Annotated in this window: 43 protein-coding genes and 2 pseudogenes; 17 read left to right on the forward strand and 28 right to left on the reverse strand. The window is 61.1% G+C overall.

The genetic code is table 11. The annotated features are described in order from the left end of the window. Positions 1 to 62: 62 nt before the first annotated feature. The 3 genes from hemB to PMI35_RS05925 all read right to left on the reverse strand — a co-directional run bounded on the left by hemB (position 63) and on the right by PMI35_RS05925 (position 2,747). Positions 63 to 1,037, reverse strand: coding sequence for a porphobilinogen synthase (hemB, locus tag PMI35_RS05935; protein ID WP_008064390.1), 975 nt, complete (start codon positions 1,035 to 1,037; stop codon positions 63 to 65). A 135-nt stretch (positions 1,038 to 1,172) separates the two neighbouring features. Next, the gene (locus PMI35_RS05930; protein WP_032832011.1) at positions 1,173 to 2,015 is read right to left on the reverse strand and encodes a PhzF family phenazine biosynthesis protein; all 843 of its coding nucleotides are present in this window, start codon (positions 2,013 to 2,015) and stop codon (positions 1,173 to 1,175) included. Positions 2,016 to 2,033: 18 nt separating this feature from the next. Further along, positions 2,034 to 2,747: a glutathione binding-like protein gene (locus PMI35_RS05925; protein ID WP_008064396.1), complete on the reverse strand. Its 714-nt coding sequence runs from the start codon at positions 2,745 to 2,747 to the stop codon at positions 2,034 to 2,036. A gap of 364 nt (positions 2,748 to 3,111) precedes the next feature. Between PMI35_RS05925 and PMI35_RS05920 the strand changes: the two genes are divergently transcribed. Continuing rightward, positions 3,112 to 3,786 carry a hypothetical protein gene (locus tag PMI35_RS05920; protein WP_008064398.1) on the forward strand — a complete coding sequence of 225 codons (675 nt, stop codon included), beginning with the start codon at positions 3,112 to 3,114 and terminating at the stop codon, positions 3,784 to 3,786. A gap of 109 nt (positions 3,787 to 3,895) precedes the next feature. Here the strand turns inward: PMI35_RS05920 and mnmH are convergent, their stop codons facing one another. After that, complete coding sequence (gene mnmH, locus PMI35_RS05915; protein WP_008064400.1) at positions 3,896 to 4,993, reverse strand: tRNA 2-selenouridine(34) synthase MnmH; 1,098 nt, start codon at positions 4,991 to 4,993, stop codon at positions 3,896 to 3,898. Beyond that, a complete protein-coding gene (selD, locus tag PMI35_RS05910; RefSeq protein ID WP_008064401.1) occupies positions 4,993 to 6,027 on the reverse strand; it encodes a selenide, water dikinase SelD in 1,035 nt (344 codons plus the stop codon). The genes mnmH and selD overlap by 1 nt, the downstream gene beginning before the upstream one ends. A 163-nt stretch (positions 6,028 to 6,190) precedes the next feature. Here selD and PMI35_RS05905 point away from each other — a divergent pair, with 163 nt between their 5' ends. Beyond that, complete coding sequence (locus tag PMI35_RS05905) at positions 6,191 to 6,418, forward strand: DUF6555 family protein (RefSeq protein WP_008064402.1); 228 nt, start codon at positions 6,191 to 6,193, stop codon at positions 6,416 to 6,418. A 29-nt stretch (positions 6,419 to 6,447) separates the two neighbouring features. Next, positions 6,448 to 6,720, forward strand: coding sequence for a hypothetical protein (locus PMI35_RS05900; protein ID WP_008064403.1), 273 nt, complete (start codon positions 6,448 to 6,450; stop codon positions 6,718 to 6,720). A gap of 27 nt (positions 6,721 to 6,747) precedes the next feature. On the opposite strand, the gene PMI35_RS05895 is transcribed toward PMI35_RS05900, so the two are convergent. Then, entirely contained in the window at positions 6,748 to 6,909 is a 162-nt protein-coding gene (locus tag PMI35_RS05895; protein WP_008064404.1) for a metallothionein, read from the reverse strand. Between the two features lie 103 nt (positions 6,910 to 7,012). Continuing rightward, positions 7,013 to 8,329 (reverse strand): Na+/H+ antiporter family protein, encoded by a 1,317-nt coding sequence (locus tag PMI35_RS05890; RefSeq protein WP_008064405.1) that lies wholly within the window; start codon positions 8,327 to 8,329, stop codon positions 7,013 to 7,015. Positions 8,330 to 8,860: 531 nt separating this feature from the next. On the opposite strand from PMI35_RS05890, the pseudogene PMI35_RS36000 reads away from it, so the two are divergent. The 3 genes and pseudogenes from PMI35_RS36000 to tal all read left to right on the forward strand — a co-directional run. Beyond that, a pseudogene (locus PMI35_RS36000) lies at positions 8,861 to 9,829 on the forward strand (HAMP domain-containing protein); the annotation flags it as partial. 345 nt (positions 9,830 to 10,174) lie between these two features. Beyond that, positions 10,175 to 10,687, forward strand: a pseudogene (locus PMI35_RS36005) (methyl-accepting chemotaxis protein); the annotation flags it as partial. A gap of 319 nt (positions 10,688 to 11,006) precedes the next feature. Next, entirely contained in the window at positions 11,007 to 11,933 is a 927-nt protein-coding gene (tal, locus tag PMI35_RS05880) for a transaldolase (protein ID WP_008064407.1), read from the forward strand. 217 nt (positions 11,934 to 12,150) lie between these two features. Here the strand turns inward: tal and rssC are convergent, their stop codons facing one another. From rssC to PMI35_RS05865, 3 genes are all read right to left on the reverse strand, one after another. Next, the gene (gene rssC, locus PMI35_RS05875) at positions 12,151 to 12,633 is read right to left on the reverse strand and encodes an anti-sigma factor antagonist RssC (RefSeq protein ID WP_008064408.1); all 483 of its coding nucleotides are present in this window, start codon (positions 12,631 to 12,633) and stop codon (positions 12,151 to 12,153) included. Beyond that, positions 12,633 to 13,814, reverse strand: coding sequence for a two-component system response regulator RssB (gene rssB / locus PMI35_RS05870; protein ID WP_008064410.1), 1,182 nt, complete (start codon positions 13,812 to 13,814; stop codon positions 12,633 to 12,635). Before rssB ends, rssC begins: the two co-directional genes overlap by 1 nt. Before the next feature lie 329 nt (positions 13,815 to 14,143). Continuing rightward, positions 14,144 to 14,833: an MlaA family lipoprotein gene (locus tag PMI35_RS05865; protein ID WP_008064411.1), complete on the reverse strand. Its 690-nt coding sequence runs from the start codon at positions 14,831 to 14,833 to the stop codon at positions 14,144 to 14,146. Positions 14,834 to 15,031: 198 nt separating this feature from the next. Here PMI35_RS05865 and PMI35_RS05860 point away from each other — a divergent pair, with 198 nt between their 5' ends. Together PMI35_RS05860 and PMI35_RS05855 are read left to right on the forward strand one after the other, a co-directional pair. Beyond that, positions 15,032 to 15,652: a hypothetical protein gene (locus tag PMI35_RS05860; RefSeq protein ID WP_008064412.1), complete on the forward strand. Its 621-nt coding sequence runs from the start codon at positions 15,032 to 15,034 to the stop codon at positions 15,650 to 15,652. A 109-nt stretch (positions 15,653 to 15,761) separates the two neighbouring features. Beyond that, positions 15,762 to 16,025 carry a DUF4404 family protein gene (locus PMI35_RS05855; RefSeq protein ID WP_008064413.1) on the forward strand — a complete coding sequence of 88 codons (264 nt, stop codon included), beginning with the start codon at positions 15,762 to 15,764 and terminating at the stop codon, positions 16,023 to 16,025. 83 nt (positions 16,026 to 16,108) lie between these two features. On the opposite strand, the gene queF is transcribed toward PMI35_RS05855, so the two are convergent. Beyond that, entirely contained in the window at positions 16,109 to 16,939 is an 831-nt protein-coding gene (gene queF / locus PMI35_RS05850) for an NADPH-dependent 7-cyano-7-deazaguanine reductase QueF (protein WP_008064414.1), read from the reverse strand. 61 nt (positions 16,940 to 17,000) lie between these two features. Beyond that, positions 17,001 to 17,522: a copper-resistant cuproprotein CopI gene (copI, locus tag PMI35_RS05845; protein WP_008064415.1), complete on the reverse strand. Its 522-nt coding sequence runs from the start codon at positions 17,520 to 17,522 to the stop codon at positions 17,001 to 17,003. Positions 17,523 to 17,678: 156 nt separating this feature from the next. Between copI and PMI35_RS05840 the strand changes: the two genes are divergently transcribed. Next, positions 17,679 to 18,359 (forward strand): heavy metal response regulator transcription factor, encoded by a 681-nt coding sequence (locus PMI35_RS05840; RefSeq protein ID WP_008064416.1) that lies wholly within the window; start codon positions 17,679 to 17,681, stop codon positions 18,357 to 18,359. Beyond that, on the forward strand, positions 18,359 to 19,708 hold the full coding sequence (locus tag PMI35_RS05835) for a heavy metal sensor histidine kinase (protein WP_008064417.1): 1,350 nt from the start codon (positions 18,359 to 18,361) through the stop codon (positions 19,706 to 19,708). Before PMI35_RS05840 ends, PMI35_RS05835 begins: the two co-directional genes overlap by 1 nt. A 108-nt stretch (positions 19,709 to 19,816) precedes the next feature. Here PMI35_RS05835 and PMI35_RS05830 read toward each other — a convergent pair whose 3' ends face one another. The 3 genes from PMI35_RS05830 to PMI35_RS05820 form a co-directional block, all read right to left on the reverse strand. Beyond that, positions 19,817 to 21,061 (reverse strand): lipoprotein-releasing ABC transporter permease subunit, encoded by a 1,245-nt coding sequence (locus PMI35_RS05830; protein ID WP_008064418.1) that lies wholly within the window; start codon positions 21,059 to 21,061, stop codon positions 19,817 to 19,819. A 66-nt stretch (positions 21,062 to 21,127) separates the two neighbouring features. Then, a complete protein-coding gene (gene lolD, locus PMI35_RS05825; protein WP_162831855.1) occupies positions 21,128 to 21,811 on the reverse strand; it encodes a lipoprotein-releasing ABC transporter ATP-binding protein LolD in 684 nt (227 codons plus the stop codon). Between the two features lie 7 nt (positions 21,812 to 21,818). Continuing rightward, positions 21,819 to 23,069, reverse strand: a complete 1,251-nt coding sequence (locus PMI35_RS05820) for a lipoprotein-releasing ABC transporter permease subunit (protein ID WP_008064420.1) — start codon at positions 23,067 to 23,069, stop codon at positions 21,819 to 21,821. Between the two features lie 94 nt (positions 23,070 to 23,163). Between PMI35_RS05820 and PMI35_RS05815 the strand changes: the two genes are divergently transcribed. Together PMI35_RS05815 and PMI35_RS05810 are read left to right on the forward strand one after the other, a co-directional pair. Continuing rightward, positions 23,164 to 23,745 (forward strand): PilZ domain-containing protein, encoded by a 582-nt coding sequence (locus PMI35_RS05815; RefSeq protein ID WP_008064421.1) that lies wholly within the window; start codon positions 23,164 to 23,166, stop codon positions 23,743 to 23,745. Between the two features lie 12 nt (positions 23,746 to 23,757). Beyond that, positions 23,758 to 24,480 (forward strand): glycerophosphodiester phosphodiesterase, encoded by a 723-nt coding sequence (locus PMI35_RS05810; RefSeq protein WP_008064422.1) that lies wholly within the window; start codon positions 23,758 to 23,760, stop codon positions 24,478 to 24,480. Between the two features lie 42 nt (positions 24,481 to 24,522). On the opposite strand, the gene sthA is transcribed toward PMI35_RS05810, so the two are convergent. From sthA to PMI35_RS05775, 7 genes are all read right to left on the reverse strand, one after another. Beyond that, positions 24,523 to 25,917 (reverse strand): Si-specific NAD(P)(+) transhydrogenase, encoded by a 1,395-nt coding sequence (sthA, locus tag PMI35_RS05805; RefSeq protein ID WP_008064424.1) that lies wholly within the window; start codon positions 25,915 to 25,917, stop codon positions 24,523 to 24,525. 207 nt (positions 25,918 to 26,124) lie between these two features. Further along, positions 26,125 to 27,150, reverse strand: coding sequence for an FAD:protein FMN transferase (locus PMI35_RS05800; protein WP_032832007.1), 1,026 nt, complete (start codon positions 27,148 to 27,150; stop codon positions 26,125 to 26,127). A 234-nt stretch (positions 27,151 to 27,384) separates the two neighbouring features. Further along, entirely contained in the window at positions 27,385 to 28,824 is a 1,440-nt protein-coding gene (locus PMI35_RS05795) for an efflux transporter outer membrane subunit (RefSeq protein WP_008064428.1), read from the reverse strand. A gap of 9 nt (positions 28,825 to 28,833) precedes the next feature. Then, positions 28,834 to 30,984, reverse strand: coding sequence for a glycosyltransferase family 2 protein (locus PMI35_RS05790; RefSeq protein ID WP_008064430.1), 2,151 nt, complete (start codon positions 30,982 to 30,984; stop codon positions 28,834 to 28,836). A 1-nt stretch (position 30,985) separates the two neighbouring features. Beyond that, positions 30,986 to 32,230 carry a hypothetical protein gene (locus tag PMI35_RS05785; RefSeq protein ID WP_008064433.1) on the reverse strand — a complete coding sequence of 415 codons (1,245 nt, stop codon included), beginning with the start codon at positions 32,228 to 32,230 and terminating at the stop codon, positions 30,986 to 30,988. Beyond that, a complete protein-coding gene (locus tag PMI35_RS05780; protein ID WP_008064434.1) occupies positions 32,227 to 33,432 on the reverse strand; it encodes an HlyD family efflux transporter periplasmic adaptor subunit in 1,206 nt (401 codons plus the stop codon). Before PMI35_RS05780 ends, PMI35_RS05785 begins: the two co-directional genes overlap by 4 nt. Positions 33,433 to 34,132: 700 nt before the next feature. Then, positions 34,133 to 35,596, reverse strand: a complete 1,464-nt coding sequence (locus PMI35_RS05775; RefSeq protein WP_008064436.1) for a glyceraldehyde-3-phosphate dehydrogenase — start codon at positions 35,594 to 35,596, stop codon at positions 34,133 to 34,135. Between the two features lie 362 nt (positions 35,597 to 35,958). Between PMI35_RS05775 and mfd the strand changes: the two genes are divergently transcribed. From mfd to PMI35_RS05760, 3 genes are read left to right on the forward strand one after another with little or no spacing between them, the layout of a single operon-like run. Then, positions 35,959 to 39,408, forward strand: a complete 3,450-nt coding sequence (gene mfd / locus PMI35_RS05770; RefSeq protein WP_008064438.1) for a transcription-repair coupling factor — start codon at positions 35,959 to 35,961, stop codon at positions 39,406 to 39,408. A 10-nt stretch (positions 39,409 to 39,418) separates the two neighbouring features. Continuing rightward, complete coding sequence (locus tag PMI35_RS05765; RefSeq protein WP_008064439.1) at positions 39,419 to 39,985, forward strand: CsiV family protein; 567 nt, start codon at positions 39,419 to 39,421, stop codon at positions 39,983 to 39,985. A gap of 11 nt (positions 39,986 to 39,996) precedes the next feature. Then, entirely contained in the window at positions 39,997 to 42,690 is a 2,694-nt protein-coding gene (locus tag PMI35_RS05760) for a DEAD/DEAH box helicase (protein WP_008064441.1), read from the forward strand. 123 nt (positions 42,691 to 42,813) lie between these two features. Here PMI35_RS05760 and PMI35_RS05755 read toward each other — a convergent pair whose 3' ends face one another. The 4 genes from PMI35_RS05755 to PMI35_RS05740 all read right to left on the reverse strand — a co-directional run bounded on the left by PMI35_RS05755 (position 42,814) and on the right by PMI35_RS05740 (position 48,790). Continuing rightward, positions 42,814 to 46,119 (reverse strand): DEAD/DEAH box helicase, encoded by a 3,306-nt coding sequence (locus PMI35_RS05755; protein WP_008064444.1) that lies wholly within the window; start codon positions 46,117 to 46,119, stop codon positions 42,814 to 42,816. A 39-nt stretch (positions 46,120 to 46,158) separates the two neighbouring features. Next, the gene (locus tag PMI35_RS05750; RefSeq protein WP_008064446.1) at positions 46,159 to 46,902 is read right to left on the reverse strand and encodes an S-methyl-5'-thioinosine phosphorylase; all 744 of its coding nucleotides are present in this window, start codon (positions 46,900 to 46,902) and stop codon (positions 46,159 to 46,161) included. Between the two features lie 11 nt (positions 46,903 to 46,913). Beyond that, positions 46,914 to 47,924, reverse strand: coding sequence for a beta-N-acetylhexosaminidase (gene nagZ / locus PMI35_RS05745; RefSeq protein ID WP_008064448.1), 1,011 nt, complete (start codon positions 47,922 to 47,924; stop codon positions 46,914 to 46,916). Between the two features lie 158 nt (positions 47,925 to 48,082). Continuing rightward, positions 48,083 to 48,790, reverse strand: coding sequence for a TetR/AcrR family transcriptional regulator (locus PMI35_RS05740; RefSeq protein ID WP_008064449.1), 708 nt, complete (start codon positions 48,788 to 48,790; stop codon positions 48,083 to 48,085). Between the two features lie 229 nt (positions 48,791 to 49,019). On the opposite strand from PMI35_RS05740, the gene lexA reads away from it, so the two are divergent. Together lexA and sulA are read left to right on the forward strand one after the other, a co-directional pair. Then, the gene (gene lexA, locus PMI35_RS05735; RefSeq protein WP_008064450.1) at positions 49,020 to 49,628 is read left to right on the forward strand and encodes a transcriptional repressor LexA; all 609 of its coding nucleotides are present in this window, start codon (positions 49,020 to 49,022) and stop codon (positions 49,626 to 49,628) included. Positions 49,629 to 49,639: 11 nt separating this feature from the next. Further along, positions 49,640 to 50,116: an SOS-induced cell division inhibitor SulA gene (sulA, locus tag PMI35_RS05730; protein WP_008064451.1), complete on the forward strand. Its 477-nt coding sequence runs from the start codon at positions 49,640 to 49,642 to the stop codon at positions 50,114 to 50,116. 83 nt (positions 50,117 to 50,199) lie between these two features. Here the strand turns inward: sulA and PMI35_RS05725 are convergent, their stop codons facing one another. Beyond that, a complete protein-coding gene (locus PMI35_RS05725; RefSeq protein WP_008064452.1) occupies positions 50,200 to 50,433 on the reverse strand; it encodes a hypothetical protein in 234 nt (77 codons plus the stop codon). A gap of 141 nt (positions 50,434 to 50,574) precedes the next feature. Further along, positions 50,575 to 51,099, reverse strand: coding sequence for a DUF6586 family protein (locus PMI35_RS05720; RefSeq protein WP_008064454.1), 525 nt, complete (start codon positions 51,097 to 51,099; stop codon positions 50,575 to 50,577). Positions 51,100 to 51,363 lie beyond the last annotated feature (264 nt).

Consider the following 51,363-nt stretch of genomic DNA (forward strand, 5'->3'; position numbering starts at 1 on the left):
CCGCAGCAATGGATATGTACCCTGTATTAGACCGCGTCATCGTTCTCTGCCGGCAGTGTTTTTCAGATCCCTGCCTGTGCCAGGTCCATTGCAAAATACGTGAAAATCAGATCAGCCCCCGCCCGCTTGATCGCGCCGAGGCTTTCGCGCACCACGCGATCCTCATCGATGGCCCCGGCCTGGGCAGCGAACTTGATCATCGCGTACTCCCCGCTCACCTGATACGCCGACAAGGGCAGGCGCGAGGCTTCGCGAATGTCGCGGATGATGTCCAGGTATGCACCGGCCGGCTTGACCATCAGCGCGTCGGCGCCTTCCTGCTCGTCCAGCAGCGACTCACGCACCGCTTCACGGCGATTCATCGGGTTCATCTGGTAGCTTTTGCGGTCGCCCTTGAGCGCGCTGCCGCCGGCTTCGCGGAACGGACCATAGAGTGCCGAGGCGAACTTGGTCGAATAGGCCATGATCGCCGTCTGGGTGAACCCGGCTGAGTCGAGCGCGCGGCGAATGGCCTGGACCTGCCCGTCCATGGCGGCCGATGGGGCAATCACGTCAGCGCCGGCACGGGCGGCGGCCACCGCCTGTTTGCCGAGGTTGAGCAGGGTCTGGTCGTTATCGACCTCATGGTTGTGCATCACGCCGCAATGCCCGTGGTCGGTGTACTCACAAAAACAGGTGTCGGACATCACGATCATTTCCGGCACGGCGTCCTTGGCGATGCGCGACATGCGCGACACCAGGCCGTTGTCGTTCCAGGTGTCGCTGCCGTTGCTGTCCAGGTGATGGGACACGCCAAAGGTCATCACCGACTTGATCCCGGCGCGGGCATAACGCTCGATCTCCCCCGCCAGTTTCGATTCCGGAATGCGCATCACCCCGGGCATGCTCTTGATCGGCACGAAATCGTCGATTTCTTCTTCGACGAAAATCGGCAGTACCAGGTCATTCAAGCTGAATTCGGTTTCCTGGAACAGACTGCGCAGGCTTGCATTGCGGCGCAGACGGCGGGGGCGTGCTTCGGGGAACTGACTGGACATGGAGATGCCTCAAAAACGGGAAACAAGATAAAAGTCGTAGAGGGAGCGAAGCTTATGCCCTGCAAGGCGCAGGGCACAAATCGCCGGGGAGAAATGACCCTTGCGGCGTCGGCAATAATCGCTGCCAAAAAGGTCTCAAAGGCTCAGCGTACCGTCGATACAGGTCACCACCGCCCCGCCGATCCAGATGTCATCCCCCACCTGTTCCACCTGGATACGCCCGGCGCGCCCCATGGTCAGGCCCTGGCTGACCACGTAGCGAGAAGGCGCCAGCCCTTCGCCGAGCAGCCATTGGGCAATTCCGGCGTTGAGGCTGCCCGTGGCCGGATCCTCAGGCATACCGTCACCGGAAATGAACGCCCGCACTTCGAACTGCGCGTCCTCGCCATCGCGTTCCGGGTGCCACGGCGCGATCACACCCACTGCGAGGCCGAGCATCTGCGAATGATCCGGTTGCAAATCCAGCACTTGCTGGCGATCCGCGAGCATCACCGCCAACCAGCCCGCACCGTTATCGACCCACTGCGCACGAACAATCGCCTCAGGTTCCAGCCCCAGGCCCAACCGCACACGCGCCATCAGACCGTCGTCCACCGGCCCGGTCCTGAGCAGTGGCGGCGCGAGGAACGCCAGCTCCGCGCCCTGCCGACGCACCCGCACCAGACCGACACCGCACTCCTGGATGATCTCTTCGCCCTTGGGCACACCGCCGGCTTCAAGCCAGGCATGACAAGTGCCCAAGGTTGGATGCCCGGCGAACGGCAATTCCTTGAGGGTGGTGAAGATGCGCACCCGATAATCGGCACGGGGATCCTGCGGCTCGAGAATGAACGTGGTTTCGCTGAGATTGGTCCAGGTCGCGAACGCCGCCATGCGCTCATCGCTGAGCTTGTCGGCGCCGAACACCACCGCCAGCGGATTGCCTTTGAGCGCCGCGCGACTGAAGACATCGACCTGCTTGAAATTGAATGTATGCATGGCCATCCCTGGTCCTGATCAGATCGAATCGTTCGGCTTGGGAATTTCCAGCCCGCGCTTGACCGCCGGCCGCGCCAGGAATTTCTCCAGCACCCGCGTGACGTTAGGGAAATTCTGGATGCCAACCAGATCGCCGGCTTCATAGAAACCGATCAGGTTGCGCACCCAAGGGAAGGTCGCGATATCGGCGATGGTATAACGCTCGCCCATGATCCAGTCGCGCCCTTGCAGGCGTGCATCGAGGACGCTGAGCAGGCGTCGGCTTTCTTCGACGTAGCGGTCACGCGGACGCTTGTCTTCGTAGTCCTTGCCGGCGAATTTATTGAAGAAACCCAACTGGCCGAACATCGGGCCGATGCCACCCATCTGAAACATCAGCCACTGGATAGTCTCGTAGCGCGCTGCCGTTTCCTGGGCCAGCAATTGCCCGCTCTTGTCGGCGAGGTAGATCAGAATCGCCCCGGACTCGAACAGCGGCAGCGGCTGGCCGTCCGGACCGTGGGGATCGAGAATGGCCGGGATTTTGTTGTTGGGGTTCAGCGACAGGAACTCGGGCGACATCTGGTCGTTGGTGTCGAAGCCGACGCGATGGGGCTCGTAGGGCAGGCCGATCTCTTCGAGCATGATCGAGACCTTGACGCCGTTAGGGGTCGGCAAGGAGTACAGCTGAATCCATTCCGGGTACCGGGCCGGCCATTTGCGGGTGATGGGGAACGCAGACAAATCGGTCATGGGAGCCTCCACGAGAAATTGAGACTGCCGATCATAATGGAGATGAGCCGGGCTGCGGTGTGTGGCGCCATGAATATCGCTGATGGTCATGATCAAGCGAGATCACTGTGCTTGCCTGCCGGCGGGTGTAGGGTGTCCATAATTTCGCAACATCCTGTCGATAACCTTTGCTCCAACCCGCTAAAGGTTACCGGTAAAGTGCTGCGCTCTCGGCCGGAATCGAACCAAATGGGCATCAGAGGACTCTGAGATACGTCACTTTGATACGGAACGGCTCCACGACATGGAAAACACCCGACGCAGGAAAGTCGCGGTGCAAAGGTTTGTCAGCCTTAACTTAATGCGCTGAAGAACCTTTTATTCAATGATCAATCCCTTGAAATTCACCCGACACTTCAAACACCGCGCGTATTTGTTCCTGCCCGCCCTGCTGGCGACCAGCGCGTTGTTTTTGGCCCTGGAGTCCAGCGAAAGCCGCGCCCAGCCGGTGGATGGCACCCAGACCCTGGTGTTCCTGCGCCATGCGGAAAAACCCGAGGGCGGCCTGGGCCAGCTCAATTGCCAGGGCTTGAACCGCGCCATCGACCTCGCCACCCTGCTGCCGGAAAAATTCGGCAAGGCCGACTACGTGTTTGCCGCCAACCCGACGCGCAACGTCGAGGAAGGCGAACTGGACAACTCCTACAGCTACATCCGCCCCTTGATGACCATCAGCCCCAGCGCGATCAAGCTTGGCTTGCCGGTGAACATCAACTTCTCGGCCAACGACACCAGCGACCTGGCCGATGAACTGCTCCACGACAAGTACCACAACTCGGTCATCTACACCGCCTGGTCCCACGGCTATCTGCCGGAACTGATCAACAAGGTCGCCGGTGAAGCCGTCGGCAAGAAACAGAAGATCACCGAGGACTGGGAATCCAGCGACTATGACTCGCTGTACGTGCTGACCCTGACCTGGCACAACGGCAAGGCCAGCCTGCAGAGCCACAGCTACAAGCAGGGGCTGGATAATGGGCGGGAGACTTGCCCGACCTGATTTTTGGGTGCCTGACAAGAACCCCGTAGGAGCCAGGCTTGCCGGCGAAGAACGATGACGCGGTACGACAGATACACCGCGGCGCCTGGTTCGCCGGCAAGCCTGGCTCCTACAGGCGAAGGCGCCGCTGCAAATACTCCAACACCGCCCCCCGCTCCCCGGCAAACTCGATCCGCGCCCCTTTCTTCTCCCGCTGAAACACATACATCGGGTCGTAGTACTCAACCAGCAACCCCTCGATCCAGCCTCGGTGCAAATCCACCGCACCACTACGCCCCTGCTCCGCCAACGCCTCTTCCATCAGGATCAGCATGCGCCGGTGCCGCTCGCCGCCCAGACGTTTTTGCACATTATCCAGGCTCGCCAGCAAACGCTCGGAGAACAACACGAAACCTTCATCGCCATGCACGGCGATGAACTCGGCACACAAGTCCACCACATAATCGCGCAGGATCCGCTCTATCCGCCCTTGCAGGCTGTCTTCAAGCCAGACCATCGGGAACTGCTGCATGCCCTGATACAACGGCAACGGCAAGGCACAGCTGCCGACTGCGCGGTTTTCGTCTTCCAGCACGAACTGTTCGATGCCGCGGGCGCGTTTTTTCAGCACGTCCACGGCCAGGCGGTTTTCGAAGTCGATGTTGGACGGCTGGCCCGTGACCCGCTTGCCGAAACTGGAGCCGCGATGGTTGGCATGCCCCTCAAGGTCCAGCCCGTTGTCCAATTGCGTGAGCAGCTCGGTTTTACCGGTGCCGGTCATGCCACCCAATAAAACGAAATCGCACTGGGCCACGGCCTGATCCATGGTTTCCAGCAGGAAGCTGCGCAGGGCCTTGTAGCCGCCGCCGACCCGCGGATAGTCGAGGCCCGCCTCTTCCTTGAGCCATTGCTGGACGATCTGCGAGCGCAGGCCGCCGCGAAAGCAATACAACAGGCCATCAGGGTGGGCCCGGGCAAAATCCGCCCAGGCCTGAATGCGTTCGGCCTTGATCGCGCCGGACACCAACTGATGGCCCAGTTCCAGCGCCGCCTGCTGCCCGTGTTGCTTGTAGCAGGTGCCCACCCGTTGCCGTTCGTGATCATTCATCAGCGGCAAGTTGATCACGCCGGGGAACGCGCCCTTGAGAAACTCGACCGGCGCACGCACGTCCATCATTGGCCGGTCATTGAGAAAAATGTCGCGGTAATCGGTGCAGTCGGCAGGCATCAGGACACCTCGACCGCGTGGCCCTGTCGCTCGACCAGCTCGCCGATGGGCGCCAGGTTCAGCCCCAGTTCAAGGGCGACCGCGAGAAACCCGGCGTTGCCCTCGGGCGTCACGGCGACCAGCAGGCCGCCGCTGGTTTGCGGGTCGCACAGCACGCGCTTGTGTAGCTCCTGGAGACGCCCGAGCTTGCTGGCGTAGCTGTCGTAATTGCGCAAGGTGCCACCTGGCACACAGCCCTTTTCGAGGTAATACTCGACACTCGGCAAGCGCGGTACCCGGGCATAGTCGATGCGTGCAGTGAGGCCGCTGCCATCGGCCATTTCCACCAGGTGCCCGAGCAGGCCGAAACCGGTGACATCGGTCATCGCCGCTACACCGTCCAGCTTGCCGAACCGGCTGCCGGGCTTGTTCAGGGTGCACATCCAGTCGCGGGCCAGGCCCACATCGGCGCCGCGCAACTTGCCCTGTTTTTCCGCCGTGGTGAGGATGCCGATGCCCAAGGGCTTGGTCAGGTACAACAGGCAGCCGGCCTTGGCCGTGTCGTTGCGCTTCATGTGGCGTTTTTGCACAAGCCCGGTGACAGCCAGGCCGAAGATCGGCTCCGGTGCGTCGATCGAATGCCCGCCGGCCAGGGGAATCCCGGCCTCATCACATACCGAGCGCCCGCCGCGAATCACTTCCCGGGCAATCTCCGGCGCCAGCACATTGACCGGCCAGCCGAGGATCGCGATCGCCATCAATGGATCGCCACCCATGGCGTAGATGTCGCTGATGGCATTGGTGGCGGCAATACGCCCGAAATCGAAAGGATCGTCGACGATCGGCATGAAAAAGTCGGTGGTCGACACCACGCCACGCTCGTCATCGATGGCGTACACCGCCGCGTCATCGCGCGAGGCATTGCCAACCCACAATTTCGGATCAAGATTCTGCGCCCCACTGCCGGCCAGGATCACTTCCAGCACCTGGGGGGAAATCTTGCAGCCACACCCTGCGCCGTGGCTGTATTGGGTCAGGCGGATCGGCTCGCTCATCGGTGACACCTCACTGGGTCGGATGGGGTCGATTCTAGCAGAGCACTCACTGCCCCTGCGGGAGCTCGAGAAACGCTCCCGACAGGCACCGTCCGACAATCCGAATGAATTTTCCGAACGCCCAGGGATCCCTCTATGTACAACAGGGAGGAACAAAGGCTCTATGAACAACGCAAAACTGTTCGTCATTGAATACACTCTTCATGGCGCCCCCAAGTCGTTCATCATCCGCCTGGACAAGATGGACAACGCGGAGGCCTGGCATTGGGCGAGCTGCGACGCGGGGGTCGGAAGAATCCCTCGCTTTGGCCGTGAAAAAGTGCAAAAGACCAGCAAACCGATGGCGGAAAAATTCGGCGTGGAAAACGTCAAGTGGCGGCCGGCCGGTTAGCCCGCAAGCGAAGGATTGGGGGGAATGAAATGACCATCGTCAGCAGCCCTGCACATCTGGACTACGGTCTGGATACGTTATTCGGCCGCGTTACCAAGAGCACTGAATGCCGGGTCGGCCTGGAATCAGTCGAAGGTGACCCGATGCGCTTCGCGGTGCGCATACCCGCACCACTGCCGGAGGATCTGGAGCAGGCCAAGACCGTGGTGTTGAGGGTCAATGGCCGCTGCCTGGCAGGCACCGTGCGCCACAGCCAACGGCTCGACGACGACAGCCTGAAACTGGAAGTGGAGCCCGACTAGGCCCCACGTCCCGGTGTGCGGCCAGTGTCAGTGGGCACACTTGCAGCCTTCATGCGCGCACTCTTCGCCGTGCTCGTGGTGCTTGGCGCAGGCTTCACAGCAGTAATGCTTGCCGTGACGCACGATCGGATGTTCGCCGAGCTTGCAGTTGCATTTCGGACAGTCACATTTACTTTTCTCATCGGTCATCACGCTGACTCCTTTGGCAGTGGTCGTCGGCGGGCTGGGTGAGCAGCCCGTTGTACCAGTGTAGGAGTTGATGAGGGGACAGCCAGACCTTGTCGAGGTGATCTCAGAGCACCATCGCCGCCATCCAGCCAAACACCAGCAATGGCAGGTTGTAGTGCAAGAACGTCGGGACCACGGTGTCCCAGATGTGGTGATGCTGGCCGTCGATGTTCAGGCCGGAGGTCGGCCCCAGGGTTGAATCCGACGCCGGCGACCCGGCGTCGCCCAATGCACCCGCTGTGCCGACGATACACACGATGGCGATCGGGCTGAAGCCCAGCTGCACGCACAGGGGTACGAAAATCACCGCCAGGATCGGCACGGTGGAAAACGACGAACCGATGCCCATGGTCACCAACAGGCCGACCAGCAACATCAGCAAAGCGCCGACGGCCTTGCTGTGACCAATCCACGAGGCCGAGGTTTCGACCAGCGTCTGCACCTGCCCGGTGGCCTTGATCACTTCGCCAAAGCCGGACGCGGCGATCATGATGAAGCCGATCATCGCCATCATCTTCATGCCTTCGGTGAACAGGTCATCGGTGTCACGCCACTTGACGATGCCCGACACCGAAAAAATCAGGAAGCCCACCAACGCGCCGATGATCATCGAATCGAGCAGCAACTGAATGATGAACGCCGCGGCAATGGCCACGCCAGCGACCATCAGGCTCAGCGGGTTGTACTGCACCGCGACCTGCTCGACCTGTTCGATCTTTTCCAGGTCGTAGACGCGCTTCTTGCGATAACTGACAAACGCGATCAACAGACCCACGAACATACCCAGTGCCGGGATGCCCATGGCATGGGTCACGTTGATGCCGCTGATGTCGACGCCGCTGCGGGCGACGTTGGCCAGCAGGATTTCATTGAGGAAGATGTTGCCAAAGCCCACCGGCAGGAACATGTACGGGGTGATCAGGCCGAAGGTCATGACGCAGGCGATCAATCGGCGGTCGAGCTGCAGCCGGGTCAACACGTACAGCAGCGGTGGCACCAGCAACGGAATGAACGCGATATGAATCGGCAGAATGTTCTGGGAAGCGATGGCCACCACCCACAACAGGCCGATCAACAGCCATTTGACCTGGCCACCGCCATTGGCATGCTGCCGGTCGACCATCGCCAGGGCCTTGTCCGCCAGGGCATGGGCCAGTCCAGACTTGGCAATCGCCACCGCGAACGCACCGAGCAACGCATAGGACAACGCCACCGTCGCCCCACCGCCCAGGCCACTGTTGAACGCCTTGAGGGTTGCGTCGATGCCAAGGCCGCCGGTCAGGCCACCCACCAGCGCCCCGACGATCAGCGCGATCACCACATGCACGCGGGACAGGCTGAGTATCAGCATGATGCCGACCGCGGCAATTACTGCATTCATTATCGTTACCTCTGGGCAAGCGAAAAGAGTCCGGCCGGCAGTCTGCGAGAGCCGCCAGCGGATAAGGGAATGGGTTTTATTAGAGGGCGCGCACTGTGAAGCAAGCCGCGGCAAGCTGCAAGCTTCAAGCGACAAGATTTGCCTCAAGAAAGCGGCTTTATGGCCGTTACAGAGCAAAGTCGCAGATATTTATCGAATAAGGACGCGTCCATGTCGCTCAGACAACTTTCCATCCAATGGAAAATCACCCTGTTGGCCGGGCTGTGCCTCGCGGGCATCGTGACCCTGCTGGTGGGTCTTTCGCTGTACCGCATGGAGCACAGCTCCGCGCTGGTGAAAGCCTCGAGCGTGCAGATGCTGACCGAAGCCGCCCAGGCCCGGATCGAGTCGCAGGGTGAAAACCAGGCGCTGATGATCCGCCAGCAGTTCATGGACGCTTATCAATATGGCCACGGTTTTTCTCGCCAGGTGCTGTTCCTGCGCGACCAGGCCGAAAAACGCTTCCTCGATGCCTTCGACCTGCGCGAAGACATGACCCGCCAGGTCAAGTCGGCCCTGCAAGCCAACCCCGAGCTGCTCGGCCTGTCCCTGGTGTTCGAACCCAACGCACTGGATGGCAAGGACGATCTGTTCAGCGGCCAGGCCGAACTGGGGAGCAATGACAAGGGCCGTTTCGCCCTTTATTGGTCGCAGCCGACGCCGGGCAAGGTGACCTCCATGGCGCTGCCCGAAAGCGACATCGCCGACACCCGCACCGGCCCCAGCGGCGAACCGGCCAACGCCTGGTTCACCTGCCCGCGCACCCGCCTCACGCCCTGCGTGATAGAACCGTACTTCTATGTGATCGACGGGCAGAACGTGCTGATGACCAGCATCGTTTTCCCGTTGATGGTCAACGGCAAGGTCATCGCCTCGCTATCGGTGGACATCAACCTCAACAGCCTGCAAGCGATTAGCCAGAGCGCCAGCCAAAAGCTCTATGACGGCCAGACCAGCGTCAGCATCGTCAGCCCCGCCGGCCTGCTCGCCGGTTACAGCAAGGACGCCAGCAAGCTCAGCCAGCGCCTGGAAGCCGTGGACACCCGCACCGGCGCCGAGCTGATGCGCATGCTCGCCACCGGCAGCAAGACCGCCAGCCTGCACAGCGCTCAGCAATTGAAGGTACTGTCGCCGTTCCAGCCGATTCCCGGTGGCAAAGCCTGGGGCGTATTGCTCGACGTGCCGGAAAAAGTCCTGGTCGGCCCGGCCGAGGCCCTGAAAAAACAACTGGATGACAGCAACACCGCCGGCACCCTGACCGAACTAGGCCTGGGCATTCTTGCGGCGCTGGTGGGCTTGCTGCTGGTGTGGCTGATGGCGCGCAGCGTGACCCGACCGATCCTGGGCGTGGCGCACATGCTTGAGGACATTGCCAGCGGCGAAGGTGACCTGACCCGCCGCCTGGCGTATGACAAGCAGGATGAGTTGGGCCAACTGGCGGGCTGGTTCAACCGTTTCCTCGACAAGCTGCAACCGATCATTGCCGAGGTCAAGCGCTCGGTACAGGACGCCCGCGGCACGGCGGACCAGTCGTCCGCCATCGCCACCCAGACCAGCGCCGGCATGGAGCAGCAATACCGTCAGGTGGACCAGGTCGCGACCGCCTCCCACGAGATGAGCGCCACCGCCCAGGACGTCGCCCGCAGCGCTGCCCAAGCGGCACAGGCGGCGCGGGATGCCGATCAGGCTACCCGCCAGGGCCTGACCGTGATCGACCGCACCACCACCAGCATCGACAACCTCGCCGCTGACATGAGCGCGGCGATGGTCCAGGTCGAAGGCCTGGCGGCCAACAGCGAGAAAATCGGTTCGGTGCTGGAAGTGATTCGCGCCATTGCCGAACAGACCAACCTGCTGGCTCTCAACGCCGCCATTGAGGCCGCCCGTGCCGGTGAAGCCGGGCGCGGCTTTGCCGTGGTGGCCGATGAAGTGCGCAACCTGGCGCGCCGTACCCAGGAGTCGGTCGAAGAAACCCGATTCGTGATCGAACAGCTGCAAAGCGGCACCCAGGACGTGGTCGGCTCGATGGGCAACAGCCACCGCCAGGCCCAGGACAGCGTCGAACAGGTTGGCCAGGCCGTGACGGCACTGCAGCAGATCGGCGACGCGGTCACCGTGATCAGCGACATGAACCTGCAAATCGCCAGCGCCGCTGAAGAGCAAAGCGCCGTGGCCGAGGAAATCAACCACAACGTGGCGACCATCCGCGACGTCACCGAATCGCTGTCGGGGCAAGCCAACGAATCGGCGCGGGTGAGCCAGTCGCTCAATCGCCTGGCGAACCAGCAGCAGAGCTTGATGGATCAGTTCCGCGTCTAACCAACGCACCGATCAACTGTGGGAGCGAGCCTGCTCGCGATGGCGTGGTGTCAGTCAATATTGATGTCGACTGACACGACGCCATCGCGAGCAGGCTCGCTCCCACAGGTTTATCTGTCGTACATGAGATTGCAGCACAACCGGTCAGTTGCCCGGAACCTGCGCGGCGTTTCGGCATCGAATCTACCGATACCGCGCCCCGCCATTCAAACAGCCGTTTTGCAGTTGTTGCCACCGGGGCCATCGATACACGTACATGCCCTTGAGTGGCTGTCAGCGCTCGGGTAATGTCATCAGACCCATAGGACAGAGCACGCCCATGACTTCCAAGCTGGAACAACTCAAACAGATGACCACTGTGGTTGCCGACACCGGCGACTTCGAAGCTATCGCTCGCGTCAAACCCGTGGACGCCACCACCAACCCTTCGCTGCTGCTCAAGGCGGCGGCCATTCCCGCTTATGCCGAGCTGCTGAACGCATGCGTCAGCGACTGCAAGGGCGATGTGGGCCTGGCCAGCGACCGTTTTGGCGTCGCCGTCGGGCAGGAAATCCTCAAGGTGATTCCTGGCCGTATTTCCACCGAAGTGGATGCACGCCTGTCGTTCGACACTGACGCCGTATTGAAGCGCGCGCACCGTCTGATCGAGCTGTACGAAAAGGCCGGCATCGGCCGCGACCGGGTGCTGATCAAGATCGCCTCCACCTGGGAAGGCATCCGCGCTGCCGAGATCCTGGAAAAGGAAGGCATCCAGACCAACCTGACCCTGCTGTTCTCGTTTGCCCAGGCCGCTGCCTGCGCCGACGCCGGGGTGTTCCTGATTTCGCCGTTCGTGGGCCGCATCTACGACTGGTACAAGAAAGCCACTGGTAACGACTACGTCGGCGCAGACGATCCGGGCGTGCAGTCGGTGACGCGCATCTACAACTACTACAAGGCCAATGACTACAAGACCGTGGTCATGGGTGCAAGCTTCCGCAACCTCGGCCAGATCGAGCAACTGGCCGGCTGCGACCGCCTGACCATCAGCCCGGACCTGATCGACAAGCTGGCGGCAGACACCGGCAAGCTGGAACGCAAGCTGGCACCGGGCAGTGCCGGTGAAGCACGCCTGAACCTCAATGAAGCGCAATTCCGCTGGCTGTCCAACGAGGACGCCATGGCGACCGAGAAACTGGCCGAGGGCATTCGCCAGTTCGCCCGTGACCAGGAGAAGCTGGAGGCGCTGCTGCAGGCCAAGCTGTGATCTGAATCGCGTCATGCAAAAAGGGCGAACCTTGGTGGGTTCGCCCTTTTTTGTGTGCGCTACGTTGTGTTTTGTAGCGAGTGTCAGGCCGCCATCGCTGGCAAGCCAGCTCCCACAAGGAATTCTGTTGTGCCCAAGAATGTATGCTTGGCGCAAGACATTGTGGGAGCTGGCTTGCCAGCGATGGCGGCCTACCAGTCAACATCCCCTTAAGAGATCAATGCCGCTCCAGCGCATTCACCAGGTCATGAAAGGCTTCACGATTGGAGTCGTTCAGGCCCATGAGGATCTTGTGCGCTTCAAGCACCTTGATCCGCACCACCTCTTCCGACTGATCCTGATCGGGCAGGTCGTCCAGGCACTCCGGGCATGGCACCGGCTGGTCGACGATGTTGAACACCTGCTCGAACCCCATCGACTGCAACAGTCGGGTGATGTCTTCGTGGGTCGTGACAACGGTGGGCAACAGCCCGACCTTCTGCCGCGACAGGATCGAAAGTTTGGCCAACAAGCCCAGGGTCGTGCTGTCGATGCTGCGGGTTTCGGTCAAATCGATCACGATCGCGTTGAAATTCATCGCGGTGAAGATTTTTTCAATAGTCGCATCCAACGCCGAACACAGGGTCAGGCGAACTTCACCGACGAATTTCAGGACAAAGGTGCCGTCCTGCTCGGCGAACTGGATTCTACCGGTACTCATCAAAGATTCCTGCTCAACACCAACAGGGCGATATCATCCGGCATCTCCCCTAGCGTGGCCAATCCAAAAACCTGCCGCAGACCATCCAGGCTGCCGCCTGCCGCCTTGACCCGTTCGGGCAAGGCAGCCTCTTTTTCTTTGAGTGTGGGTTCCGGCAAAAGGTCCAGAATGCCATCAGACATCAGCGTCAGGCTGAACGTCGGCGGCAATTCCAGCACGTGATCTTCGTAGGTGGCTTCATTGAAGAGGCCTACCGGCAGACCACGCCCTTGCAGATAACTGACACTGTCGGGTGTGTACAACACAGGCAACGGCAAATGACCACCGATGCTATAGGTCAACAAACCTGTCTCCTCGTCGATGACTCCACCGACCATTGTGACGTGTTTGCCCAGCTTACAACTGATCAGGCCCCGGTTGATATGCCCAAGGACCTCAGACGGCTTGAATTCCGGCAAGGTGCCGCTGCGTTTGGACTCGAACAGCAGGCGCGTGGTCATGAATTTCAACAGCACGGTGACGAAGGCTGAAGAGGCACCATGCCCGGAAACATCCGCCAGGTAGAACGCCACCCGGCGCTCGTCGACCCGGAAATAGTCGACAAAATCACCCGACAGGTACAGCGACGGGATGATCTGGTGGGCAAACTTGAAGTCGTTGATAGCCCAGGGGCTGACCGGCAGCATGTTCATCTGCACCTGGCGACCGGCGTTCTGGTCTTCCTGAAGCAGGTTCAGGCTGGCGGCGAGCTCGCGGTTGGCCTTTTCCAGCTTCTCGCGGTACCGCTGGTTTTCCACCAGCAGGCGCGCACGATCCAGGGCCCGACGCACCGAGTGCTCGAGCACGGCCAGATCTTCGAGAGGCTTGATCAGGTAATCCGCCGCGCCCAGGCGCAAGGCCTCGACCGCGTCGTTCATTACGCCGGCACCCGACACCACGATCACCGGCGTTTGCGGCGACAGCTCGGTGACCTGGCGGATGAGTTCGAGCCCACCCATCTGTGGCATGCGCAGATCGCAGATGACCAAGTCGGGTTTGTCTTGCTCGAATACCTGAAGACCCTGCTGGCCATTGCTGGCCTGCAAGACGCTGAAACCACTGTCTTCCAAATAGGCCGCGAGGCTCGCGCGCACTACCTCGTCATCATCGATTATCAGCAGCGTGGCACTGGTTTTTGGCATGTGGGCAAACGGCGCCAGAATTAGGTTGGCGTAGCGGCTCGGATTTTCGCCCGGCTCTGACTACTGGATTCGCTTTCTAGCCTCTCTGCTGCACTGTTTTCGAGCATTGACCCGATCTACATGTACACCAGAGGTGCCCTTCTAAGGCGCAGACGGTACTCCCATCCGCGAGGCGTTTCAAGCTCACACCGATGGTCGCTTGGCGCCCGCACTTTTGAAATCACCGGGAGTTATAAGAACCACCGAAACCGAAACCCAATGAAAGGTCGATCCGGCAATAAAAATGCAGAAGGCGGCTCGATGGCCGCCTTCTTTTTTACCGGTCGAGATCAGAAATCGTCTTCGACCTGGCCGTCTTTAACCTTGAATTCACGGTTCTGCAGATAGGCGTTGCGGATGAAGGTGTACTTGTCGCCCGTGATCAACTTCTCGGAAGACAGCAGGTCCGCCCGGGTATCGACGATGTTCAGGCCGAAAATCGAGTTACGCACCGGCACGTCGTGGATGTACGGATAAGGACCGGTGTAGCCATCGACGTATTTGGCCGGCGCATCACGCAGGGTGCTTGGCCCCAGGAGCGGCAGCATCACATAAGGCCCGCTGCCAACGCCCCAGTAGCCGAGGGTCTGGCCGAAATCTTCGTCGTTGCGGTGCAGGCCCATCTGGGTGCCGACGTCGAAGAAGCCCAGCACGCCGAAGGTGGTGTTGAAGATCAGGCGCGCGGTGTCGACACCCGCCGCGGCGGGTTTGACCTGCAGGATATTGTTGGCGAGGTTGGTCACATCGCCGACGTTGCGGAACATGTTGTGGATGCCATCTTCAAGAAACTGTGGCGTCACGAACTGGTAGCCTTGGGCCAGAGGCTTGAGGGCATAGGTGTCGACGACATCGTTGAACTTGAAGATCGGACGGTTGATGCTTTCCCAAGGATCATCTTCCGAGGCTGCCTGGGCAACAAACGGAACCAATAGCGCACTTGCGCACACACAAAGCCGGGCGAGATGATTGCTCCAGCGCATAGAAAACTCCTTGGAAATGTACTGTCGCAGGGCACATGGCCCGACGCAAAGACCGCTAGTATAAGACGGATCGGCCACATTAGGCAGCATTGGGCCCGCACACCGGCAGGATCGACGCCGAATACGCGCCAATCACGGCAGTGTCACTCAACTGTCACCGTCGCGCTCTAGCCTTGAGGCTATTTCAGGGACGTTGACATGCCGCACGCCGAAATCACCCCGCAAACCGCGCCGAACCTGACTGCCGTGCTGTTTGGCCTGAGTGGCTGCCTGGTGGATTTCGGCGCTCGTACGCACCTTCAGGGCAGCCCAGGCGCCGATCACGCGCAGGCCACCCCCGGCGCCCTGGACAGTCTGCACAGCCTGCAGCACCAGCAGATTCCCTGCGCCTGGCTCGATGAGCTCTCCTCCACCATCAGCCAGGGCCTGGCCATCGGCCTGCCGCAGTGGATCAAATCCTCGCAACATTCCGCAACAATCAAACCCTGGCCGGCGCCCGACGCGTGCTGGCAAGCCTTGATGGCGCTGGGCATCGAACGGCTGGATGGCTGCGTGCTGGTCAGTGGCGAACCGCGGCTACTGCAATCGGGACTCAATGCCGGGTTGTGGACCATTGGCCTGGCCTCCTGCGGCTCGCTCTGCGGGCTGGCGCCTGCGCAATGGCAGGCATTGTCCGCGCAGGAACGCGACATCAAGCGCAGCAAGGCCACGGTGCAGCTGTTCGGCCTGGGCGTGCACTCGGTGATCGATCACCTGGGTGAACTGGACACCTGCCTGGCCGACATCAGCTTGCGTCGACTCAAGGGCGAAAAGCCCTGATAGAGATCATGCAGGCAACGCGCGAGTGGATTAATCTAAAGGTAAGCCATAGACCTTTGGCGCGCCGTCGCGGTCTATGCCAGTGCCTATCGATAAAAGGAAGAACGCCATGTCTGCCCGCGAACTGCAAGACCAGCTCAATGCCCTGCGCGAGCAATTGGACAAGAATCCCCCGCTGACCGAGGCCGAGCGCGAAGACCTGAACGCGCTGATGCGAAAGATCGAACTTGAGCTTGAGCTCGAAACCAAAACCAAGGACGTCAACCTCGCCGATAACGTCAATCTGGCTGTCGATCGCTTCGAAATCGAACACCCGACCCTCGCGGCCACCCTGCGCCAGATTGGCACAGCCCTGCACAGCATGGGGATCTGAACCCCAAGATCGCAGCCTGCGGCAGCTCCTACATTGGAATGCGTTCCCCTGTAGGAGCTGCCGCAGGCTGCGATCTTTTGATCTTACTGACGGACCAGGCGATGGTTCGGCAACTGCACCTCTTCGGTACTGCGATACGGATTGATATCCAGCCCGCCCCGCCGAACATAACGCGCGTACACCGTCAATTTCTCAGGCTTGAGCAACCGCTGCAGATCAAGAAAAATCCGCTCCACACACTGCTCATGGAAGTCCGAGTGCTGGCGAAAGCTGACGATGTATTCCAGCAAACTCGCGTGATCCAGCGCCGCACCACGGTACTCCACCGCCACGCTGCCCCAGTCCGGCTGACTGGTCACCGGGCAATTGGACTTGAGCAAATGGCTGTGCACACTTTCTTCGACAATGCGTGACTCATCGCACCGCAACAGTTCCGGGCGCGGGTGCTCATAGTTGCTGACGCTGATGTCCAGATCGTCAATGCACACACCCGGCAATGCCACCACGCCTTCGGCCTCGACCTCTTTCAGGCTGCGGATGCGCACCCCCACGGCCTTGCCGGCCGCGGCCGAGAGGTCCTTGGCCATGGTCGCTTCAAGGCTCGCGGTGTCGGCGAATGGCGTCTGGTTCAAGGAATTGAGGTAGAGCTTGAACGACTTGGACTCGATGATGTTCGGCGAATCCGCCGGGATGCTGAATTCGCCGATCGCCACCACCGGCTTGCCCGACGGCAACAACCACGACAGTTCGAAGCAATTCCAGAAGTCCACGCCCTTGTACGGCAGTGTCTGGGCCGTCAGGCCGAGCTCGGCCCACTTGGCGGTACGCGGGATCGGAAACAGCAGGGACGGCGTGTACGTGGCGATGTATTCGCTGGATTTGCCCAGCGGCGAGTGTTCGGCTGCGGGATGCATGGCGGAAACCTGACTGAAGAATCAGCGGATTCTACCAGCCTTTGCCGCAGCCTTTGAGTGCTTACTGACTGACAGTCAATTTGCCCACCATGCCGGCCTGGTAATGACCGGGAATGTTGCAGGCAAATTCGAGACTGCTGGCCTTGTTGAAGGTCCAGGTCAGCTCGGCGGTCTTGCCCGGTTCTATCAGCACACTGTTGGGGTCGTCGTGCTGCATGGCATGCCCCATGCCGGCCATGCCAGCGTGGTCCATTGGCTTCATGCCGGTAGGCGTGAGCATGCCGTTTTGCTGCATCTGCAACATTTCCTGCTGGTGCCTGGCATGCATCGCTGCATCGCCGAGGTTGAATTCGTGCAGCAGCTGGCCTTTATTCACCAGCACGAAACGCACCGTCTCCCCCGCCTTGATCTCGATAGCCTTGGGGGTGAACGTCATGTCCGCCATGACCACCTCGACGCTGCGGGTCGCCTTGGCTGCAGGCGCCGGTTGACCGAAATCATAGGTAGCCTTTGAAGCCGCCCACACCGGGGAACCCAGCGCCAACAGGCAGCTGGCCAGCAACACGGATTTACGCAAAAACATCGAAGTACTCCAACATGATTAAGGTTCAGCCTGTGGAAAACTCTAAACTGACACCGCTGCCCGTTACCTGACAGCCAGATTACAACTTTGTCAGCAAGGCCCGCAGCGTCGTCGCCCACGGTATAACGCTGTCGTTCCATTTAGCCCGAGTCGCCCATGAAACTGCTGATCGTCGAAGACCAACCGAAAACCGGCCATTACCTGCGCCAGGGCCTGACCGAGGCCGGGTTCAATACGGAACTGGTGGCCGATGGCAGCACTGGCCAGCAACTGGCGTTGAGTGGCGACTATGCCCTGCTGATTCTCGACGTGATGCTGCCCGGGCGCGATGGCTGGCAGATCCTGCAAGCGGTGCGCAGCGCCGGCCTCGACACGCCGGTGCTGTTCCTGACCGCCCGGGATGCCGTGGAAGACCGGGTACACGGCCTGGAACTGGGCGCCGACGATTACCTGGTCAAGCCGTTCGCCTTCTCCGAATTGCTCGCCCGGGTGCGCAGCCTGTTGCGCCGGGGCAGCAGCGCCCCTCAGGAAACCAGCCTGCAGCTGGCCGACCTGCGCCTTGACCTGATCCGCCGCCGGGTCGAGCGCGGCGGCCAGCGCATCGACCTGACCGCCAAGGAGTTCGCCCTGCTGGAAATGCTCCTGCGGCGCCAGGGCGAAGTCCTGCCCAAATCGCTGATTGCGTCGCAGGTCTGGGACATGAATTTCGACAGCGACACCAACGTCATCGAAGTCGCGATCCGCCGTTTGCGCCTGAAAATCGACGACGAGTTCCCCAACAAACTGATCCATACCGTGCGCGGCATGGGCTATGTGCTGGAAGAGCGTCAGTGCTGATGCGCCGGCTGTCCTTGAGCGCTCGCCTGGCCTTGCTGTTCGCCGCGTGCACCGCCGTGGTTTCGCTGTTCGCCGGCGTGCTGTTCAGCCGCGCCAGCGAGGCGCACTTCATCGAACTCGATCAGCAGTTGCTGGACGGCAAGCTGACCGGCTTGCGACGGGCGCTGCCGGACATTCAGTCAAGCGAACGTGACGCCCGACTGGCCGACGAATTGAGCCGCCAGGCCGATCTGTCGCTGCGCATCAGTGGTCGCGATGGCCGCCGCTGGTATGACAGCTCCACGCGCCTGCCGCAGGCCTTGCCGCGTCAGCCCGGTTTGTCCACGGTGAGCCACGACGGCACCGACTATCGCGTGCTGAACGCGCCGCTGTACCCCGACAACCCCGATTCACCGCAACTGAGCCTGCTGCTGGACATCACACATCACCAGCATTTCCTGCAGCGCATGCAACACCTGATCTGGCTGACCGTCGGCCTGTCCGCCCTGGCCACCGCCCTGCTCGGCGCCTGGGCCGCACGCAGCGGGCTACGACCGTTACGCCGCATGAGCGCAGTCGCAAGCGGTGTCTCGGCGCAATCGCTGAACGCACGCCTGCCGGAAGCAGACATGCCGCCGGAGCTGGCGGAAATGGCGCATCACTTCAACGCCATGCTCGGGCGTCTCGACGATTCCTTCCAGCGCCTGTCGGCGTTCTCCGCCGACATCGCCCATGAACTGCGCACCCCGTTGTCGAACCTGCTGACCCACACCCAGGTCACCCTCACCCGCCCTCGCCCCCTCGAGGATTACCGCGAAGCGCTGCACAGCAACCTCGAAGAGCTGCAATGGATGGCGCAACTGGTCAACGACATGCTCTACCTGGCCAAGGCCGATCACGGCCTGTTGATGCCCAAGCGCGAACCGCTGGAGCTGGCAGAGGAAGTGGACCTGTTGCTGGAATTTTTTGCGCCCCTGGCCGAAGACGCGCGGGTGACACTAAAGCGTGACGGAGATGCCCGTTTGGAAGGCGACCGCAGCATGTTGCGCCGGGCGCTGTCCAACCTGCTGGACAATGCGTTGCGCTTTACTCCGGCCGGGGGTGAGGTTCGGGTGCGGATTGTCGATCAGCCCAAGGGCTTGAAGCTGATGGTCGAAAACAGCGGTGACGGTATTTCAGAAGAGCTGCTGCCGCGCCTGTTCGATCGTTTCTACCGGGCCGATCCGGCGCGCCATGAAGGCAGTAGCGAGCATGCGGGGTTGGGATTGGCGATTACCCAGTCGATTGTCCGCGCCCATGGTGGGCAGATTCGTTGTGAATCGGAAAAGGGATGGACCAGATTTTTGATCGAGTTACCAAGGGAAGAATGAGGCCGGCAGGTCCGGCCCCTTCGCGAGCAGGCTCGCTCCCACATTGGATCTGCGGCGTTCACAAATCCCCTGTGGGAGCGAGCCTGCTCGCGATGACGGTGTAATGGGTTACGAATAACGCAATGCGGTAGCCGGCTCGATCTTCGCCGCCCGCCACGCCGGGTAAACCGTGGCCAGGAAGCTCATGACAAAACCCGCCGTGCAGATCAGCGCCACATCCGCGCCCTGCAACTCCGATGGCAGGTTGCTGACGAAATACACATCGGAACTGAAGATGTGCTGCCCGCTGACCCGCTCGACCCAACCGACCATGGCGCTGACGTTCAACGCCGCAATCACGCCCAGCACGCCACCGATCAAGGTGCCGACAAACCCGATCACCGTGCCCTGCACCATGAAGATCGCCATGATCTGTCGCGGCGTGGCGCCGATGGTGCGCAGGATCGCGATGTCCGCGCCCTTGTCGTTCACCACCATGATCAGCGTGGCGATGATGTTGAACGCGGCCACCGCGACAATCATCAGCAACAACAGGCCAATCATGGTTTTTTCCATCTTCATGGCGCTGAACAGGCTGCCCTGGGTGTGGGTCCAGTCGTCAGCCTTGTAGGCTGCGCCCAGCCCGCTTGCGACCTCGCCCGACACTTGCGGTGCGGCGTACAGGTCCTTCACCGCCAGGCGCACACTCTGTACCTGATTGGGTTCCCAGTGCTGCATTTGCGCCGCGTCGGCGACGTGGATCAGCGCCATCGAACCGTCCAGTTCGGCACCGACCTTGAACACCCCAACCACGTTCAGCCGTTGCATGCGCGGGGTGATGCCACCCGGCGCATTGCTGACCTCCGGCACGATCAGGGTGATCTTGTCGCCCACGTTCAGGCGAAAGCGGCGCGCCGTGATTTCGCCGATCACCACACCGAACTCACCCGGCTTCAGGGCATCCAGCCGCCCCTGGACGATGTGCTTGGCGACGATCGACACCTGGCCTTCCAGCGCCGGGTCGACGCCACTGACCTGGATCGGCTGCATGGTGCCCTTGTAGGACAGCATGCCTTCCATCTCGGTGAACGGCACGGCGGCAGTGACTTCCGGGTTTTTCATCGCGGCCGCCGCAACGGGCTGCCAATCGTCGATCGGATTGACCCCGACGATGGTCGCATGCGGCACCATGCCGAGGATGCGTGAGCTCATTTCGCGCTGGAAGCCGTTCATCACCGACAGCACCACGATCATCGCCAGCACGCCCAGGGCGAGGCCGATCATCGAGGTCATCGAGATGAAGGAAACGAAGCGATTGCGGCGCTTGGCGCGGGTATAGCGCGTGCCGATAAAGATCGATAACGGTCTGAACATTGGCTGGGGCACCGTATAAAAATAAAAGACCCGACGGGCTTTTCAGCGCCGCCGGGTTTCAACCGGTCAGATAGGCGTCAGGCAACCTTCCTGCAAGTGCAGGACGCGGTCCATCTGGCGGGCCAGGTTCATGTCGTGGGTCACCACCAGGAACGCCGTGCGCATCGAAGTGCTGAGTTCCAGCATCAAGTCCTGGATACCCTGGGCGGTGTGGGAATCGAGGTTGCCGGTCGGCTCGTCGAGCATCACCAGGCCGGGGTTGTTCACCAGGGCGCGGGCGATGGCCACACGCTGGCGTTCGCCACCGGACAGCTCGGCCGGCTTGTGCTCCAGCCGATGGCCCAGCCCGACCCGCTCCAGCAACGCCGTGGCCCGCTTGCGCGCCTCGGGGATCGCGGTCTTGCCGATCAACAGCGGCATGCAGACGTTTTCCAGGGCGGTGAATTCCGGCAGCAGGTGGTGGAACTGGTACACGAAGCCCAAGGCGCGGTTACGCAGCAGGCCACGCTTCTTTTCGCTCAGCGCCGACAGTTCTTCGCCGTCAAGCCAGACGCTGCCCTTGGTCGGCGTATCGAGGCCGCCCAGCAGGTTGAGCAAGGTACTCTTGCCCGAGCCCGACTTGCCGACGATCGCCACACGCTCGCCCGGGTGCAACTCCAGTTGCAGGCCCGCCAACACTTCCACCGACTCCGGGCCTTCCTCGTAGGATTTGCCCAGGCTGCGGCAGCTCAAGATTGCTTTATCACTCATGCCCGACTCACTCATAACGTAACGCCTCCGCCGGCTGGGTGCGCGCGGCACGCCAGGCGGGATACAGGGTGGCGAGGAAACTCAGGACCAACGCCGCACAGCAGACCATGACCACGTCCTGGCTCTGCACCTGCGACGGCAGGTAATCGATGAAATACACGTCGGCGTTGAGGAACTTGTGGCCGATCAGGCCTTCAAGCGCCGAGATCGCGGCGCTGACGTTGAGCGCGGCGAAAATCCCGACCACCGCGCCGATGGCCGTGCCGACCACGCCGATGACCGTGCCCTGGACCATGAAGGTGCGCATGATCGTGCCCGGCGTGGCGCCGAGGGTGCGCAGGATCGCGATATCGCCCTTCTTGTCGTTGACCACCATCACCAGCGTGGAAATGATGTTGAACGCGGCGACCGCGACGATCAGCAGCAACAACAGGCCGATCATGGCTTTTTCCATGCGGATCGCCTGGTAGAGGTTGCCGTGGGTGCGGGTCCAGTCGCGGGCGTAGTAACGGTCTTCGCCCAGCTCGCGGGCGATGCTCCACGCCGTGCGCGGCGCCTGGAACAGGTCGTCGAACTTCAGCCGCAGGCCCTGGACCTGATCCGGTTTCCAGCGATGCAGGCGCGCCAGGTCCTGCAGGTTGGTAATGCCCAGGTAACCATCAAGCTCACCGGCGCCGACATGGAAGATGCCGACCACGGTGAAGCGCTTCATGCGCGGGAACATCCCGGCGGGGGTCACGGTGACCTCCGGCGCCACGAATGTCAGCTTGTCGCCGACGGCCGCACCAAGCTTGGCCGCCGCCTTGTCGCCGATGACGATGCCGAACTCGCCCGGCGCCAGGTCGTCGAGTTTGCCCTGCTGCATGAAGTTATCGATGATCGACACCTGGCGTTCCTGCGCCGGGTCGATGGCATTGAGCAGGATCTTGTTGACCTTGCCGTTGTTGGTCAGCAACCCCTGCATTTGCGTGAACGGCGCTACGGCCGACACCTGCGGGTTCTGCTTGACCTTGGCGGCCAGGCCTTGCCAATCGCTGATCGGCTCGCCGGATTCGAGGGTCGCGTGGGGCACCATGCCCAGCACGCGGGTGCGCATCTCATGATCGAAGCCGTTCATGACCGACAGCACCACGATCATCACGACCACGCCAAGGGCGAGTCCGATCATCGAGGTCAGGGAAATGAATGACACAAAATGATTGCGACGCTTTGCACGGGTATAACGCGTGCCGATAAATACGAAGAGAGGTCTGAACATGTCGGGGCTTGTTCGGAGGGAAAAGGAACGTCCTTGTGGCGGGGGTCGATAACCAGCTTTACACTCAGACCACCGCCGCTACCATGGGTTCGCCATGTCGACATTAGATGAAGAAGATCGCCGCGAATACTACCGTATCGAGGACATGATCGCACTGGAAATTCGGCCCCTGTCAGCCCTCGAAGCCGCCGGGCAGGAAGTGTTGCAGGATGCTTCCCCGCTGTTCAATCTGCTCAGCGAACTGCACCTGAGCGAATTCGAGTCCCAGCACCTGCTGCGCCAGATCAGCGAGCGCGACCGCACCCTCGCGGCGTTCCTCAAATCCCAGAACAAGCGCATCGACCTGCTCAGCCAGGTGGTCGCCATCACCGTGCTCGGGCAAATCGGCGAACCACAGCCGGTGATCATTTCCGAAGGCGGCATCGACTTCCAGTACCCCTCACCCATCGCCACCGACGCGCGCCTGTCGATCAAGCTGGTGCTGATGCCCCAGGCCCTGGGCCTGTTGCTGCGCGCACGCGTCACCCATTGCGACCGCAAGGGCGAAGGCTTTGATGTCGGCACCGAGTTCGAACACCTGACCGATGCCCAGCGGCAACTGTTGGCGCGCTACATTTTGCAAAGGCAGGCCCAGGAACGACGCCTGGCCCGCGAACTGAACGAATCAGGCATTTAAAAAGGAACGATCGTGACCCTCATCTACGGCCACCGCGGCGCCAAGGGCGAAGCACCGGAAAACACCCTGACCAGCTTCCAGCAATGCCTCAAGCACGGCGTGCGCCGTTGTGAACTGGACCTGCACCTGTCCATGGACGGCGAGCTGATGGTCATCCACGATCCGACGCTCAAGCGCACCACCGACCGCCGTGGCAAAGTCGTGGAGCACACCGCGGCGGACCTGGTGACCTACGATGCGCGCAAGGGGGGGCCGGGCTGGATCAAGCCGTGCCCGATTCCGACCCTGGAAGAACTGTTCGAGCAATGCGATTTCGAGCACTGGCAGCTGGAGGTCAAGAGCGCTTCACGCACCCGCGCCGCCACGACGGTGCTGGCGATTCGCGAAATGGCGCAACGGCATGGCCTGCTGGACAGGATCACCATCACCTCGAGTTCGCGGGAAGTCTTGAGGGCGGCGCTGGACCTGGTGCCGGACGTGTCCCGCGGCCTGGTGGCCGAATACGCCTGGCTCGACCCATTGAAGGTCGCGCAAGGTTACGGCTGCGAGATCCTGGCGCTGAACTGGACCCTGTGCACGCCGGAACGCCTGCAGAAGGCGCAGCGCCAGGGGCTGCATGTGTCGGTGTGGACAGTCAACGAACCCGCGCTGATGCGCAGGCTCGCTGATTTCGGCGTTGACAGCCTGATTACAGACTTTCCCGGTTTGGCCACTGCCACGCTCGAGAATTGCTGAAATCGGTCTCCCCGGCCGGCTCAGGCCACCGGCCGGAGCCGCTCAAAAAAGCCGGTTGAGGCCGTCGTACGCGGCGACCCGATAGGCTTCGGCCATGGTCGGGTAGTTGAACGTGGTGTTGACGAAGTACTTCAACGTGTTCAACTCGCCCGGTTGGTTCATGATCGCCTGGCCGATGTGCACGATCTCCGAGGCCTGGTAGCCGAAGCAGTGAACGCCCAGCACTTCCAGGGTTTCACGGTGGAACAGGATCTTCAGCATGCCTTGCGGTTCGCCGGCGATCTGCGCACGGGCCATGCTCTTGAAGAACGCCTTGCCGACTTCGTACGGCACCTTGGCCTGGGTCAGCTCCTGCTCATTCTTGCCGATCGAGCTGATCTCCGGAATGGTGTAGATCCCGGTCGGCACGTCATTGACGAAGCGCCAGCTGCCGTTGTCGACAATGCTGCCAGCGGCCGAACGGCCCTGGTCGTGGGCGGCACTGGCCAGGCTCGGCCAGCCGATCACGTCGCCCGCGCCATAGATGTTCTGGATGGCGGTGCGGTACGCCTCGTCGACTTCGATCTGGCCACGGCTGTTGACCTTCACGCCGATGTTTTCCAGGCCCAGCTGATCGGTGTTGCCCGTGCGGCCGTTGCACCAGAGCAAGGCGTCGGCCTTGATCTTCTTGCCGGACTTGAGGTGCAGGATCACGCCGTTGTCCACGCCTTCGACGCGGTCGTACTCTTCGTTGTGGCGAACGGTGATGTTGTTGTTGCTGAAGTGGTAGCTCAGGGCCTGGGAAATTTCCGAGTCGAGGAAGCTCAGCAACTGACCGCGGTTGTCCACCAGCTCAACCAGTACCCCCAGGCCACTGAAGATCGAGGCGTATTCGCAACCGATCACGCCGGCGCCGTAAACGATGAGTTTGCGCGGGGTGTGGCCGAGGCTGAGGATGGTGTCGCTATCGTAGATACGCGGGTGATGGAAATCGATGTCGGCCGGACGATAAGGTCGCGAGCCGGTGGCGATGATGATGTGCTTGGCCACCAGTTTTTCGACAACGCCGTTGGCGCAGACCACTTCGATGGTTTGTTCGTCGGCGAAGCTGCCGGTGCCGAAGAACACATCGACGCGGTTACGGGCGTAGTAGCCGGTGCGCGAGGCGACTTGCTTGGAGATCACTTTTTCAGCGCTTTTCAACACGTCCGGGAACGAGAACCAGCGCGGTTCACCAATGGCCCGGAACATCGGGTTGGTGTTGAACTGCATGATCTGCCGGACCGAGTGACGCAGTGCCTTGGACGGGATGGTGCCCAAGTGAGTGCAGTTGCCGCCGACCTGGCGACGGCTATCGACCATCGCCACCTTGCGCCCTGCCTTGGCGGCGTTCATTGCCGCGCCTTCCCCTGCCGGGCCGGAACCCAACACCACCACGTCGTAGTTGTAGACAGCCATGCGTACTCCTCAGAACAGGCCGCGGCGCCAGCGGCACCTGCGGCTAAATCACGCCAATCTGTGGCATGAAGGAACAATTTGGGGCCCATGCAGAACCCGGACACAGTCTATAGAAGCGTCAACGCCGCGCACATTAACCCTTGGTCGCGTCGTAGGCTAGTTTTGCCTGCACTACAACGCCAGGTTTCAATGCCCGGATTGCCGCAATCACTCGGTTTTATTGCCGCTCAGACGCTCAAACGCGTGACTGCTGCGTGTGACGAAACCTGTATCGGCACGCATCACAAAAAATGCGCCGATGTCGTGTTTTTCCGCGTAGTCCCACCCCTGCTCCGGGCCGAGAATCAGCAACAGGGTCGATAAGCCATCGGCCATCAACGCTGAAGGATGAATCACCGTGACGGACGCCAGGCTGTGTGAGACCGGTAAACCTGTGCGGGCATCGAGGGTGTGGGAAAAACGCTGGCCACCCTGCACGAAATAGTTACGGTAGTCGCCCGACGTCGACACGCCATAGCCGTCGACGGCGATGATGCGCTCGGCCACCTGTTGATCGTCGCGAGGTTCTTCCACAGCGATGCGCCACGCGGTGCCGTCGGGTTTCCGGCCGGCGGCCTTGAGTTCACCGGTGGCTTCGGCGAGGTAGTCGTGGATGCCCATGGCCTCGAGCCTGGCGGCAATCGTGTCCACCGTATAACCGGCGGCGATGCTGTTGAAGTCGACTTCGACAGCGGCGTCCTTGCACAGCTTATTGCCGTCAATGCGCAGATGGTCGTGACCGACACGTTGGCGCGCCTCGGCCAGCGCCTGGGCGGTAGGGATTTTTTCTTCACGGGCCTGTGGGCCGAAACCCCAGAGATCGAGCAGCGGTTCGACGGTCAAGTCGAAAGCGCCTGCGCTTTGCACTGACAGCTGCTCACCCACGCGGACCAACTCCAGGACCGACGCGGGCATTGCCTGACAGTGATTGGCGGGCAAAGCGTTGAATCGCTCGATGTCCGAATCACTGCGATAGGTCGACAGTTGCCGGTCGATATCCGACAGGATCTTCTCGACCTCGACCTGCACGTCTGCCGGGGCGGGAAGACCGGCGTGACGTACGTACTTGATCGAATACGTGCTGCCCATGGTGGGGCCGCCGAAGCTTTCCATGGAGTCGCCATTGCCGCAGGCGGACAAGGTGCCGATCAGCACCAAAAGACCATACCGTCGCCAGGTCAACAAATCCCGCATCCTTCTGAATGACCCCTGACACAACGCCAGGGCCAATCATTATGCGATAGAACTGTAGGAGTGAGCCTGCTCGCGATAGCGGTATGTCAGCCATATCCGTTTCGACTGACACCCCGCTATCGCGGGCAAGCCCGCCCCCACAGTGATTTGTGTTTCGCCAAAGATTGCAGATACACCACAAAAACCTGTGGGAGCGAGCTTGCCCGCGATGAGGCCTGACCAGACACCGGAGATTCAACGATCCGCCACCTTCAACGATTGGCTCCACCCTCCCCCCAGTGCCTTGTACAACGTCACCTGGTTGATCTCCCGCGCCAATTCCAGCTGCGCCCATTTCTGCTGCGCATCAAACAATGACCGCTGCGCATCCATGGTGGAAAAATAGCTGTCCAGCCCCGACTCGAAACGCAGGCGCGACTGGCGGTAGGCTTCCTGATAATCCCCTACCAGCTTTTTCTGGTACTCGACCTGGGTGAGCATTTCCTGCCGGGCATTCAGGGCATCGGCCGCTTCGCGAAAAGCATTCTGCACCGTGGCTTCATAGGCCGCTGCCTGGCCGGCGAAGCGGGCATGACTGGCATCCACTTGCGCGCGCCGCGCGCCGCCGTCGATCAAGGGCAACGAGCCGGCCAGCGCCACCGCCCAGAATTCCGCCGGGCCGGAAAGCAACTGGGAAAATTCCCCGGTCAGGCTGCCCAGTGCCGACGTCAGGGAAAAGGTCGGGAAGTACGCCGTGCGGGCTGCGCCGATATCCGCGTTGGCTGCGCGCAGCTGCGCCTCGGCCGACATGATGTCGGGCCGTCGCTCAACCAGCGCCGACGGCAACCCCGCCGGCACGTCCAGCGTCGCCAACTGCTCACCCAGCGCGCCGGTCGGCAGCAACCCCACCGGCACCGGTTGCCCCACCAGCACCCGTAGCGCGTTCATGTCCTGCGCCACTTGCATGCGGTAGGTATTGACCTGCACCGCCGCCGTGTTGGTTTGTGCATCCGCCTGGTGGACGTCGATCCGCGCACTGGAACCGAGGTTATAACTCTTGCGCAACAGCTGCCCGTAACGGTCCTGGGATTGCCAGGTGGTCTGCGCCAGGTCGAGCAAATGCTGGTTGGCCTTGAGGCTCAACCAGGTGCTGGCGACTTCGCCGATCAGCGCCAGCCGCGCCGTCTGGTAATCGGCCTCGGACGCTTCGAATCGCGCCCCGGCTGCATTGCGCTGACTGCGGATGCGACCGAACAGGTCCAGCTCGTAGGAGGTAAAACCCGCCGTTGCCTGATAGGTGTTGGCGATGCTGCCAGCCGTATCGCCGCCTCCCGGTGTGCGCACCAACGGCGGCAACTTGCTGCGACCGGCGTAAGTGTCGATGCCGATCGTAGGAAACAGCCCGGAACGCGCACTGTCATACCCGGCCCGCGCCTCCTCGACGCTGGCCGCGAACTGCCGCAGGCTGCGGTTGTTGGCCAGGGCCATGTCGATCAACTGGCGCAGGCGCTCGTCGACCACAAAACCGCGCCAATCCTTATCGAATGCCTGTTTGCCGCTGCAACATTCACCGGCGGTGTTCGCCGGCCATTGCTGGTCGATCGGTGCCTCGGGTTTCTCGTAGGTCGGTTCCAGCGAACAACCGCCGAGCAAAAACAAGGTCATGAAACAGGAAGTGGGCAAGCAACGGTTCATGGCGCGTACCTAAAGACGTTGGCCGAGCAAAGCTCGCAAGGGGGAAAGAAGCAGCGACCACAGGCCCGACCGCTCGGCACTGATGTACGGCACAGCCTGTTTACGCGAACGCACAGTGATCGGCCGCCACCGCGGTGGCGCAACGAAAGCCGGCGTCTTGACCAGCTTAGGAGAACGCGGTGCCAGGCGCTTTTCACCGAGTAACGAGCGCTGCAGCAAGGTGCCGAAGGCTTGTGCCGGCTCGGCCTTGCTGACGACGTTGATGGTCGCGTCGCTGAACAACCGCGCGATCAGGCGCCGGCGCAGCTCTTCATCAAGGTCGGCGAAGCGCAGGCCCAACTGGTCCTCACCGTGATTGCGCATGACCTCGACATCGAGCCAACCGAGCTTGTCGATCCAGATCTGGCCGCACAGCCCCGGCTTGATCGAGGAGGCGAAGGCGCAATTGAGCGATGCGCCACTGAGGGAAATATCCACCAGGCGCCCCGCCAGGACCTTGCCGCCAAAACGAAACCCGGTGGGTTTGTCGAATGGAAAGCGCTCTTCGCCATGCAAGCGTGGGCGGTCGACACAAGCCACCAGGGTCGCCAGGTTGTAGATCAGCGCGACCACCGTCCAGCAGAGGTTGAACAGCATGTTGCCGTCGAACGCGGCCGCGGTGCTGATGGCGATGTAGGCGCCAAACTGTGAAAGCAGGGTCAGGGCCAGAAAGAACCCGAACAGCTTCCAGTGCACCATGGTTTTCGTACGGTCGAGGCCCTTGGCGGTGACTTTGAACGGTCTTCCGAACGGGCGGATCATCGCGCTGGCGATGGTGGCCGTGACCGAAAGAGAGGCCACGATCTGCGTGACCTCGGTAAAGATCGGCAAGGTTCGCCGGTCCGTCACCCAGGTCCCGTAGCCCCAGAACGCAATCAGGGCCGGCATGCCGAACGCCAGGAAATCCACCGGATTGGCGTAGAACCCGGCGATGCCGAAGTACCAGTACAGCACCGGCGACACCAGCATCATCAAGATGAAGGGCTTGGAAAACCAGTGCATCAGCCCGTGGATGTAGTGCAGCCGGTCATTGAGCGTGTAACCGCTGCCGCGCAACGGCCCTTCCTTGAGCAACGCCACCTGGATCGTGCCCAGGCACCAACGCCCACGCTGATTGATGTACTCGGTCAAGCCTTCGGCAGACAAACCAATGGACAGGCGCTCATTCAACCAGCGGGTGACATAGCCTTTTTGCAACAACCGGTAGGTGGTGTAGATGTCTTCGCACACCGAGCCCGTAGGAAAACCGCCGACTTCGGTAATCAGATCGCGCCGTACCACGAAGGATGTGCCGACGCAAAACGCCGCATCCCAGCCATCCTTCGCCGGCTGGAACACATCGAAGAACACCCGCTGCTCATCCACCCAACAGGCCGACGTGCCGAGGTTGTGCTGGATCGGATCGGGGTTGTAGTAGAACTGCGGCGTCTGCACCAGGCCGACCCTGGGGTCATCGAACAGCCCCAGGGTGCGCAGGAGGATTGGTTGTTGCGGCGCAAAGTCGGCATCGAGCACCAGAATGTACGGCGCGTTGCTCAGGGCCGCCGACTGGCGCAGGCCGTTGTTGAGGTTGCCGGCCTTGGCATGGGAATTGTCGGGGCGCCGCGCATATTGCACACCCATTTCGGCGCAGTAGTCGCGCAACCAGTCGCGGCGGGTGTCGTCGAGCACCCAGATGGTGAAGTTCGGATAGTCGATCGCCTGGGCGGCAATAATGGTTTTTTCGAGGATTTCCAGGCCTTCGTTGTAGGTGGCGATGAAGATATCCACCGCCGGCACCGCGTTACCCTGCGCTCGCAAACGTCGTTCGCCGGCATCCGCCTCCTTGCGGTGATCCGTGCGGCAGAGCATCACCACGATGGAAAACAGCGTGTAACCAATCGCCAGCATCTCGAAAAACAGGAAGGTGTAGGCCCAGACCGTGGCGAATCCGGAATGGCCGTCGGGCAAGGTGTCGCGAATCCGCCAGGCCGCATAGTTGACCAGCAGCAACGCGGTGACCGCGCCGAAACCGACCCGCGCGGCCCACTGATCGCGGTGGGTCAGGCAGGTGAACAGAATCACCGCTGCCAGCGTCCAGAAATTGATTTGCAGCAGTTGCAGCGAGTCCAGTGCCTGCATGTCAGTCAGCCTCTTGCGAACCGGTAAAGGGATTGACGCCGGTGGCGGCAATCGCCGCCCATGCCGTGGCGCCCAGGTGAGGCAGGTGGTAGTAGAAAAAATCGTTGGAGACCGAGTCCGGGCCTATGGCCAGCCCGGTACTGATGCGCGCCGCCGGGGTTGCGAACAGCCAGCCGTTGCCGGCCTGCTGGGCCAGCAGCACGCTCCACAGCGGTTGCGCCTTGTCACTCAGGCCACTCAAGCGCGCCACCGCAGCGGCCTGGGCGGTGCCCTCGGTCCACAGGCCATCGGGGTCGCGGTTGAAACCGTAACCTTCGCCGGCACGGTGAGCGCGGTCGATGAAGGCGAAGACCCGCCGCCAGTCCTTGGGTGGCTCATGCAGGGCAATCAAGGGCCAGATCTGCGCATCCAGCCCAGAGCGCACGCGGTCCGAGGTCTGGCCATCCGCGCCAGTGCCGATCAGGAAGCGCCCTTCCCCGGCGTCCCATTGGCTCGCGACAAACTGCCGGGCAATGTGCGCCTGCTTTGCCGAATCCTGGTTCGGCGCCACCGCGTCGAGCGCCGACCAGGCAGCGGCGAGGTCGACGTTATGCTCGGTGGATTTCCAGTTCTGCTGGACCTGTTGGGAAAAGTACCCGTAGTAGCCACCACTGAAACCGGCGGGCGCTTGCCCGTCGTAGGTGTTGTGCTGCGACCAGTGCAGGGCTTTTCGCGCCGCCTCCAGGTATGACGCCTCGCCGCTCTGGCGAAACGCTTCGAGCAGCGCCAGTGCCGCCCAGGCCTGATTGCCGGTGGCGCTGCTGACTTGATAGGCGTCCTGGTTCCAGGCGTTGCGCTCGACACTCCAATAGCCCGGCAACTTCATCGACGGCGCAGCCACCGGGCCTGCGGCGTAGGCGTTGCGCAGGCGCCCGTCCTGATACTCCGGATCATGGCCGGTGGCGAACGCCAACGCATCGGCAATCCGCCGTGCCGACTCGGCCTTGCCGCAGGCAAACAAGGCAATGCTGGCCAACGCGTTGTCATAGGTGAACGCCACGCCGCGCAACGCCAGGATCGGCGCAGGCTGGCCCGCGAGCGGTGGATAACTGGCCACCAGGACCGGACCTGCCGGCTGCGATGTCACGGCCTGATCCAGCGCCGCACAGGTCATTGCCGCCAATTGCGGCCGGGCTTGCTCTGCCAAGGCGGGCACTCCACTGGCGATCAGCATCACGCCCGATATTGCGCGCACAATCCTGTTCATGGTCGCGATACCTCGGCGCTGGCCCACAAGCCCGGGTTGCAGGTCATGGCGCGCTGGTTGTCCGTCAGGTCCGCGGCAAAGGTGCCGACCACATACACCGAATTCTGCTCGGCATAGGGAAACGGCACGCTGTAGGTATTGGCGCGCATGTCCGAAGCGCTGGACAACAACTGCACCACACTGGCCTTGAGGGGCTGGTCGAGGCCGCGGATTTTCACGGTCAGCACGCTGTCGCGGTCGATCTTGCTGGCCATGCGCTCGGGGAACACCGCGATCACATAGCTCTGCGCGCAATCGGTGGCCCGCAGCAAGGTCGAGCCGGCCTGCACCAGCGTGCCCTGGGGCGCCAGCAGTTCCTGGACGGTCCCGGGCGAATAGGCCACGACGTCATAGCCGGCCATCAACTTGATCCGGTTCTGTTCGGTCGCGATCAGTTGGTCGAGGTTGTCGAGCTCCTGTTGATAGGTCGCGCGGTTGCGCGCCTGATTCTCCAGGCTGAGCTTGAGCGTGGTCATTTGCGCGCTGAGATCGAACATGCGCAATTGATCGGGGTCGAGGTAGACCTGCTTGTTGGCGGCACTGACGTCACCGTCGGTGATCCGCAACTGCGAACGCACCGACTCGGCCGCGCCTTGCAACGAAGCCAGCTGCGCTTTCGACGAAGCCACCACCGCACCACTGACCGCCCCCTGGACGAACAACTCGAGATTGCGCTCGACCGTTTCCTGGGCATCGATCAAGCGCGCACTGGCAGCACTGTTCTCGGCTTTCAGGGCTCTTTGCGTGTACAGCTGGCGGGTATGAAACGCGGCCTGGTAGCGCTGGCTGGTTTTCTCCAGCTCCTCGTAGTAACGCTGATCGTGCTCGGCCTGGCTGGCCGAAGACGACAGCTGTTGCTCCAGGGTCAGGCGTCGGGTTTGCAGGGTCAGCAAGGTTTCCTGGTTCGCTCGCGGGTTTTCCACCACGGCAATTTTCTGGCCCTGGGCAAACGTCACACCGGGCTTGACCGCCAGGGAACTCACCACGCCATCGATCGGTGTGGTCAACAGAATCACCGGCGCATTCAGAATCGCCCGGGTAGCAGAGGCCGACACCAGCGGCATGAGCAAGGTCGACAGCAACAACCAGACAATAAACCCCAGCACACCCAAACCCACCAGGCGCGGTAACAGCGATAACAACTTCGAGCGTTCTTGCGCCATGTTCGACTCTCCCGATAGACCAACCGCATATCAGCCAGGCAATAACAGACCATGACCGCGAAATACTTTTGGCAGGGTGAGAACACGCAATTGATCACTGGACGGCAATTAAGCCGACGCTGATTGATATGATTTTTATTGTGATGTGAGCGGGAATGGGATTCCCGTCTTTTTGGAGAGTTGCTGTACAGCGCAGTAGCAGGACTTACCAAACCCGTGGCAGAGCGGGTCTGTTATTGGCGACACTAGATTCAGAGAAATGGAGTGTCAAGCATCCGCTTCGAACAATTAAATGACGTCAAATATGTAACAGCTCTATAATTGGATCCATCAAAACCACCCAGACACAACTGCTCGCCAACTACCTATTTTTATTGGGAGTTTTTTATTTTTAATAATTAAATGAACTTTGTATCGAAATCTAAATAACGCTTAACTGCTTACCAGAAAGATTAAATCGATATAAGTAATCTAAGATCTGCGGTGGGTTCGAGGGCCTCTTCGCGGGCAAGCCTCGCTCCTACAGGGATTGGTGTTTGCCGCAAGATTTGGGCACGACACAATCCTGTAGGAGCAAGCGAGCGGCGTTCCGACTTGCCCGCGAAGGGGCCGATTCAGTCAACACCTTGACGTCCAACAAACTATCAAAACAAAAACGCCCCGACCAAGGTCGGGGCGTTTTCATGTGCAGCTAAAGAGCTTAGCGCGGGAATGCTGGCGGGTTTACACCGGCCATGTCTTCCATCACGCGAACCACCTGGCAGCTGTAACCGAATTCGTTGTCGTACCAGACGTACAGTACAACGCGGTTATCCTGGGTGATGGTCGCTTCAGCGTCCACGACGCCTGCGTGGCGCGAGCCAACGAAGTCGGTGGAAACCACTTCCTGCGAATTGACGTAGTCGATCTGCTTGTGCAGGTCCGAGTGCATGGCCATCTGGCGCAGGTACTCGTTGATCTCTTCGCGGGTGGTGGCCTTTTCCAGGTTCAGGTTCAGGATGGCCATCGACACGTTCGGCGTAGGTACGCGAATCGCGTTGCCGGTCAGCTTGCCCTTGAGCACTGGCAGCGCCTTGGCGGCTGCAGTGGCGGCACCAGTCTCGGTGATTACCATGTTCAGCGGCGCGGCGCGGCCACGACGGCTGCCCTTGTGGAAGTTGTCGATCAGGTTCTGGTCGTTGGTGAACGAGTGAACGGTTTCGACGTGGCCGTTGACGATGCCGAACTTGTCATTCACAGCTTTGAGCACCGGCACGATGGCGTTGGTGGTGCAGGAAGCCGCGGAGATGATCTTGTCGTCAGGGCTGATGTCGCCATGGTTGATGCCGTGCACGATGTTCTTCAGCGCGCCCTTGCCAGGTGCGGTGAGGATCACGCGGGCAGCGCCCGGGCAGGCCAGGTGCTGGCCCAGGCCGTCAGCGTCACGCCATACACCGGTGTTGTCGACGATCAGTGCGTTCTCGATGCCGTACTGGGTGTAGTCGACTTCGGTCGGGCTCTTGGCGTAGATAACCTGGATCAGGTTGCCGTTGGCGGTGATGGTGTTGTTGGCTTCATCAATGGTGATGGTGCCATCGAACGGACCATGAACCGAGTCGCGACGCAGCAGGCTGGCACGCTTGACCAGGTCGTTCTCGGCGCCCTTGCGGACCACAATGGCACGCAGGCGCAGGCCGTCGCCGCCACCGGTTTTCTCGATCAGGATGCGCGCCAGCAGACGGCCGATACGACCGAAGCCGTACAGGACAACGTCGGTGCCTTTGCGGGCGGAAGCGTTTTGCTGGCCAACCACGTCGGCCATTTCTTCACGGACGAACTGCTCGGCAGTACGGCCATTGCCTTCAGCCTTGAATTTGGCTGCCAGCTTGCCCAGGTCTACCGAAGCGGCGCCGAGCTTGAGCTCGCTCATCGCCTTGAGCAGCGGGAATGTTTCGTGGACGGACAGCTCGCTTTCGTCGGACTGACGGTGACGAGCAAAGCGGTGAGCTTTGAGAATCGCAATGACTGAACGATTGATCAGGCTGCGGCCATAGATCGAGCTCACCACGTTGTTATTGCGGTAGAGCTGACCGATAAGCGGAATCATCGCTTCTGCGAGTGCTTCACGGTCGATCCATTCACCAAGACACTGGTCGGGCTTCTGAGTCACGGGAACCTTCCACATGTAGGGGCAGAAAAAAGGGGCTACATTATGCCGCCGCACGCCTCGTGTAGCAATGCGCGCTTGTCGCACTGTTCGTAACAAATTCTCCTTCAAAAAAATCACGCCCCGCTGAAGCCCAATGAAACCGGGGCCTCCGGCATCATCAATTTTTTGGGGACAGCGCAACCTTGTCCGTAACCATCCGTAACACTGGTTGGTTTTGCCACTACATAATTGCTAATTTCCAGTAAAAAACACCGCAATTTTGTCTTTACCACTACATTTCTCCTTACCCGCGTAATAGACACATCTGCGACTGACAGCCGGCACCCGAGGCCGCTACAATTACCGACTTTGTCGCAACGCTTGGAGCTCAACCTTCCGTGCCCGTTCTGCGTCTACCGCTTCTCCCTGCCGCGGCAGGTAAACAGCACTGGGGCAACCTGCCCGGTGCCGCCCTGAGCCTGGCCATCGCCGAGGCCGCCAGCGCTGCCAAGCGCTTTACCCTGCTGCTCACAGCCGACAGCCAAAGTGCCGAACGACTGGAACAGGAGCTGAGTTTCTTCGCCCCGGATTTGCCCGTACTGCATTTCCCCGATTGGGAAACCCTGCCCTACGACCTGTTCTCGCCACATCAGGACATCATTTCCCAGCGCATCTCGGCTCTCTATAGATTGCCGGAGCTGAGTCATGGCGTGCTGGTGGTGCCGATCACCACAGCCCTGCACCGCCTGGCGCCGACCAAATTTCTGCTCGGCAGCAGCCTGGTGCTGGATGTCGGCCAGAAGCTCGACGTCGAGCAAATGCGCACCCGCCTGGAAGCCACCGGCTATCGCTACGTCGATACCGTGTACGAGCACGGCGAATTCACCGTGCGCGGCTCCCTGATCGACCTGTTCCCGATGGGCAGCAAGCTGCCTTACCGGATCGACCTGTTCGACGACGAAATCGAAACCCTGCGCACCTTCGACCCGGAAAACCAGCGTTCCATCGACAAGGTCGATTCGGTCAAGCTGCTGCCGGCCAAGGAATTCCCGCTGGAGAAAGAAGCCGTCACTCGCTTCAAGGCACGCTTTCGCGAACGCTTCGATGTCGACTTCCGTCGCTGCCCAATCTTCCAGGACTTGAACAGCGGGATTACCCCCGCCGGTATCGAGTACTACCTGCCGCTGTTCTTCGAAGAAACCTCGACACTGTTCGATTACCTGCCCCAGGACACCCAAGTGTTCTCCCTGCCAGGCATCGAACAGGCCGCGGAAAACTTCTGGAACGACGTGCGCAATCGTTATGAAGAGCGGCGTGTCGATCCATCCCGTCCTTTATTACCGCCGGCCGAGTTGTTCCTGCCGGTGGAGGACTGCTTCGCGCGCCTGAAAAACTGGCCGCGGGTGGTGGCGAGCCAGCAGGACGTGGAAACCGGTGCCGGCCGCGAACGCTTCCCCGCGCGTGAACTGCCGAACCTGGCCATCGAAGCCAAGGCCAACCAGCCGCTGGCGGCGCTCTCCAGTTTCCTCGACAAGTTCCCCGGGCGCGTGCTGTTCACCGCCGAATCCGCGGGCCGTCGCGAAGTACTGCTGGAACTGCTGGAACGCCTGAAGCTGCGACCGAAGACCGTCGACAGCTGGCCGGACTTTGTTGCCGGCAAGGAACGCCTGGCGATCACCATCGCACCGCTGGACGAAGGCCTGGTGCTCGACGATCCGGCCCTGGCGCTGGTCGCCGAAAGCCCGCTGTTCGGCCAGCGCGTGATGCAGCGCCGGCGCCGCGAGAAACGCGCCGACGCCAACAACGACGCCGTCATCAAGAACCTCACCGAGCTGCGCGAAGGCGCGCCGGTGGTGCACATCGACCACGGTGTCGGTCGCTACCTCGGCCTCGCGACGCTGGAAATCGACAGCCAGACCGCCGAGTTCCTCGCCCTGGAATACGCCGAGGGCGCCAAGCTGTACGTGCCGGTGGCCAACCTGCACCTGATCGCCCGCTACACCGGCAGCGACGACGCCCTCGCCCCGCTGCATCGCCTGGGCTCCGAGACCTGGCAAAAGGCCAAGCGCAAGGCCGCCGAACAGGTGCGCGACGTCGCGGCCGAATTGCTCGACATCTATGCGCGCCGCGCCGCGCGTGAAGGTTATGCCTTCGCCGACCCGAAAGCCGATTACGCCACCTTCAGCGCCGGCTTCCCGTTCGAAGAAACGCCCGACCAGCAAACCACCATCGAAGCGGTGCGCGAAGACATGCTCGCGCCCAAACCGATGGATCGCCTGGTGTGCGGCGACGTCGGCTTCGGCAAGACCGAAGTGGCCATGCGTGCGGCGTTCATTGCGGTGCACGGCGGTCGCCAGGTGGCGATCCTGGTACCGACCACCCTGCTCGCCCAGCAACACTACAACAGCTTCCGCGACCGCTTCGCCGACTGGCCGGTGAGCGTGGAAGTGATGAGCCGCTTCAAGTCGGCCAAAGAAGTGAATGCCGCAGTCGCGGACCTCGCCGAAGGCAAGATCGACATCGTCATCGGCACGCACAAGTTGCTGTCCGACGACGTGAAAATCAAGAACCTGGGCCTGGTGATCATCGACGAAGAACACCGCTTCGGTGTGCGCCAGAAAGAACAGCTCAAGGCCCTGCGCAGTGAAGTCGACATCCTCACCCTGACCGCCACGCCGATTCCGCGCACGCTGAACATGGCCGTGTCGGGCATGCGCGACCTGTCGATCATCGCCACGCCGCCGGCCCGTCGCCTGTCGGTGCGCACCTTTGTCATGGAGCAGAACAAGAGCACGGTCAAGGAAGCCCTGCTGCGTGAGCTGCTGCGTGGCGGCCAGGTCTATTACCTGCACAACGACGTCAAGACCATCGAGAAATGCGCCGCCGACCTCGCCGAGCTGGTGCCGGAAGCGCGGATCGGCATCGGCCACGGGCAGATGCGCGAGCGCGAGCTCGAACAGGTGATGAGCGACTTCTACCACAAGCGCTTCAACGTGCTGATCGCCTCGACCATCATCGAGACCGGCATCGACGTGCCGAGCGCCAACACCATCATCATCGAGCGCGCCGACAAGTTCGGCCTGGCACAACTGCATCAGCTGCGTGGTCGCGTCGGTCGCAGTCACCACCAGGCCTATGCGTACCTGCTGACACCGCCGCGCCAGCAGATCACCGCGGACGCGGAAAAGCGCCTGGAAGCGATCGCCAACACCCAGGACCTCGGCGCGGGCTTCGTGCTCGCCACCAACGACCTGGAAATCCGCGGCGCCGGCGAATTGCTCGGCGACGGCCAGAGCGGGCAGATCCAGGCGGTCGGCTTCACGCTGTACATGGAAATGCTCGAGCGCGCGGTGAAGTCGATCCGCAAGGGTGAACAACCCAACCTCGATCAACCGCTGGGTGGCGGTCCGGAAGTCAACTTGCGCGTACCGGCGTTGATTCCCGAAGACTACCTGCCGGACGTCCATGCCCGCCTGATTCTCTACAAGCGCATCGCCTCGGCCACCGACGAGGAAGGCCTCAAGGATCTGCAGGTAGAGATGATCGACCGTTTCGGCCTGTTACCGGAGCCGACCAAGAACCTGATGCGCATCACCTCGCTGAAATTGCAGGCCGAGTTGCTGGGCATCAAGAAAGTCGACGGCGGCCCGCAGGGTGGTCGAATCGAGTTTGCGACACAGACCCCGGTCGATCCGCTGACCCTGATCAAGCTGATCCAGAGCCAGCCCAAACGCTACAAATTCGAAGGGGCCACGATGTTTAAATTCCAGGTCCCGATGGAGCGCTCGGAAGAACGCTTTAATACTGTAGAGGCGCTGTTTGAGCGTCTCATCCCGAAAACTGCTTGAAGGACGCCGCATGCGCCTGTTTCGCTCACTGACCTTGTTGATAACCCTGGTCGCCCCTTCGGTGTTTGCCGATGATCTGTATCAGATTGAAATGATTCTGGTGCGGCAGAATGCCGTGCCGGCGATTGTCAGCCGTGCCGCGCCGGAAGACTGGGCCGCAGGCGCGCAAACCGTCAGCCCCGACAGCCTGCGCACGCCGAGCCTCAACAGCGAAGTGGAAAAACTCACCGCCAGCAATGAGTACAGCGTGCTGCTGCACAAGGCGTGGCAGCAGACGCTCGGCGAGACACCGGTCAAGGTGGCAGTCAGCGACGGCAAGGAACAGTTCGGCCAATACCCGATTGAAGGCACACTGAACCTGACTCTGGGACGCTTCACCGATGTAGACGCCGATTTCTATGTCAACCAGTTCAACGACGAAGGCCTGGTCACCGCCAGCGAACGCCTGAAACAGGAAAGCCACACCAAGAACGGCCAGCTGAACTTTCTCGACAACGGCCACCTGGGCCTGCTGATCAAGATCACCTCACTGACGGCGCCCGCTCCCCGGGAAGCCCCTGAAGTCGTCCCGGACTGATTGAGCCCCCCATGTCCGCGACCCTGAGCAAACCCCTGGCACCTTCCTGGGTCAGCCGATTCAAGGAACAGAGCCTGGAGCGCGGTCGCCGGTATGCACTGGAGAACCGCGTCAGGATAGTCGAGGTCGGCGACGCGACGATCACCGCGGCGTGCGAAGGCTCTGGCGGTAACGTTTACCGTCAGACCATTCGCCTGCGCGAGTCGGCCAAAGGCACCTTGCTGATGGTCGACGCCATCTGCTCCTGCCCAGTGCACAGCAACTGCAAACATTGCGCGGCGGTACTCCTGCAAATCCAGGAAACCCTCGACTACCCCGCCGCCGCCAAAGACGCCGAACTCCTGGAAAAACTCCAGGCGGTGCTGGAAAACCGTAGCCCCAAGGCGCCACCGCAAGTAATGGTGGATAACGTGCAACCGGTACCGCGCCTGTGGCTGGCGAGCATCGAGTTCAGCGCCTTCGAGCCGCGCAACGGGCGGATGCAACGTTACATCCAGCATCGCGCCGCGCTGTCTTTCGGCTATCTGGATGAGTACGTTTCGGGCCAGAAGAACTCCGACATCCTGATTCGCCAGGAGACCCAGACTCTACGGATAAAACGCCACCCGGACGTCGAACAGTCCTACCGGGAACAGCTGCGAATCCTCGGCTTCAAGATCGCCACCCGGCAAAGCAAGGCCCTGCCGGAAAGCGCAGGCGAACTGTTCGAGATGGTCAATGACAGCGCCTGGCTGACCTTCACCCTCAATGAACTGCCGAAGTTGCGCACCCAGGGCTGGGAGCTGCAGATAAACGAGGACTTCGGCTTCGACCTGACCGCCGTGGACGACTGGTACGCCACGGTCGAACAGGTACCGGAGCGCGACTGGTTCGACCTGGAGCTGGGGATCATCGTCAATGGCGAGCGGCTGAGCCTGTTGCCGATCCTGTTGAACCTGATGCGCTCCCACACCGAACTGCTCAACCCGGAACGCCTCGCCCGCCGGCGCGACGACGAGCTGATCCTGGTCAACATTCCCAACCGGCCGAACGCCGAGCACGGCCCCTTGCAAGTCGCCCTGCCCTTCGGCCGCCTGAAACCGGTACTGGCGACGCTTGGCGAGTTCTATCTTCAAGAACCTGGCGAAACCACACTGCGCCTGAGCAAGGCCGACGCCACGCGCCTCAACTCGCTGGAAGACCTGCCGCTGCTCTGGGAAGGTGGCGAGCAGATCCGCAGCTTTGCCCAACGCCTGCGCGACATCAAAGACTACACCGCCACGGCACCGGACGGCTTGAACGCGACACTGCGCCCTTATCAGCTCGAAGGCCTGAGCTGGATGCAGTCGTTGCGCCAACTGGAAGTCGGCGGCATCCTCGCGGACGACATGGGCCTGGGTAAAACCCTGCAGACCCTGGCGCACATCCTCAGCGAGAAAAACGCCGGTCGCCTCGATCGCCCGTGCATGGTGGTGATGCCCACCAGCCTGATTCCCAACTGGCTCGACGAAGCGGCGCATTTCACCCCGCAACTCAAGGTGCTGGCGCTGTATGGCGCCAGCCGCAAAAAGCATTTCGACAACCTGGCCGATTACGACCTGATCCTGACCACCTATGCGTTGCTGCCCAAGGATGTCGAACGCCTGGCGAAGCAGCCATTACACGTGCTGGTGCTGGACGAAGCGCAATACATCAAGAACCCCAACAGCAAGGCCGCCCAGGCCGCCCGCGAGCTCAATGCCCGCCAGCGCCTGTGCCTGAGCGGCACGCCGCTGGAAAACCACCTGGGCGAACTGTGGTCGCTGTTTCACTTCCTGCTGCCGGGCTGGCTCGGCGACGTCAAAAGCTTCAACAGCGATTACCGGGTGCCCATCGAAAAGCGCGCGAGCGAAGTCCGGCTTCAGCACCTCAACAGCCGGATCAAACCCTTCCTGCTGCGTCGCACCAAGGAACAGGTGGCGACCGAATTGCCGCCCAAGACCGAGATCATCCATTGGGTCGAGCTCAACGAAACCCAGCGCGACCTGTACGAAACCATGCGCCTGGCCATGGACAAGAAAGTCCGCGACGAAATCACCCGCAAAGGCGTGGCCCGCAGCCAGATCATCATCCTCGAGGCGCTGCTCAAGCTGCGCCAGGTGTGCTGCGATCTGCGCCTGGTCAATGAAGCCCCCATTCCGACTCGGGGCAGTACCTCGGGCAAGCTCGACAGCCTCATGGAAATGCTCGAAGAGCTGTTCGAGGAAGGCCGCAAGATTCTGTTGTTTTCGCAGTTCACCTCAATGCTGGCATTGATCGAAGAAGAGCTGAACAAGCGCGGCGTGCCCTACGCACTGCTGACCGGACAGACCCGCGACCGTCGTACACCGGTGAAGGAATTCCAGAGCGGCAAGCGTCAGATCTTTCTCATCAGCCTGAAGGCCGGTGGTGTCGGCCTGAACCTGACGGAAGCGGACACCGTGATTCATTACGACCCCTGGTGGAACCCGGCAACGGAAAACCAGGCCACCGACCGCGCTTATCGCATAGGACAGGAGAAGCCGGTGTTCGTCTATAAGCTAATCGCGCGCGGCACGGTGGAAGAGAAGATCCAGCACCTGCAAAAGGAAAAATCCGACCTGGCGGCGGGTGTGCTGGATGGACGGCAGGCCGGGGACTGGAAGTTGCAGAGCGATGATATCGAGGCGTTGTTTGCGCCGTTGCCGGACAAGTTGGAGAAGCGTTGAGACTGGCGGCGCCTAGTAGATTGCTTTCGCGAGTAGGCTCGCTCCCACAGGAATGTCACCGAACCTGTGGGAGCGAGCCTGCTCGCGATGGGGTCAACCCGGATTAACTGATGTAATGCCTAGTCAGGACCTGGCAGCAGGCAACGGCGCAAACAGCGCCTCGATATCACTCTGTTCAAGCTTGAACCCGCCAGTCGTCCCGCCCTCAAGTACTGCCCCCGCCAGCGCTGCCTTCTCTTGCTGCAGTGCCTGTATTTTTTCTTCCACCGTACCGCGGGCGATCAGCTTGTAGACGAACACCGGCTTATCCTGGCCAATCCTGTAGGCACGGTCCGTGGCCTGGTTTTCAACTGCCGGATTCCACCATGGATCGAAATGAATCACGGTATCCGCTGCAGTCAAATTGAGCCCTGTGCCACCAGCTTTCAGGCTTATCAGGAACAACGGGACCTTGCCGTCCTGGAACTCCTTGACTGGCGTACGCCGATCCGTGGTTTCGCCCGTCAAAAGCGAATAGCCGATACCCCGCTGCTGCAATTCTTCTTCGATCAAAGCCAGCATCGAAGTGAACTGCGAGAACATCAATATCTTGCGACCTTCACTGAGCAGCTCTTCAAGCATTTCCATCAGGCTGATCAGCTTGCCACTGCCGGCGCGCAGTGCCTTTGCCGTCAGCGGCATTTTGATCAAGCGCAAGTCGCAGCACACCTGACGCAACTTCAGCAACGCGTCGAGGATGATGATCTGGCTACGCGCCACACCGCTACGGGCTATCTCGTCACGCACTTTCTTGTTCATCGCCACACGCACGGTTTCATACACATCGCGCTGCCCGTCACTGAGCTCAACCCAATGCACAATCTCTGATTTTGGTGGCAACTCGGTGGCGACTTGCTCTTTCTTGCGCCGTAGCAGAAAGGGCTTTATCCGGGCTGTCAGGTGCTGCATCCGCTGGCTATCGCCATGCTTCTCGATCGGGGTGCGGTAGTCGCGATTGAACGTTTTGCTGTCACCCAGCCATCCGGGCAACAGGAAGTGAAAGAGTGACCACAGCTCGCCGAGATGATTTTCCAGCGGCGTGCCGGACAGGCACAAACGCTGTCGGGCCTGCAGGTCTCGGGCTGCTTGAGCGGCTTTACTGACTGGATTCTTGATGTTCTGCGCCTCATCGAGAATCAGCACGCTCCAGACCTGTAGCTGCAAAACCTCAAGATCACGCGGCAACAATGCGTACGTTGTCAGCACCAGATCGTATTCGACAAGGCTGACGAAATCTTTGTGCCGCGTGGCGCCATGCAGCGCGAGGACTTTCAACTGCGGCGTGAAGCGTGCCGCCTCATCGAGCCAATTGGGAATCAAGCTGGTGGGCATCACCGCGAGCGCAGGCAGATCCAGGCGTCCCGCCTGTTTTTCCAATAACAGATGGGCCAGGGTTTGCAGGGTCTTGCCCAAGCCCATGTCATCGCCAAGGATACCGCCGACTTCCAGCTCACGAAGGGTTTGCATCCAGTTCAGACCTTCAAGCTGATAAGGACGCAATGTGGCGTTGAGCCCCCGGGGAGCGGCAACGTTCTGATGAGTCGATTCACGCAAGCGCCTGGCAAAACCGCGTAAACGCTCGCCACCCTGCCAGACCAACGGCAGTCCTTCCAACTCACCCAATCGCGCTGCGTCCGGGCCGCCCAAGCGAAGGGATGCGCCGGTGCCCTGGCCCAGATACAACTCACCAAGAGTCGCCATCAAAGGCTTGATCCGCCCGATGGACAGCGCAACTTTCAGGCCTGGTTTGGCAGCCCATTGGCCGTGATTGAGGTCGATCATCACCTGCTCATCATCGTCGCGCGAGGCCAGCTCTGCCGGGCTTAACAATTGCGGCTGTCTATGCAACAACTGAAGCAGAATCGGAAGCAAACTGTGGCGCTCACCATTGACCACGATGCCTAATTGCAGGTCGAACCACTCACGCCCTGGAGACTCTTCGACATCGGCGAACCATTGCTCTACGGGCTGCAGATTGAAATGAAAGCTGTCGTCGATATCGATCCGCCAATTGGCCGCCCTCAGGAGCGGTATACCGGCCTGCATGAAAGCCAGCCATGTCGAGTCATCGGGCAATGCGAACATTTCACCTGCACTATCAGGCAGCGCCTCACTCTTGCGCATGGCTTTCTTGAAGCCTTGTTTTTGCAAGTCTTGACGCAGGCGTTTTTCGGCGGCCGTATTGCGTTGGATGCGCTGGGTTTCCGTACCTGACAGAATCAGAACCTCCGAAGATTTCCTGTCTGCCGCCATGTGGCCGTTGTAGATGAACGCCAGCGCTGCGCGGTGTTCTTTTTCATACCTCCTGCGCCAGGAAAGACTGGTACTGGCGAGTGTCAGAACCGCTTGTGGTTCGATGTCATCAACTATTCGTTCGGTTAATGCATGCGGTGGAAGCACGGCGCGAGTCACCGCACTCAAGCGATGGCTGAACTGCATCGCCTGGCGTGCTGGAATGGCAGGCACCAATGACAGGTGGCTGGCCAGTTTCTCGTCCAGCCCACTTTGCAGCAACCCAATCTCCAGCCGTTCGCGGTCCAGATAGTACAAAGGTTGCAGGGCAAGAATCGTCTCTTCGGATGCTTGCTCGCTACGCCATTGAGGCCGGAAGCTGCCGCTGGCTTGCTCAGCCCAGGCAAACTGTCCTGCCCTGCTCGCCCCGGGCACAAGGACCTGCAATGGATCGAAGTCGAGAAACAGCCTTGAGGTTTTCAAAGCCAATTGCAGGACTTCGGCACCACCGCTGCCTTGCAACGGGTAATTGCTGTACATCGAGTGATGGGAGTGGATGGCGACCAGCAACCGGGCTATACGCAAGTCGAGTTCGGACAAATAACCTGGCTCTCGCATCAGTGCTTCGGACAGTGAATACACCGGCTTGATGTCCTGCAAACGACCATCCTTGAGCTGACGCGCCTTGCAAATGCTGAGGAACCATTTGCCAGCAGTCTGCGTTGCTTCAAGCTTATAGACCCAACAGGTCCCGGTACTTTGAACAGCTCCATCGGAATGCGCGAGCGCGTCGGGAACGTCATTGAGCCAGCGTTCCAGATCGCGATTGAGCGGTGTCGGGGCCTCACTTTCAAACGAGTCCGCTGGAAGCTTTTGCAGGCTATAAAGGACGGTTGCGCAGTGCTTGCAATCGATCGAAACGGGGCAGGAGCAAATGCAACTCAGCTCAAAATCGCCGCTTAGGTCTTCGATGAGTGCAATGATCTGCCCATAGACATTTCCTTCGGAGCCTTTGCAACTCGCAGTAATAGTGTTGTCGCTCAGCTCGTGAATCTGCACTCGATCCTGATTGGCATATTTACGCGCCTTTTCCAGAGCGCGATGACTGAAAGCCTCCGACCAAGGCAGCTCCTGAAGTTGCTCAATGATTGTCAGCATGAAATCAACGCGTCTCGAAATGATTGAAGTTTAAAGGCATCAAGGCTCGGTCCCGAGCACCCGCGCCAACATCGACCTGACCTTCCCCATCCCCTCCCCCAACGCCCGCTCGATCTCGGCCATGCTGATCACCGATACCGACTTGCCCGCCGCCGGATTCACCACCAGCGCCAGGCAGGCGTAATCCAGTTGCAGCTCGCGGGCCAGGGCCGCTTCCGGCATCCCGGTCATGCCGACGATGTCGCACCCGTCGCGTTCCAGGCGCAGGATCTCGGCAGCGGTTTCCAGCCGCGGGCCCTGGGTGCAGGCATACACACCCTGATCGCTGAAACCAACGCCTTCTGCCACCAGCGCGGCAATCAGGCGCTGACGCAGCGATTCGCTGTAGGGGTAGCTGAAATCGATATGGGTGACCGGCTCCAGGTCATCGGCAAAATAGCTGTGCTCGCGCCCGCTGGTGTAGTCGATCAACTGATGCGGCACGCAGAAATGCCCGGCGCCCATCGCCCCGCTGATCGCGCCCACCGCGTTGATCGCCAGGATCGCCTCGGCACCGGCCTGCTTCAGCGCCCAGAGATTGGCGCGATAATTCACCCGGTGCGGGGCCAAACGGTGCGGGTGGCCATGCCGCGCGAGAAACAGCACTTCCCGGCCGGCGTACTCACCGATCTGCACCTCGGCAGACGGCGTGCCGTAAGGGGTATCCAGCGCCAATGACTGATGAATCTTGAGGCCGTCCAGCCGGGTCAGGCCGCTGCCGCCGATAATCGCGTAAACCGTCATGGCGCCCTTCCTTAATCAATAAGCTGTGCATCCCTCAGCGCGCCCACGGCTGCCAGCCAGCGCGGATCCTGGCGGTACTCGGTGCTCGCATGCGCCTGGCCGCGCATCCGCGCAATGCGCGCCGACGGCTTGACCTGCAAACGCTGGGCGGCGCTCAGGGCCAGTTCGGCGGCCGCACGGTCGTTGCACACCAGGCCCATGTCGCAACCGGCGGTCAACGCCGCTTCGATACGGCTGGCGGCATCGCCCACCACGTGGGCACCGGCCATGGACAGGTCGTCGCTGAAAATCACGCCGTCGAATTGCAGCTCGCCACGCAGGATGTCCTGCAGCCAGCGCCGGGAGAAGCCTGCTGGCTGGGCATCGACCTGTGGATAAATAACGTGGGCGGGCATGACGGCGGCCAGTTGCTTGCTCAACGCGGCGAACGGCACCAAGTCATGGGCGCGGATCTGCTCAAGGCTGCGCTCGTCATTGGGGATCGCGACGTGGGAATCCGCCTCGGCCCAGCCGTGGCCGGGAAAATGCTTGCCAGTGGCGGCCATGCCCGCGCTGTTCATGCCGCGAATGAAAGCGCCGGCCAGCAGCGCGGCACGCTGCGGGTCCGCTTCGAACGAACGGGTCCCGACCACGGCGCTACGCTGATGATCGAGATCCAGCACCGGGGCAAAGCTCAAGTCCAGGCCAACGGCCAGCACCTCGGTGGCCATGATCCAGCCGCACTGCTCGGCCAGGTATTCGGCGTTCGGGTTGTCGGCAATGGCGCGCATCGCTGGCAGTCGCACAAAGCCCTGGCGCAGGCGCTGGACCCGCCCGCCTTCCTGGTCCACCGCCAGCAGCAGGTCGGGACGAATGGCGCGGATCGCCGCGCTCAACTCGCGGACCTGGCGGGGATGTTCGATGTTGCGGGCGAAAATGATCAAGCCGCCCACCTCGGGCTGACGCAACAATTGGCGATCTTCAGCCGTCAGCCAGGTACCGGCGACGTCCACCATCAACGAGCCTTGCAGGCCAGCAGTCATAGCAATTCCTTGATAACGATAAACCCGGTGCGCAACGATGCGCCGCCCTGGGCTGTACCCGGGAGGTCGGCGATCATCAGTGGGAACGGGTTCAGAACGAGAGTCGGCATGGGCGGCTAGCTTATCGGATGTCAGCTGCCGCGCCCACCCATGAGCGGTTAAACCTTGGCGGCAACCGGAGTCGATTTGCTACGAGGACGCAGTTGCGCGGTGGCCATGGCCGAGTCGGTGACACCGGATTCGGCACGCATGCCGGCCGCCAGGAACGGCACCATCAGGCGCATGACCTGCTCGATGGAGGTGTTGACCCCGAAGTCGGTTTCGGCGATGGCGCGCAAGGCCTTGATACCGGACATGCTGAACGCCGCCGCCCCCAGCATGAAGTGCACGCGCCAGAACAGTTCGATCGGTGGGATGCGCGGGGCAGCCTCGTTGACTAGCATCATGTAGCGGCGAAACACCTTGCCGTACATGTCTTCCAGATAACGGCGCAAATGCCCCTGGCTCTGGCTGAAGGCCAGCCCCAGCAAACGCATGAAAATCGACAGGTCGTTGCCGCTGCGCGGCTGCACCACCAAGGCTTGCTCGACGAGGATTTCCAGCAGTTCTTCAAGGGAAGGCTTGTTTTCAGGCCTGGCCTGGCGCCGCTCCAGCTCTTTGTCGAGGCTGATGCAGAACGGCCCCAGGAAACGCGAGAAGACCGCCTGGATCAGCGCCTTCTTGGAACCAAAGTGATAGTTGACCGCCGCCAGGTTGACACCCGCCTTGCTGGTGATCAGGCGCAACGAGGTTTCGGCGAAACCTTTTTCCGCGAACAACTGCTCGGCAGCATCGAGAATGCGTTCAACGGTTTCCGACTGGGCCATGGCTACTCCGCCTGACAAACACTTGTTTGAAACATACGTTTCAGCCCGTGCGTTGTCAAGTCTGGCAGTTCGTTTCGGGAATGGTCGGTCATGCATTTAACCACACAACCGCAAAGCTTCCATCAGCCGGTTGAGCGACCGTCTGGCGGCACACAAAAAAAGGGGCATTGCCAAGACCGTTCCACTGTATATAATCCCAGTCACTGTATAAAAAGACAGAGCGATCAATATGCTAAAGCTGACGCCACGCCAAGCCGAGATTCTGGCCTTCATCAAACGTTGCCTTGAAGACAACGGCTACCCGCCGACCCGCGCGGAAATCGCTCAGGAACTGGGTTTCAAATCGCCCAACGCGGCAGAAGAACACCTCAAGGCGCTGGCCCGCAAGGGTGCGATCGAGATGACGCCGGGCGCTTCGCGCGGCATTCGCATTCCGGGTTTCGAGGCCAAGGCCGACGACTCCAGCCTGCCGATCATTGGCCGCGTCGCAGCCGGCGCGCCGATCCTCGCCCAGCAACACGTTGAAGAGTCCTGCAACATCAACCCTGCGTTCTTCCACCCGCGCGCCGATTACCTGCTGCGGGTACACGGCATGAGCATGAAGGATGTGGGCATCTTCGACGGCGACCTGTTGGCCGTCCACACCACCCGCGAAGCCCGCAACGGCCAGATCGTGGTGGCGCGGATCGGCGACGAAGTCACCGTCAAGCGCTTCAAGCGCGACGGCAGCAAAGTCTGGCTGCTGGCCGAAAACCCTGAGTTTGCCCCTATCGAAGTGAACCTTAAAGATCAGGAACTGGTGATCGAAGGCTTGAGCGTCGGCGTCATTCGTCGTTAAAAGGAGGCTTTATGCAGTTCCCACACACATCACAGCAAGCCCAACTGCCGCTTCAGTTCGAGGCGTTCATGGCACAGCCATTGGCGCCGATCCTGAAGGAAGTGGTCGAGTCGCCCTGGAGCGCCGAACCCGAGGTCTTCAGTGAACTGTCGCTGCGTGGTGCTGCCGGGAACTGCCTGAACCTACTGGCGCCGATCCTGCGGGAACTCAGCCAGGACCAGGATGCTCGCTGGCTGACCCTGATCGCTCCACCCGCCAGCTTGACCCAGGCCTGGCTGCGGGACGCCGGGCTCAATCGCGAACGCATCCTGCTGCTGCAACCACGCGGCGCCCAAAGCGCCCAGCAACTGACTTGCGAGGCCCTTCGCCTTGGCCGCAGCCACACGGTGGTCAGTTGGCTCAACCCGTTGAGCAAAATCTCACGGCAACAGCTGATCAGCGCCGCCCGGACCGGGGACGCTCAAAGCCTGAATATTCGACTGGGTTAACGGCGCACGCTGAACGCGCAGGGCTTCTGCAAGGATAGAGAAGCCTATTGGAGGCAGTGCCGGTAAAAACCGACAGGCGGGGGTCAATGAAGGACCCGCGGTCCCTCTTCCTTTTCGAATTCGCCTTCAACCATGCGCCCCGCCATCTGCACGCCGACGCTCAACATCGCCTTGGCGACTTCTACGTGCTGGCCTTGCAAGAACGCTTTGGCGTCCTCGGAGAAATCCAAAGTAACCAGAGAACCCTCGTCCTCAGCCCTGCGCAGCTCGATTCGGCCGTCTGGTAACTCGACAATTTCTAGAAAGGACGTTGGCATAAAGGTCTGTTCTCCACGAAAGGCCAGCATTATATAGGCATCGGTCAGGCTTCGCTCGGGATCTTGACCAGATACCCTCGCGAAAACGGCTCAGCAGCCGAGCAAACAACCCAAAGGTCGTTCGCTGCGCTGCTCAGTCCCTCAGCACTCGTTCAAGCCTTCGCGAAAACGGATGGCCAGGCTTTTCAGATTTTGCCGCCAGCTCTCCAGCTCCTCGCGACCCAGCTCCTGAGGCGCCTCTTCTTCATCGAGGTTTACCGCCAGGATCAACGGCTGCGTCACATCGCCTTTAGGCTTGTGCGGCGCCCGTGGCGGCTGGAACAACGCCGCATGGGCAGCCAGCAACTTGGCCAGCCAGGTTTCCGGGTTGTTGGCCAGCTCGACCATCTCGGCCATTTCCGGGATAGCGATACTTTCCAGCACTTCGCGAGTCAGCAACGATTCGGCCCGGGAGGCATTGGCCTGGGGCAAGCGATAGAAGCCGGCAATCTCATGGCACAGGCCCAGCAAGGCGCCGTACAGGTGAAACAACGTCGATTCCCGCCCCGCCTGAATCAGCGCCAGGGAATTCATCGCCCGCCCCTCTTCGGCTTTGGCGAGCGCTTCCAGCGACAGGCCGGCGAAATAGATCTTCTGGTTGGTACGGGTATAGAGTTCGTGGGCCATGACGGCAGCCTCCACAACGAAATAATTGCTTCACGCAGGTCAGACAGTGTCGTGGATCAACTCCTCCTCCCGCAAGCATTGTCTGATCCTGAATGACACTCCCACTCAATAAATCGCCACCACCCTTCTGAACGAAACGGCTCCTTGGAGAAAAAACGCACGACTCCCGATCAGGCCGGCCGACCCCGCGTCAAAGCCTGTGGGAGATGGTTGTCTGAGTACATATCCATTCCTGCGGTAACGGCCACTTATGGTTTCGCCCTT

Origin of the sequence: Pseudomonas sp. GM78, from assembly GCF_000282475.1 — a bacterium.
Lineage (GTDB): Bacteria > Pseudomonadota > Gammaproteobacteria > Pseudomonadales > Pseudomonadaceae > Aquipseudomonas.

What these genes read in the sequence shown, in the direction of transcription:
- queF (WP_008064414.1), bottom strand. Translation starts at nt 16,939, where the DNA reads ATGCATCCCGCAGCCGAACACTCGCCGCTGGGCAAATCCAGCGAATAC.
- rssC (WP_008064408.1), bottom strand. Translation starts at nt 12,633, where the DNA reads ATGAGTACCGGTAGAATCCAGTTCGCCGAGCAGGACGGCACCTTTGTC.
- PMI35_RS05720 (WP_008064454.1), bottom strand. Translation starts at nt 51,099, where the DNA reads ATGGCCCACGAACTCTATACCCGTACCAACCAGAAGATCTATTTCGCC.
- PMI35_RS05895 (WP_008064404.1), bottom strand. Translation starts at nt 6,909, where the DNA reads ATGACCGATGAGAAAAGTAAATGTGACTGTCCGAAATGCAACTGCAAG.
- PMI35_RS05785 (WP_008064433.1), bottom strand. Translation starts at nt 32,230, where the DNA reads ATGAACAGGATTGTGCGCGCAATATCGGGCGTGATGCTGATCGCCAGT.
- mnmH (WP_008064400.1), bottom strand. Translation starts at nt 4,993, where the DNA reads ATGCCTGCCGACTGCACCGATTACCGCGACATTTTTCTCAATGACCGG.
- sthA (WP_008064424.1), bottom strand. Translation starts at nt 25,917, where the DNA reads ATGGCTGTCTACAACTACGACGTGGTGGTGTTGGGTTCCGGCCCGGCA.
- PMI35_RS05905 (WP_008064402.1), top strand. Translation starts at nt 6,191, where the DNA reads ATGAACAACGCAAAACTGTTCGTCATTGAATACACTCTTCATGGCGCC.
- tal (WP_008064407.1), top strand. Translation starts at nt 11,007, where the DNA reads ATGACTTCCAAGCTGGAACAACTCAAACAGATGACCACTGTGGTTGCC.
- selD (WP_008064401.1), bottom strand. Translation starts at nt 6,027, where the DNA reads ATGAGCGAGCCGATCCGCCTGACCCAATACAGCCACGGCGCAGGGTGT.
- sulA (WP_008064451.1), top strand. Translation starts at nt 49,640, where the DNA reads ATGCAGTTCCCACACACATCACAGCAAGCCCAACTGCCGCTTCAGTTC.
- PMI35_RS05740 (WP_008064449.1), bottom strand. Translation starts at nt 48,790, where the DNA reads ATGGCCCAGTCGGAAACCGTTGAACGCATTCTCGATGCTGCCGAGCAG.
- lexA (WP_008064450.1), top strand. Translation starts at nt 49,020, where the DNA reads ATGCTAAAGCTGACGCCACGCCAAGCCGAGATTCTGGCCTTCATCAAA.
- PMI35_RS05890 (WP_008064405.1), bottom strand. Translation starts at nt 8,329, where the DNA reads ATGAATGCAGTAATTGCCGCGGTCGGCATCATGCTGATACTCAGCCTG.
- PMI35_RS05775 (WP_008064436.1), bottom strand. Translation starts at nt 35,596, where the DNA reads ATGTGGAAGGTTCCCGTGACTCAGAAGCCCGACCAGTGTCTTGGTGAA.
- lolD (WP_162831855.1), bottom strand. Translation starts at nt 21,811, where the DNA reads ATGAGTGATAAAGCAATCTTGAGCTGCCGCAGCCTGGGCAAATCCTAC.
- PMI35_RS05930 (WP_032832011.1), bottom strand. Translation starts at nt 2,015, where the DNA reads ATGCATACATTCAATTTCAAGCAGGTCGATGTCTTCAGTCGCGCGGCG.
- PMI35_RS05900 (WP_008064403.1), top strand. Translation starts at nt 6,448, where the DNA reads ATGACCATCGTCAGCAGCCCTGCACATCTGGACTACGGTCTGGATACG.
- PMI35_RS05925 (WP_008064396.1), bottom strand. Translation starts at nt 2,747, where the DNA reads ATGACCGATTTGTCTGCGTTCCCCATCACCCGCAAATGGCCGGCCCGG.
- nagZ (WP_008064448.1), bottom strand. Translation starts at nt 47,924, where the DNA reads ATGACTGCTGGCCTGCAAGGCTCGTTGATGGTGGACGTCGCCGGTACC.
- PMI35_RS05840 (WP_008064416.1), top strand. Translation starts at nt 17,679, where the DNA reads ATGAAACTGCTGATCGTCGAAGACCAACCGAAAACCGGCCATTACCTG.
- PMI35_RS05780 (WP_008064434.1), bottom strand. Translation starts at nt 33,432, where the DNA reads ATGGCGCAAGAACGCTCGAAGTTGTTATCGCTGTTACCGCGCCTGGTG.
- PMI35_RS05855 (WP_008064413.1), top strand. Translation starts at nt 15,762, where the DNA reads ATGTCTGCCCGCGAACTGCAAGACCAGCTCAATGCCCTGCGCGAGCAA.
- PMI35_RS05760 (WP_008064441.1), top strand. Translation starts at nt 39,997, where the DNA reads ATGTCCGCGACCCTGAGCAAACCCCTGGCACCTTCCTGGGTCAGCCGA.
- PMI35_RS05815 (WP_008064421.1), top strand. Translation starts at nt 23,164, where the DNA reads ATGTCGACATTAGATGAAGAAGATCGCCGCGAATACTACCGTATCGAG.
- rssB (WP_008064410.1), bottom strand. Translation starts at nt 13,814, where the DNA reads ATGCCAAAAACCAGTGCCACGCTGCTGATAATCGATGATGACGAGGTA.
- PMI35_RS05830 (WP_008064418.1), bottom strand. Translation starts at nt 21,061, where the DNA reads ATGTTCAGACCGTTATCGATCTTTATCGGCACGCGCTATACCCGCGCC.
- PMI35_RS05820 (WP_008064420.1), bottom strand. Translation starts at nt 23,069, where the DNA reads ATGTTCAGACCTCTCTTCGTATTTATCGGCACGCGTTATACCCGTGCA.
- PMI35_RS05800 (WP_032832007.1), bottom strand. Translation starts at nt 27,150, where the DNA reads ATGCGGGATTTGTTGACCTGGCGACGGTATGGTCTTTTGGTGCTGATC.
- PMI35_RS05765 (WP_008064439.1), top strand. Translation starts at nt 39,419, where the DNA reads ATGCGCCTGTTTCGCTCACTGACCTTGTTGATAACCCTGGTCGCCCCT.
- PMI35_RS05865 (WP_008064411.1), bottom strand. Translation starts at nt 14,833, where the DNA reads ATGCGCTGGAGCAATCATCTCGCCCGGCTTTGTGTGTGCGCAAGTGCG.
- hemB (WP_008064390.1), bottom strand. Translation starts at nt 1,037, where the DNA reads ATGTCCAGTCAGTTCCCCGAAGCACGCCCCCGCCGTCTGCGCCGCAAT.
- PMI35_RS05790 (WP_008064430.1), bottom strand. Translation starts at nt 30,984, where the DNA reads ATGCAGGCACTGGACTCGCTGCAACTGCTGCAAATCAATTTCTGGACG.
- PMI35_RS05755 (WP_008064444.1), bottom strand. Translation starts at nt 46,119, where the DNA reads ATGCTGACAATCATTGAGCAACTTCAGGAGCTGCCTTGGTCGGAGGCT.
- PMI35_RS05835 (WP_008064417.1), top strand. Translation starts at nt 18,359, where the DNA reads ATGCGCCGGCTGTCCTTGAGCGCTCGCCTGGCCTTGCTGTTCGCCGCG.
- PMI35_RS05725 (WP_008064452.1), bottom strand. Translation starts at nt 50,433, where the DNA reads ATGCCAACGTCCTTTCTAGAAATTGTCGAGTTACCAGACGGCCGAATC.
- PMI35_RS05860 (WP_008064412.1), top strand. Translation starts at nt 15,032, where the DNA reads ATGCCGCACGCCGAAATCACCCCGCAAACCGCGCCGAACCTGACTGCC.
- PMI35_RS05750 (WP_008064446.1), bottom strand. Translation starts at nt 46,902, where the DNA reads ATGACGGTTTACGCGATTATCGGCGGCAGCGGCCTGACCCGGCTGGAC.
- PMI35_RS05920 (WP_008064398.1), top strand. Translation starts at nt 3,112, where the DNA reads ATGATCAATCCCTTGAAATTCACCCGACACTTCAAACACCGCGCGTAT.
- copI (WP_008064415.1), bottom strand. Translation starts at nt 17,522, where the DNA reads ATGTTTTTGCGTAAATCCGTGTTGCTGGCCAGCTGCCTGTTGGCGCTG.
- PMI35_RS05795 (WP_008064428.1), bottom strand. Translation starts at nt 28,824, where the DNA reads ATGAACCGTTGCTTGCCCACTTCCTGTTTCATGACCTTGTTTTTGCTC.